The sequence below is a fragment of the Pseudomonas sp. A39 genome (assembly GCF_058145955.1).
In genome coordinates this window covers 1-55619 of record NZ_JBYVMD010000018.1, presented here as the reverse complement: position 1 = coordinate 55619, position 55619 = coordinate 1, and the positions used below count along the sequence as shown (strand labels likewise).

Annotated in this window: 55 protein-coding genes and 3 tRNA genes (1 of these 58 running past the window's edge); 28 read left to right on the top strand and 30 right to left on the bottom strand. The window is 60.4% G+C overall.

Translation table 11 applies throughout. The annotated features are described in order from the left end of the window. From AC3ZU9_RS15780 to AC3ZU9_RS15740, 9 genes are all read right to left on the bottom strand, one after another. On the bottom strand, positions 1-494 hold the 5' portion of the coding sequence (locus AC3ZU9_RS15780) for a sigma 54-interacting transcriptional regulator (RefSeq protein ID WP_490090967.1). Its footprint begins 433 nt before the window's first position; the window shows 494 of its 927 coding nt (coding positions 1-494); its start codon is at positions 492-494; its stop codon lies off the left edge, out of view. Positions 495-942: 448 nt separating this feature from the next. Beyond that, on the bottom strand, positions 943-2043 hold the full coding sequence (gene ychF / locus AC3ZU9_RS15775; RefSeq protein ID WP_012722103.1) for a redox-regulated ATPase YchF: 1101 nt from the start codon (positions 2041-2043) through the stop codon (positions 943-945). Between the two features lie 21 nt (positions 2044-2064). Further along, positions 2065-2649, bottom strand: coding sequence for an aminoacyl-tRNA hydrolase (gene pth, locus AC3ZU9_RS15770; protein ID WP_003188350.1), 585 nt, complete (start codon positions 2647-2649; stop codon positions 2065-2067). Positions 2650-2817: 168 nt separating this feature from the next. Continuing rightward, positions 2818-3420 carry a 50S ribosomal protein L25/general stress protein Ctc gene (locus AC3ZU9_RS15765; protein ID WP_012722105.1) on the bottom strand — a complete coding sequence of 201 codons (603 nt, stop codon included), beginning with the start codon at positions 3418-3420 and terminating at the stop codon, positions 2818-2820. A gap of 137 nt (positions 3421-3557) precedes the next feature. Continuing rightward, positions 3558-4499: a ribose-phosphate pyrophosphokinase gene (locus AC3ZU9_RS15760; RefSeq protein WP_003208392.1), complete on the bottom strand. Its 942-nt coding sequence runs from the start codon at positions 4497-4499 to the stop codon at positions 3558-3560. Between the two features lie 46 nt (positions 4500-4545). Then, positions 4546-4620, bottom strand: a tRNA-Gln gene (locus AC3ZU9_RS15755). Positions 4621-4656: 36 nt separating this feature from the next. Beyond that, positions 4657-5508: a 4-(cytidine 5'-diphospho)-2-C-methyl-D-erythritol kinase gene (gene ispE / locus AC3ZU9_RS15750; RefSeq protein WP_093542288.1), complete on the bottom strand. Its 852-nt coding sequence runs from the start codon at positions 5506-5508 to the stop codon at positions 4657-4659. A gap of 1 nt (position 5509) precedes the next feature. Then, complete coding sequence (gene lolB, locus AC3ZU9_RS15745) at positions 5510-6127, bottom strand: lipoprotein insertase outer membrane protein LolB (RefSeq protein WP_122810045.1); 618 nt, start codon at positions 6125-6127, stop codon at positions 5510-5512. 4 nt (positions 6128-6131) lie between these two features. Beyond that, positions 6132-7856, bottom strand: a complete 1725-nt coding sequence (locus tag AC3ZU9_RS15740; RefSeq protein WP_064054701.1) for a tetratricopeptide repeat protein — start codon at positions 7854-7856, stop codon at positions 6132-6134. Positions 7857-8038: 182 nt separating this feature from the next. On the opposite strand from AC3ZU9_RS15740, the gene hemA reads away from it, so the two are divergent. From hemA to AC3ZU9_RS15710, 6 genes are all read left to right on the top strand, one after another. After that, the gene (hemA, locus tag AC3ZU9_RS15735; protein WP_046034117.1) at positions 8039-9328 is read left to right on the top strand and encodes a glutamyl-tRNA reductase; all 1290 of its coding nucleotides are present in this window, start codon (positions 8039-8041) and stop codon (positions 9326-9328) included. Beyond that, positions 9325-10407, top strand: coding sequence for a peptide chain release factor 1 (prfA, locus tag AC3ZU9_RS15730; RefSeq protein WP_012722110.1), 1083 nt, complete (start codon positions 9325-9327; stop codon positions 10405-10407). The genes hemA and prfA overlap by 4 nt, the downstream gene beginning before the upstream one ends. Then, positions 10408-11238 carry a peptide chain release factor N(5)-glutamine methyltransferase gene (gene prmC / locus AC3ZU9_RS15725; RefSeq protein WP_046034116.1) on the top strand — a complete coding sequence of 277 codons (831 nt, stop codon included), beginning with the start codon at positions 10408-10410 and terminating at the stop codon, positions 11236-11238. Then, on the top strand, positions 11232-11987 hold the full coding sequence (locus AC3ZU9_RS15720; RefSeq protein ID WP_490090966.1) for a molybdopterin-synthase adenylyltransferase MoeB: 756 nt from the start codon (positions 11232-11234) through the stop codon (positions 11985-11987). Before prmC ends, AC3ZU9_RS15720 begins: the two co-directional genes overlap by 7 nt. Further along, positions 11980-12774, top strand: coding sequence for a glutamate racemase (gene murI, locus AC3ZU9_RS15715; protein WP_012722113.1), 795 nt, complete (start codon positions 11980-11982; stop codon positions 12772-12774). Before AC3ZU9_RS15720 ends, murI begins: the two co-directional genes overlap by 8 nt. A gap of 112 nt (positions 12775-12886) precedes the next feature. After that, complete coding sequence (locus tag AC3ZU9_RS15710; protein WP_043204758.1) at positions 12887-13405, top strand: acyloxyacyl hydrolase; 519 nt, start codon at positions 12887-12889, stop codon at positions 13403-13405. A 75-nt stretch (positions 13406-13480) separates the two neighbouring features. On the opposite strand, the gene AC3ZU9_RS15705 is transcribed toward AC3ZU9_RS15710, so the two are convergent. The 12 genes from AC3ZU9_RS15705 to AC3ZU9_RS15650 all read right to left on the bottom strand — a co-directional run bounded on the left by AC3ZU9_RS15705 (position 13481) and on the right by AC3ZU9_RS15650 (position 23463). Next, complete coding sequence (locus AC3ZU9_RS15705; RefSeq protein WP_043204759.1) at positions 13481-13786, bottom strand: YkgJ family cysteine cluster protein; 306 nt, start codon at positions 13784-13786, stop codon at positions 13481-13483. A gap of 54 nt (positions 13787-13840) precedes the next feature. Continuing rightward, the gene (locus AC3ZU9_RS15700; RefSeq protein ID WP_102061550.1) at positions 13841-14320 is read right to left on the bottom strand and encodes a DUF2878 domain-containing protein; all 480 of its coding nucleotides are present in this window, start codon (positions 14318-14320) and stop codon (positions 13841-13843) included. Continuing rightward, positions 14313-15584 (bottom strand): SAM-dependent methyltransferase, encoded by a 1272-nt coding sequence (locus AC3ZU9_RS15695; RefSeq protein WP_012722117.1) that lies wholly within the window; start codon positions 15582-15584, stop codon positions 14313-14315. The genes AC3ZU9_RS15700 and AC3ZU9_RS15695 overlap by 8 nt, the downstream gene beginning before the upstream one ends. Beyond that, the gene (locus AC3ZU9_RS15690) at positions 15571-16380 is read right to left on the bottom strand and encodes a DUF1365 domain-containing protein (RefSeq protein ID WP_102061551.1); all 810 of its coding nucleotides are present in this window, start codon (positions 16378-16380) and stop codon (positions 15571-15573) included. The genes AC3ZU9_RS15695 and AC3ZU9_RS15690 overlap by 14 nt, the downstream gene beginning before the upstream one ends. Then, a complete protein-coding gene (locus AC3ZU9_RS15685) occupies positions 16377-17624 on the bottom strand; it encodes an NAD(P)/FAD-dependent oxidoreductase (RefSeq protein WP_490090965.1) in 1248 nt (415 codons plus the stop codon). The genes AC3ZU9_RS15690 and AC3ZU9_RS15685 overlap by 4 nt, the downstream gene beginning before the upstream one ends. After that, positions 17621-18403 carry an SDR family NAD(P)-dependent oxidoreductase gene (locus AC3ZU9_RS15680; RefSeq protein ID WP_012722120.1) on the bottom strand — a complete coding sequence of 261 codons (783 nt, stop codon included), beginning with the start codon at positions 18401-18403 and terminating at the stop codon, positions 17621-17623. Before AC3ZU9_RS15680 ends, AC3ZU9_RS15685 begins: the two co-directional genes overlap by 4 nt. Further along, complete coding sequence (locus AC3ZU9_RS15675) at positions 18400-18822, bottom strand: nuclear transport factor 2 family protein (protein WP_012722121.1); 423 nt, start codon at positions 18820-18822, stop codon at positions 18400-18402. The genes AC3ZU9_RS15680 and AC3ZU9_RS15675 overlap by 4 nt, the downstream gene beginning before the upstream one ends. After that, on the bottom strand, positions 18815-20260 hold the full coding sequence (gene phrB / locus AC3ZU9_RS15670; RefSeq protein WP_490090964.1) for a deoxyribodipyrimidine photo-lyase: 1446 nt from the start codon (positions 20258-20260) through the stop codon (positions 18815-18817). The genes AC3ZU9_RS15675 and phrB overlap by 8 nt, the downstream gene beginning before the upstream one ends. Further along, positions 20261-21190 carry a MerR family transcriptional regulator gene (locus AC3ZU9_RS15665; RefSeq protein WP_490090963.1) on the bottom strand — a complete coding sequence of 310 codons (930 nt, stop codon included), beginning with the start codon at positions 21188-21190 and terminating at the stop codon, positions 20261-20263. Between the two features lie 3 nt (positions 21191-21193). Continuing rightward, a complete protein-coding gene (locus AC3ZU9_RS15660; protein WP_012722124.1) occupies positions 21194-22153 on the bottom strand; it encodes a YbgA family protein in 960 nt (319 codons plus the stop codon). 111 nt (positions 22154-22264) lie between these two features. Next, positions 22265-22480 (bottom strand): TIGR02450 family Trp-rich protein, encoded by a 216-nt coding sequence (locus AC3ZU9_RS15655; RefSeq protein WP_012722125.1) that lies wholly within the window; start codon positions 22478-22480, stop codon positions 22265-22267. Next, positions 22477-23463 carry an NAD(P)/FAD-dependent oxidoreductase gene (locus AC3ZU9_RS15650; RefSeq protein WP_012722126.1) on the bottom strand — a complete coding sequence of 329 codons (987 nt, stop codon included), beginning with the start codon at positions 23461-23463 and terminating at the stop codon, positions 22477-22479. The genes AC3ZU9_RS15655 and AC3ZU9_RS15650 overlap by 4 nt, the downstream gene beginning before the upstream one ends. Before the next feature lie 209 nt (positions 23464-23672). Between AC3ZU9_RS15650 and AC3ZU9_RS15645 the strand changes: the two genes are divergently transcribed. Both AC3ZU9_RS15645 and hemH read left to right on the top strand, forming a co-directional pair. After that, entirely contained in the window at positions 23673-24572 is a 900-nt protein-coding gene (locus AC3ZU9_RS15645) for a TIGR01777 family oxidoreductase (RefSeq protein ID WP_102061556.1), read from the top strand. A 14-nt stretch (positions 24573-24586) separates the two neighbouring features. Continuing rightward, the gene (hemH, locus tag AC3ZU9_RS15640; protein ID WP_012722128.1) at positions 24587-25612 is read left to right on the top strand and encodes a ferrochelatase; all 1026 of its coding nucleotides are present in this window, start codon (positions 24587-24589) and stop codon (positions 25610-25612) included. Positions 25613-25671: 59 nt separating this feature from the next. On the opposite strand, the gene AC3ZU9_RS15635 is transcribed toward hemH, so the two are convergent. Next, positions 25672-27768 carry a TonB-dependent siderophore receptor gene (locus tag AC3ZU9_RS15635; RefSeq protein WP_490090962.1) on the bottom strand — a complete coding sequence of 699 codons (2097 nt, stop codon included), beginning with the start codon at positions 27766-27768 and terminating at the stop codon, positions 25672-25674. A gap of 112 nt (positions 27769-27880) precedes the next feature. After that, entirely contained in the window at positions 27881-29035 is a 1155-nt protein-coding gene (gene algW / locus AC3ZU9_RS15630; protein ID WP_012722130.1) for a Do family serine endopeptidase AlgW, read from the bottom strand. Between the two features lie 101 nt (positions 29036-29136). Here algW and AC3ZU9_RS15625 point away from each other — a divergent pair, with 101 nt between their 5' ends. The 3 genes from AC3ZU9_RS15625 (at position 29137) to cysN (ending at position 32857) form a co-directional block, all read left to right on the top strand. Next, positions 29137-29895, top strand: a complete 759-nt coding sequence (locus AC3ZU9_RS15625; protein ID WP_012722131.1) for a Nif3-like dinuclear metal center hexameric protein — start codon at positions 29137-29139, stop codon at positions 29893-29895. A 136-nt stretch (positions 29896-30031) separates the two neighbouring features. Then, the gene (gene cysD, locus AC3ZU9_RS15620) at positions 30032-30949 is read left to right on the top strand and encodes a sulfate adenylyltransferase subunit CysD (protein WP_012722132.1); all 918 of its coding nucleotides are present in this window, start codon (positions 30032-30034) and stop codon (positions 30947-30949) included. A gap of 9 nt (positions 30950-30958) precedes the next feature. Beyond that, positions 30959-32857 carry a sulfate adenylyltransferase subunit CysN gene (gene cysN, locus AC3ZU9_RS15615; RefSeq protein WP_012722133.1) on the top strand — a complete coding sequence of 633 codons (1899 nt, stop codon included), beginning with the start codon at positions 30959-30961 and terminating at the stop codon, positions 32855-32857. Positions 32858-33031: 174 nt separating this feature from the next. On the opposite strand, the gene yihG is transcribed toward cysN, so the two are convergent. From yihG to AC3ZU9_RS15600, 3 genes are all read right to left on the bottom strand, one after another. Beyond that, a complete protein-coding gene (gene yihG, locus AC3ZU9_RS15610; protein ID WP_093542251.1) occupies positions 33032-33931 on the bottom strand; it encodes a 1-acylglycerol-3-phosphate O-acyltransferase, YihG family in 900 nt (299 codons plus the stop codon). After that, positions 33932-36031, bottom strand: a complete 2100-nt coding sequence (gene pta / locus AC3ZU9_RS15605) for a phosphate acetyltransferase (RefSeq protein WP_490090961.1) — start codon at positions 36029-36031, stop codon at positions 33932-33934. Positions 36032-36110: 79 nt separating this feature from the next. Beyond that, a complete protein-coding gene (locus tag AC3ZU9_RS15600; protein ID WP_012722136.1) occupies positions 36111-36401 on the bottom strand; it encodes a DUF3565 domain-containing protein in 291 nt (96 codons plus the stop codon). On the opposite strand from AC3ZU9_RS15600, the gene AC3ZU9_RS15595 reads away from it, so the two are divergent. Next, on the top strand, positions 36400-36885 hold the full coding sequence (locus AC3ZU9_RS15595) for an FKBP-type peptidyl-prolyl cis-trans isomerase (RefSeq protein WP_012722137.1): 486 nt from the start codon (positions 36400-36402) through the stop codon (positions 36883-36885). The two genes, AC3ZU9_RS15600 and AC3ZU9_RS15595, sit on opposite strands and share 2 nt — an antisense overlap. Before the next feature lie 238 nt (positions 36886-37123). Here the strand turns inward: AC3ZU9_RS15595 and rpsT are convergent, their stop codons facing one another. Next, the gene (gene rpsT, locus AC3ZU9_RS15590; RefSeq protein WP_490090960.1) at positions 37124-37402 is read right to left on the bottom strand and encodes a 30S ribosomal protein S20; all 279 of its coding nucleotides are present in this window, start codon (positions 37400-37402) and stop codon (positions 37124-37126) included. A 253-nt stretch (positions 37403-37655) separates the two neighbouring features. On the opposite strand from rpsT, the gene murJ reads away from it, so the two are divergent. From murJ to ispH, 6 genes are all read left to right on the top strand, one after another. Beyond that, the gene (gene murJ, locus AC3ZU9_RS15585; protein ID WP_102061561.1) at positions 37656-39194 is read left to right on the top strand and encodes a murein biosynthesis integral membrane protein MurJ; all 1539 of its coding nucleotides are present in this window, start codon (positions 37656-37658) and stop codon (positions 39192-39194) included. 119 nt (positions 39195-39313) lie between these two features. Then, positions 39314-40252, top strand: a complete 939-nt coding sequence (gene ribF / locus AC3ZU9_RS15580; RefSeq protein ID WP_010213269.1) for a bifunctional riboflavin kinase/FAD synthetase — start codon at positions 39314-39316, stop codon at positions 40250-40252. Positions 40253-40266: 14 nt separating this feature from the next. Further along, positions 40267-43098 carry an isoleucine--tRNA ligase gene (gene ileS, locus AC3ZU9_RS15575; RefSeq protein ID WP_231810385.1) on the top strand — a complete coding sequence of 944 codons (2832 nt, stop codon included), beginning with the start codon at positions 40267-40269 and terminating at the stop codon, positions 43096-43098. Further along, the gene (gene lspA, locus AC3ZU9_RS15570; RefSeq protein WP_012722140.1) at positions 43091-43603 is read left to right on the top strand and encodes a signal peptidase II; all 513 of its coding nucleotides are present in this window, start codon (positions 43091-43093) and stop codon (positions 43601-43603) included. Before ileS ends, lspA begins: the two co-directional genes overlap by 8 nt. A 7-nt stretch (positions 43604-43610) precedes the next feature. Continuing rightward, positions 43611-44048: an FKBP-type peptidyl-prolyl cis-trans isomerase gene (gene fkpB, locus AC3ZU9_RS15565; RefSeq protein WP_490090977.1), complete on the top strand. Its 438-nt coding sequence runs from the start codon at positions 43611-43613 to the stop codon at positions 44046-44048. A 180-nt stretch (positions 44049-44228) separates the two neighbouring features. Continuing rightward, positions 44229-45176, top strand: coding sequence for a 4-hydroxy-3-methylbut-2-enyl diphosphate reductase (ispH, locus tag AC3ZU9_RS15560; protein WP_012722142.1), 948 nt, complete (start codon positions 44229-44231; stop codon positions 45174-45176). On the opposite strand, the gene AC3ZU9_RS15555 is transcribed toward ispH, so the two are convergent. Next, a complete protein-coding gene (locus tag AC3ZU9_RS15555) occupies positions 45130-45711 on the bottom strand; it encodes a GspH/FimT family pseudopilin (RefSeq protein ID WP_490090959.1) in 582 nt (193 codons plus the stop codon). The two genes, ispH and AC3ZU9_RS15555, sit on opposite strands and share 47 nt — an antisense overlap. Positions 45712-45904: 193 nt before the next feature. Between AC3ZU9_RS15555 and pilV the strand changes: the two genes are divergently transcribed. The 5 genes from pilV (at position 45905) to thiO (ending at position 49228) form a co-directional block, all read left to right on the top strand. After that, the gene (pilV, locus tag AC3ZU9_RS15550; protein WP_043204762.1) at positions 45905-46390 is read left to right on the top strand and encodes a type IV pilus modification protein PilV; all 486 of its coding nucleotides are present in this window, start codon (positions 45905-45907) and stop codon (positions 46388-46390) included. Then, on the top strand, positions 46387-47094 hold the full coding sequence (locus AC3ZU9_RS15545; protein WP_490090958.1) for a prepilin-type N-terminal cleavage/methylation domain-containing protein: 708 nt from the start codon (positions 46387-46389) through the stop codon (positions 47092-47094). The genes pilV and AC3ZU9_RS15545 overlap by 4 nt, the downstream gene beginning before the upstream one ends. Before the next feature lie 7 nt (positions 47095-47101). Beyond that, positions 47102-47632, top strand: a complete 531-nt coding sequence (locus tag AC3ZU9_RS15540) for a pilus assembly PilX family protein (protein WP_102061824.1) — start codon at positions 47102-47104, stop codon at positions 47630-47632. A 22-nt stretch (positions 47633-47654) separates the two neighbouring features. Then, a complete protein-coding gene (locus tag AC3ZU9_RS15535; RefSeq protein WP_012722147.1) occupies positions 47655-48056 on the top strand; it encodes a type IV pilin protein in 402 nt (133 codons plus the stop codon). Between the two features lie 62 nt (positions 48057-48118). Next, complete coding sequence (thiO, locus tag AC3ZU9_RS15530) at positions 48119-49228, top strand: glycine oxidase ThiO (protein ID WP_046034089.1); 1110 nt, start codon at positions 48119-48121, stop codon at positions 49226-49228. Here the strand turns inward: thiO and AC3ZU9_RS15525 are convergent. Continuing rightward, complete coding sequence (locus tag AC3ZU9_RS15525) at positions 49215-49448, bottom strand: PP0621 family protein (protein WP_046034087.1); 234 nt, start codon at positions 49446-49448, stop codon at positions 49215-49217. The genes thiO and AC3ZU9_RS15525 overlap by 14 nt on opposite strands. A 124-nt stretch (positions 49449-49572) precedes the next feature. Beyond that, positions 49573-50598, bottom strand: a complete 1026-nt coding sequence (locus tag AC3ZU9_RS15520; protein ID WP_012722150.1) for an outer membrane protein assembly factor BamD — start codon at positions 50596-50598, stop codon at positions 49573-49575. 149 nt (positions 50599-50747) lie between these two features. On the opposite strand from AC3ZU9_RS15520, the gene rluD reads away from it, so the two are divergent. The 5 genes from rluD to AC3ZU9_RS15495 all read left to right on the top strand — a co-directional run bounded on the left by rluD (position 50748) and on the right by AC3ZU9_RS15495 (position 55618). Beyond that, on the top strand, positions 50748-51710 hold the full coding sequence (rluD, locus tag AC3ZU9_RS15515; protein ID WP_010565584.1) for a 23S rRNA pseudouridine(1911/1915/1917) synthase RluD: 963 nt from the start codon (positions 50748-50750) through the stop codon (positions 51708-51710). Next, positions 51707-52432, top strand: coding sequence for a peptidoglycan editing factor PgeF (pgeF, locus tag AC3ZU9_RS15510; RefSeq protein WP_122810037.1), 726 nt, complete (start codon positions 51707-51709; stop codon positions 52430-52432). The genes rluD and pgeF overlap by 4 nt, the downstream gene beginning before the upstream one ends. A gap of 146 nt (positions 52433-52578) precedes the next feature. Beyond that, a complete protein-coding gene (gene clpB, locus AC3ZU9_RS15505) occupies positions 52579-55143 on the top strand; it encodes an ATP-dependent chaperone ClpB (RefSeq protein ID WP_012722152.1) in 2565 nt (854 codons plus the stop codon). A 316-nt stretch (positions 55144-55459) separates the two neighbouring features. After that, positions 55460-55535, top strand: a tRNA-Asn gene (locus AC3ZU9_RS15500). A 9-nt stretch (positions 55536-55544) separates the two neighbouring features. After that, a tRNA-Pro gene (locus AC3ZU9_RS15495) sits at positions 55545-55618 on the top strand. Position 55619 lies beyond the last annotated feature (1 nt).

Genomic DNA, 55619 nt, shown 5'->3' with positions numbered 1-55619 from the left:
CGTCGGAAAGTGCCTTGCTCGACCATCTCATCCAGGGCGTGCTGGGCAGATGCGATCACGCGCATGTCCACCGGGATAAATCGTGTCGAACCCAAACGCTCCACCCCACGGCATTCCAATACGCGTAATAGCTTGGCTTGCAGCGTCAGCGGCATGCTGTCGATTTCATCGAGGTATAAGGTGCCCAGATGGGCCGCTTCAACGAATCCGGCCCGGGACTGCAGGGCGCCCGTATAGGCGCCACTGTTTACGCCGAACAATTGACTTTCGGCAAGGCTTTCAGGGATGGCGGCGCAATTAACGGCAATGAAGTTTCCTTTGCGACGGGACAGGTGGTGTATACGTTGCGCCAAGGTATCTTTACCGGTGCCGGTTTCTCCCAGTAAAAGAATATCTATATCGAGAGCGGCCGTGTTGTTTACAGTCGATTCGATGCTCGGACAATCAGAAAAAGTTATACCCGTTATAAGCCTGTTCTGGCTGAGCGTCGACATAGTGGTGTGCTCCGATGCGGTGGCCACTGTATGAGGGCATATCTCCATATGTGCTCAGTTAAACAGGATTTTTTTATATTGTCATGATCCCCTTAGGTCTTCAGGTGCAATAAAAAACGCAAGGAGGGGTGATTAAGTAAGTTTTAAGTGTTGGGCAGTGCAGTTGGCGGTATTTTATGTAAGAGGAGTCTTAATTTTGTAGGGGATAGTTTTAATAAGGTGGCTTTTTATTGATATTTTATGAGGAGGGGCTTTAGCTGATACTGGTTAAAATGTATGAGTAAATATCTCACTCATGAATTCTTTCGTATTGAACTGGGGAGGGCTATGCGAGCTGTTTTTAATGAGGACCGTTCACGTCTAAACGCTTGACGAGGATCAAGCGCCCACAAAAAAGCCGATGCACTGCATCGGCTTTTTTATTCGCGGTATAAACCGCAGTTAACGTTTACACGTTAAAACGGAAGTGCATCACATCGCCATCTTTAACAATGTATTCCTTACCTTCCAAACGCCATTTACCCGCTTCCTTGGCACCGGCTTCACCCTTGAACTGGATAAAGTCGTTGTAGGCGATTACTTCGGCGCGGATAAAGCCCTTTTCGAAGTCGGTGTGGATCACACCGGCGGCCTGTGGCGCAGTAGCGCCGACCTTGACGGTCCAGGCGCGGACTTCTTCGACACCGGCGGTGAAGTAGGTTTGCAGGTGCAGCATCTCGTAACCGGCGCGGATTACACGGTTCAGGCCAGGCTCTGTCAGACCCAGGGCCTCAAGGAACATGTCCTTTTCTTCGCCATCATCCAGCTCGGCAATTTCCGCCTCGATCTTGTTGCACACCGGCACCACGATCGCGCCTTCCTCGTCGGCGATGGCCTTGACCACGTCGAGCAATGGGTTGTTTTCGAAGCCGTCTTCAGCGACGTTGGCGATGTACATGACTGGTTTGGTGGTCAGCAGATGGAAGCCTTTGATCACCGCTTTTTCATCGGTATTCATGCTCTTCATCAGGCTGCGTGCTGGTTTGCCCAAGGTGAAGTGAGCGATCAACTGCTCCAGCAGGCCTTTCTGGACCACTGCGTCCTTGTCGCCGCCCTTAGCGTTACGCGCGACTTTTTGCAGTTGCTTTTCGCAGCTGTCGAGGTCGGCGAAGATCAGTTCGAGGTCGATGATCTCGATGTCGCGTTTCGGGTCGACGCTGTTGGAGACGTGAATCACGTTTTCGTCTTCAAAGCAGCGGACCACGTGGGCGATCGCATCGGTTTCACGGATGTTGGCCAGGAACTTATTGCCCAGGCCTTCACCTTTCGACGCGCCGGCTACCAGGCCCGCGATGTCGACGAATTCCATGGTGGTCGGCAGGATGCGCTTGGGATTGACGATCGCCGCCAGTTCCTGCAGGCGCGGGTCCGGCATGGCCACGATGCCGCTGTTGGGCTCGATGGTGCAGAAGGGGAAGTTCTCCGCTGCAATACCGGACTTGGTCAGGGCGTTGAACAGGGTGGATTTGCCGACGTTGGGCAGGCCGACGATGCCGCAATTGAATCCCATGGTGTTTCCCCTCGGTAAGAGTCAGGCCTTCTGGCTGTGCAGGTTTTTCATCGCGCGGTTCCATTCACCGGCGAAGATATCCGGCAGCACGCCGAGGGCAAAATCGATGCTGGCATCGAGTTTTTCCTGTTCGGCGCGTGGCGCACGACCCAGGACGAAATTTGAAACCATACTGGCAACGCCTGGGTGGCCAATGCCGAGCCGCAGACGGTAGAAATTATTCTGATTACCCAGCTGCGCGATGATGTCGCGCAGGCCATTGTGCCCGCCATGCCCGCCGCCCAGCTTGAGCTTGGCTACACCGGGTGGCAGGTCCAGTTCGTCATGGGCCACCAGGATTTCCTCGGGTTTGATCCGGAAGAAGCCCGCAAGCGCTGCGACAGCCTGGCCGCTGCGGTTCATATAGGTGGTGGGAATCAGCAGACGAACGTCCTGACCCTGATGCGAGAAGCGTCCGGTCAGGCCAAAATACTTGCGATCGGCCACCAGGTTTATACCCTGGGCGTGGGCGATGCGCTCAACAAAAAGGGCCCCCGCGTTATGCCGGGTCTGTTCGTATTCGGCGCCTGGATTTCCCAGGCCAACGATCAGTTTAATGGCAGTCACGACAGGGGCCCTTCCTTTGGAGTTGTGGATAACATCGCCGCAACCTGCGTGCGGCGAAAGTGGACGACATTACATCATTTACTCAAGAGTAAACGCCGCGTTATCGCCCGCTTTCTCGCTACGTTCCGGTCCGCGATGTTTCCTCAAGCTCCGACGTCACAGAGAGTATTACTCTGCAGCGGTTTCGCCTTCTTCATCTTCAGCTACAACACGTGGCGCGTGGACGTTGGCAACAGCCTTGTCGTCGTTGTGAGCCAGTGCAACGAACTCAACGCCTTTAGGGGCCTTGAGGTCGGACAAGTGAATGATGGTGCCGATTTCAGCGGCCGACAGGTCGACTTCGATGAACTCAGGCAGATCTTTCGGCAGGCAGGTTACTTCCAGCTCGGTAGCGGTGTGGGAAACAACGCCGCCTTTCTTGACCGGAGCGTCTTCACCAACAAAGTGCACAGGCACGATAGCGGTCAGTTTCTGGCCAGCAACAACGCGAACGAAGTCAGCGTGCATGATGAACTGCTTGGACGGGTGACGCTGCATCGCTTTAACGATGACGTTCTGCTTGGTGCCGTCGACGTTGAGTTCGATAACGTGGCTGTAGGCAGCTTCGTTTTCGAACAGCTTGGCGATTTCCTTGGACAGGATAGTCACGGATTCAGCAGGCTTGTTACCACCGTATACAACGGCTGGGATGTTGGCGGCGTGACGCAGGCGGCGGCTCGCACCTTTCCCCAGGTCAGTACGCGCTTGGGCGTTCAGAGTAAAGTCATTCATGTTGTATCTCCAAAATAGCCATCATCGAGCGGCGTTTGCGACCAGCGCCAGACTCGACATGGGCAAAAAAGCCCCGCCCCAACAACATGTCGGGGCGGGGCGCTTTTCGTCAGTGAGATGGACCGAAGGTTTGACCCTTAACGGAACATCGCGCTGATCGATTCTTCATTGCTGATGCGGCGAACCGCCTCGGCAACAACCGGTGCGATATCCAATTGACGGATACGCGAACAGGCTTGAGCAGCAGCGGACAACGGGATGGTGTTGGTCACCACCAGTTCGTCCAGCATGGAATTTTCGATGTTCTCGATCGCTCGGCCAGACAACACAGGGTGTGTGCAGTAGGCGAAGACTTTAGCGGCACCGTGCTCTTTCAAGGCTTTCGCCGCGTGGCACAGGGTGCCGGCGGTGTCGACCATGTCATCAACCAGAATACAGGTACGCCCTTCGACATCACCGATGATATGCATCACTTCAGAGTGATTGGCTTTCTCGCGGCGTTTGTCGATGATCCCGAGGTCCACGCCCAAGGATTTGGCAACGGCCCGTGCACGCACGACGCCACCAATGTCCGGGGACACGATCATCAGGTTTTCAAAGCGCTGGTCTTCGATGTCATCCACCAATACGGGGGAGCCGTAGATGTTATCTACCGGAATATCGAAGAACCCCTGGATTTGGTCAGCGTGCAGGTCAACCGTGAGAACACGGTCGATGCCTACCACGGTCAGCATGTCAGCAACGACTTTCGCGCTGATAGCCACACGTGCGGAGCGCGGACGGCGATCCTGACGGGCATAACCAAAGTAAGGGATTACAGCTGTGATTCGAGTCGCTGAGGAGCGGCGGAAGGCATCAGCCATCACGACGAGTTCCATCAGGTTATCGTTGGTCGGAGCGCAAGTCGGCTGAATAATGAAAACGTCTTTACCGCGAACGTTTTCATTGATCTCGGCTGTAATTTCGCCGTCGGAAAATTTACCGACAGAGATGTCACCGAGAGGGATATGCAGCTGACGTACGACACGTCGAGCCAGATCGGGGTTGGCGTTCCCCGTAAAGACCATCATCTTGGACACGCGCAGTACCTAGAGGCTGAGGGTAACCTGGATGAGTATAGGAAAATGGCAGGGGCGGCTGGATTCGAACCAACGCATGGCAGGATCAAAACCTGCTGCCTTACCGCTTGGCGACGCCCCTGTATCTGTTGCAACGAGTGCCTAACACTCGGTTCCTTTAGAGCAGACTTTGCAGCTTGCGATGCAACATCGAAACGTTGCTTCCCTTTGCTACAAACCCTGTAAGGGTCTCTGTAAGAAGGGCCGAGACTTTATCAGCTTCAGCTTTGCTTGGGAAGCCCCCAAACACACAACTTCCAGTTCCGGTTAATTTTGCTTCGGTAAATTTACCTAACAAATTCAAAGCGTTACGTACCTCTGGATAACGCCTTGCTACAACCGGTAAGCAGTCATTTCGACTGTTTCCCTTGGGAACGGGGCGCACTTTAATGGGAGGAGAGTTACGTGTCAACAGCGGATCTGAAAAAATTTCTGCTGTACTTACAGATACTTGCGGAACAAGCACGACATACCACGGCTCTTCGGGGTATTCCGGGGTGAGTTTTTCGCCCACGCCCTCGGCGAAAGCGGCGTGCCCGCGCACGAAAACCGGGACGTCGGCGCCTAGCGTCAGGCCCAGCGCAGCCAGGCGATCATCGTCCCAGCCCAGGCGCCACAAGTGGTTCAGGCCCAGCAAAGTCGTCGCGGCATTCGAGCTGCCGCCACCGATACCGCCGCCCATGGGCAGGATTTTATCGATCCAGATATCGATGCCGAGCGGGCAACCGGATTGCGCCTGAAGTTTTTTCGCCGCCTTCACAATCAGGTTGCTGTCGTGAGGGACGCCTTCGAATTCGGTATGCAACTGGATCACGCCATCGTCGCGCACGGCGAAGGTCAGCTCATCGCCGTAGTCGAGAAATTGAAACAGCGTCTGCAGTTCGTGATAGCCGTCTTCACGGCGACCCAGAATGTGCAGCATCAGGTTGAGTTTGGCCGGGGAGGGCAGGGTCAATGTTTGTACGGACACGTTATTGCCCCAGTTTGCGCGGTTGCCAGTCCTTGATCACCAGCGTGACATCAAGGTCGGGGCCGTGCAGCTTGATGCGCTCGGGCAGCCAATAACCGCTTTGTTCCACATAGCTCAAATACTCGACCTGCCAGCCATCCTGCTCCAGCGCCGCCAGGCGGCTATCGCCGTTCAGGCTCAGGCGACTCTTGCTGTCCGGTGCGGGCAAGCCGCGTACCCACCAGACCAGATGAGACACCGGCAGCTTCCAGCCAATCTGTTGTTCAAGCAGTTCTTCCGGCGAGGTGGCTTCATAGCGACCCTGGTTGGCCACTTCAAGGCTGACGTGTCCCGGTCGACCGGTCAGGCGCGCCGCGCCACGGCCCAGGGGACCCGACAGGCGAATATCGTAGTAGTCCTGGCGTTGCAGCCAGAACAAGGTACCGCTGCCGGAGTCCTTGGGGGCGCGGACGCCGACTTTGCCTTCAATCTGCCAGCCATCAATGCTGCTGAGCTGGTCCTTGTGTTGCTGCCATTGCGCCGGGTTGCCCTGGCCTTCGACGGATTCACGGGAACCGAAGCCTGCGCAACCGGCGAGCAGGGCAATGAAGCTGAAAACGATAACGTGGCGCAAGAACATAAGCTTAAAGGGTCTCGGATCCGGTCAGGCGCTTGATGGTGCCGCGCAGGATAGGGCTTTCGGGTTGTTCCTTGAGGAATTTTTCCCAGATTTGGCGTGCTTCGCGCTGCTTGCCATTGGCCCACAGTACTTCACCCAAGTGGGCGGCGACTTCCTGGTCGGGAAAGCGCTCCAGTGCCAGGCGCAGCAGGCGTTCAGCTTCGTCCAGGTTGCCCAGGCGGTAATTCACCCAGCCCAGGCTATCGAGTACGGCAGGGTCTTCCGGGTTGAGCTTGTGGGCTTGTTCGATCAGCACCTTGGCTTCGGCGTAGCGCGTCGTGCGGTCAGACAAGGTGTAGCCCAGGGCGTTGAGAGCCATGGCATTGTCCGGGTCGCGCTTGATGATCAGGCGCAGGTCTTTTTCCATCTGCGCCAGGTCATTGCGTTTTTCGGCCTGCATGGCGCGGGTGTACAGCAGGTTCAAATCGTCAGGGAACTGCAGCAAGGCTTGTTGCAGCAGTTTCCAGGCACGCTCGCCCTGTTTGTTGGCCGACAAGGTCTCGGCTTGGATCAGGTACAGCTGGATCGCGTAGTCAGGTTCGGCATCCCGCGCAGCGGCCAGGCGTTTTTCCGCCTCGTCGGTACGGCCGTTGCTCATCAGGATATCGGCCTGGCGCAATTGGGCTGGCAGGTAGTCGTTGCCGGGGCCGACTTGTGCGTATTCGAGCAGGGCAGCTTGTGGGTCGTTGCGTTCTTCAGCGATACGGCCGAGGTTCAGGTGGGCCGAGTCCACATGGCTTTCGCGCTGGATCAGCTCTTCCAGATACCCCTTGGCCTCGTCCCAGGCCTTGGCTTCCAGGCATACCAGTGCCAGGGAATAACGCAATTCGTCGTCGTCCGGGTATTGCTGGACCAGGTTGGCGAACTGCACTTTGGCGTCCTCCATGCGGTCCTGTTCCACCAGCATGCGGGCGTAAGTCAGGCGCAGGCGCTTGTCGTCCGGATACTTCTTGATATTTTTTTCCAGCAGAGGAATCGCTTCCTTGCCGCGATTGAGGTTCTGCAGCAAGCGTGCGCGCAGCAGGATCGGAGCGATTTCGCCTTCTTCCGGCGGGTTCTGCTCGAGCAGCTTCAGGGCTGCGTCGGCTTCGTCGTCCTGTTGCAGCAGCAGTGCCTTGCCGAACACCAGTTGGCTGTTCTTCGGATGTTTTTGCAGCAAGCGGTCGAAACTCTTCATCAGGCCATTGCGCGTGTCCTGGTCGGTGTCGGCAGCCGACAGCGCGAGGAAGTCGAAATGGGTGTCGCCCTTGCCCTGCAGGACTTTCTCCATATAGACCATGGAGTCGTCATAGCGCCCGGCGCGCGCCAGCTGAATCGCTGCCGCCCGTTGTGCTTCCAGATCGTCCGGGGCGTTTTTCGCCCAGATCAGCGACGTGTCCAGCGCAGCCTGGTCGGCGCCCAAGTATTCGGCGATGCGGAAAGCCCGCTCGGAAATGCCCGGATCCTGGGTGTTGATGGCCTGGGTCACGTAGTTATCCAGCGCAATGTCGAAGCGATTGCGTTGGCCGGCCAGCTCCGCGGTCAGCAGGCTGTACACCGTTTCTTCACTGAACGAGGAATAAACCTTGGGCTTTTCAGGGGCGGGGGTGCTGTCTTCCACCGGCGGGGTACCGTCCGGCGACACGGGTGCCATGGCCTGGCAGCCGCTGAGGAAGACAAAAGCAAGGAGCAACGCGGAGGATCTATTCATATAGGAAGAGGACGACTAACCTGCGGTCGGATCATCATGACACAAGCCTTCGGCCAAACATAACCGAGTCTCAATGGGTGCCTTTATAGACACAAGGCATTAGGACAATAGACGACGGTGGTTGTTCTGAATCTTTCGAAGTAGGACAATTGTCGGCTTCCCGACATCATCAGCGATATTGAATGGCCTTCCTCGCACTCGGTATTAACCACAAGACTGCCTCCGTAGACGTGCGCGAGCGCGTGGCGTTTACGCCAGAGCAGTTGGTTGAGGCCCTGCAGCAGCTCTGCCGGCTCACCGACAGTCGCGAAGCAGCGATCCTTTCGACCTGCAATCGCAGTGAGCTTTATATAGAACAGGAACATCTTTCAGCGGATGTGGTGTTGCGCTGGCTGGCCGATTATCACCATTTGGACCTCGATGACCTGCGCGCGAGCGCTTATGTGCACGAAGACGATGCGGCAGTTCGTCACATGATGCGCGTGGCGTCCGGTCTCGATTCGCTGGTGTTGGGCGAGCCGCAGATCCTTGGCCAGATGAAGTCCGCCTACGCCGTGGCGCGTGAGGCCGGCACCGTCGGCCCGCTGCTGGGTCGCCTGTTCCAGGCCACGTTCAACTCCGCCAAGCAGGTGCGTACCGACACCGCCATCGGCGAAAACCCGGTGTCCGTAGCGTTCGCTGCGGTCAGTCTGGCCAAACAGATTTTCAGTGACTTGCAACGTAGCCAGGCCCTGCTCATCGGCGCCGGCGAGACCATCACCCTGGTCGCCCGCCACCTGCATGACCTGGGGGTGAAGCGCATCGTGGTGGCCAACCGTACCCTGGAGCGTGCCAGCATCCTCGCCGAGCAGTTCGGCGCACATGCCGTGCTGCTGGCAGATATCCCGGCCGAATTGGTGCGCAGCGATATTGTGATCAGTTCCACCGCCAGCCAGTTGCCGATTCTTGGCAAAGGCGCGGTCGAAAGCGCGTTGAAGCTGCGCAAGCACAAACCCATCTTTATGGTGGATATTGCCGTTCCCCGCGATATCGAGCCCGAAGTCGGCGAGTTGGACGACGTTTACCTCTATAGCGTCGACGATTTGCACGAAGTGGTCGCCGAAAACCTCAAGAGCCGCCAGGGTGCAGCTCAGGCCGCTGAAGAAATGGTCAGCGCCGGCGCAGACGACTTCATGGTGCGCCTGCGTGAGTTGGCCGCAGTGGACGTGCTCAAGGCGTATCGTCAGCAAGGCGAGCGCCTGCGCGACGAGGAGTTGCTCAAGGCCCAGCGCTTGCTGGCCAACGGCAGCAGCGCTGAAGACGTGCTGATGCAACTGGCCCGAGGCCTTACCAACAAGTTGCTCCACGCGCCCAGCGTACAATTAAAAAAGCTTACCGCCGAAGGCCGCCTCGATGCGCTGGCCATGGCCCAGGAACTCTTTGCCCTCGGTGAGGGCGCGTCAGATAGCTCTTCGGATAAAAAACTGCAATGAAAGCGTCACTGCTCAATAAACTGGACGTGCTCCAGGACCGTTTCGAAGAACTGACCGCGCTGCTCGGCGATGGTGAGGTCATCTCCGATCAGGCCAAGTTCCGTGCCTATTCGAAGGAATACGCCGAAGTTGAGCCGATTGTGGCGACCTACAAACACCTGACCAAAGTGCAGGCCGACCTTGAAGGTGCCCAGGCACTGCTCAAGGACAGCGACCCGGACATGCGCGAAATGGCCGTGGAAGAAGTCCGCGAAGCCAAGGAAAAACTGGCCGAGCTGGAAGGCGACCTGCAGCGCATGCTGCTGCCCAAGGACCCGAATGACGGGCGCAACGTGTTCCTCGAAATCCGTGCCGGCACCGGCGGCGACGAGGCAGCGATTTTCTCCGGCGACCTGTTCCGCATGTATTCGCGGTATGCCGAGCGTCGCGGCTGGCGTGTCGAGATCCTGTCCGAGAATGAAGGCGAGCACGGTGGCTATAAAGAGGTTATCGCGCGGGTCGAAGGCGACAACGTCTACGGCAAGCTCAAGTTCGAGTCCGGCGCGCACCGCGTGCAGCGGGTTCCGGCGACCGAGTCCCAAGGCCGAATCCACACCTCGGCGTGCACCGTCGCGGTGTTGCCCGAGCCGGACGAACAGGAAGCGATCGAGATCAACCCGGCCGACTTGCGTGTCGACACTTACCGCTCGTCGGGCGCTGGCGGTCAGCACGTTAACAAGACCGACTCGGCGATCCGTATCACCCACTTGCCGTCGGGCATTGTGGTGGAGTGTCAGGAAGAACGTTCCCAGCACAAGAACCGTGCGCGGGCCATGTCCTGGCTGTCGGCCAAGCTCAACGACCAACAGACCAGCGCCGCCGCCAATGCAATTGCCAGCGAGCGCAAGTTGCTGGTGGGCTCGGGCGACCGCTCCGAGCGCATCCGTACCTATAACTTTGCCCAGGGCCGGGTCACCGACCACCGGGTCAACCTCACGCTTTATTCCCTGGACGAGATCCTCGCCGGTGGCGTGGACGCGGTGATCGAACCGTTGCTTGCCGAATATCAAGCGGATCAGTTGGCGGCGATAGGTGAATAAATGACCATTATTGCCAGCCTGCTGCGCGCCGCCGACCTGCCCGACTCGCCTACCGCGCGCCTGGATGCCGAGTTGTTGTTGGCGGCGGCGTTGGGTAAATCCCGCAGCTACCTGCACACCTGGCCCGAGAAAATCGTCAGCAGCGAAGACGCGCTGACGTTCGCCGGCTACCTGCAGCGCCGTCGCGGCGGCGAACCGGTCGCCTATATCCTCGGCCAGCAGGGCTTCTGGAAGCTGGACCTGGAGGTCGCGCCGCATACGCTGATCCCGCGTCCGGACACCGAACTGCTGGTGGAAGCGGCCTTGGAATTGTTGCCGGCCACGCCCGCCAAGGTCCTCGACCTGGGCACCGGCAGCGGCGCCATCGCCTTGGCCCTGGCCAGTGAACGGCCAGCCTGGCAGGTCACCGCCGTCGACCGTGTGCTGGAGGCCGTGGCCCTGGCCGAACGCAATCGCCAGCGCCTGCACCTTAATAACGCGACGGTGCTGAACAGCCATTGGTTCAGCGCGCTGCCAGGTCATACCTATGACCTGATCATCAGCAACCCGCCGTACATCGCCGCCAACGACCCGCACCTGGTGGCGGGCGACGTGCGTTTTGAGCCGGCCAGCGCATTGGTGGCCGGTCATGATGGTTTGGACGACTTGCGCCTGATCATCAAAGAAGCCCCCGCTCACCTGAATGCCGGCGGACGACTGCTGCTGGAGCATGGTTACGACCAAGCCCCGGCCGTGCGCGACCTGCTATTGAGTGAAGGCTTTGAAGAGGTACACAGCCGCATCGACCTCGGCGGTCACGAGCGCATTACCCTGGGGCGTCGCCCGTGCTGACCGACCAGGAGCTGTTGCGCTATAGCCGACAGATTCTGTTGCAGCATGTCGACATCGACGGCCAATTGCGCCTGAAAAACGCCCGTGCGTTGATCGTCGGCCTCGGTGGCCTGGGTGCACCGGTTGCGTTGTACCTGGCGGCGGCCGGTGTGGGCGAGTTGCATCTGGCGGACTTCGACACGGTCGACCTGACCAACCTGCAGCGCCAGATCATCCATGACACCGACAGCGTCGGGCAGGCCAAGGTCGACTCGGCCCTGCGTCGCCTGACCGCCATCAACCCGGCAATCACACTGGTCGCCCATCGCACCGCGCTGGATGCCGATTCCCTGACCGCCGCAGTAGAAGCGGTGGACGTGGTGCTCGATTGCAGCGACAACTTTTCCACCCGTGAAGCGGTGAATGCCGCCTGCGTCGCCGCTGGCAAGCCGTTGATCAGCGGCGCGGCGATTCGCCTTGAAGGGCAGTTGTCGGTGTTCGACCCGCGCCGCGCCGAAAGCCCGTGCTACCACTGTTTATATGGGCATGGCAGCGATACCGAACTGACCTGCAGCGAAGCCGGCGTGGTGGGCCCGCTGGTAGGGCTGGTCGGTAGCCTGCAAGCGTTGGAGGCCCTGAAACTGCTGGTCGGTTTCGGCGAACCCTTGGTCGGCCGCTTGTTGCTCATCGATGCCTTGACCACGCGGTTTCGCGAGTTGCGCGTCAAGCGTGACCCCGGTTGCAGTGTGTGCGGGACGCAACATGGTTAAGGACGCGCCAATCGGTGTGTTCGATTCCGGTGTCGGCGGGTTGACCGTGCTGGACGAAATCCAGCAGCTTTTGCCCCATGAATCGCTGCTGTACGTGGCCGATTGCGGGCACATCCCCTACGGCGAGAAAAGCCCGGCGTTTATTCTCGAGCGTTCGCGGCGGGTGGCGGCGTTTTTCCGTGAGCAAGGCGCCAAGGCCTTTGTGATTGCCTGTAATACCGCCACCGTCGCCGCTGTCGCCGACCTGCGGCTGGATTTTCCCGATTGGCCGCTGGTGGGCATGGAGCCTGCCGTCAAACCTGCCGCCGCGGCTACTCGCAGTGGTGTGGTCGGGGTGCTTGCCACCACCGGTACGCTGCAAAGCGCCAAGTTCGCCGCCTTGCTCGACCGTTTCGCTACCGACGTGAAGGTCGTCACCCAGCCGTGCCCTGGCCTGGTCGAGCTGATTGAAAGCGGTGACTTGAACAGCCCGGCCCTGCGTCAGTTGCTACAGCGGTACATCGAGCCGCTGCTCAGCGCCGGTTGCGACACCATCATCCTCGGCTGCACCCACTATCCCTTCCTCAAGCCGCTCCTCGCGCAGATGCTGCCCCCTAGCATCATCCTCATCGACACCGGCGCCGCCGTGGCCCGTCAGCTCAAGCGTCTGCTCGGCGAGCGCGACCTGCTGGCCGTTGGCAGCCCTGAACCTGCACAGTTCTGGACCAGCGGCGATGTGTATCACCTAAGAAATATCCTACCGACACTATGGAAATATCCGGGCGTTGTGCGAAGCTTTGGTGCGTGAAAATTTCGTGAAATTCCGGCGTTAATCACTGGAACTTCTGACTACACGCCAGCTTCTATAGCGAGATAGCCTGTAAAAAACCATATAACTTCGTTCGGAAAGGATGTTTCTTATGAAGCGCTTGTTCTGTTTGGCTGCGATTGCGGCCGTTGTAGTGGGGCACTCTGTTTCGGCACAGGCCGCTGGCCTGGAATTGGGGGTGGGGAGCACCAGCGATTCGACCATGACCTATCGGCTGGGGCTGACATCGGACTGGGATAAAAGCTGGTGGCAGAGCGATACCGGTCGATTGACCGGCTACTGGAGCGGCGCCTACACCTATTGGGACGGTGACAAGCGTGCCAGCGCCAGCAGCCTGTCGTTCTCGCCGGTATTTGTGTACGAATTTGCCGGCGAATCGGTGAAGCCTTATATCGAAGCCGGGATCGGGGTGGCGGTGTTCTCGCGCACCAAGCTGGAAGACAACAACATCGGCCAGGCTTTCCAGTTCGAAGATCGCCTGGGCTTCGGCCTGCGCTTTGCCGGCGGGCATGAAGTGGGCATCCGTGCCACGCATTACTCCAATGCAGGGATCAGCAGCAATAACGACGGGGTAGAGAGCTACTCGTTGCACTACACCTTGCCGTTGTAACCCTTCAGGACACTGAAAAAACCATGTGGGAGGGGGCAAGCCCCCTCCCACAGTTGATTGCCACAATCTTCAGCATCAGCGGTAGGCGGTAGCGATACCCTGTCGCTCTTCCAGGCACTCGGGCGCGCCCATCTCGAACTCCCGGCAAATCAGCGGACGTCGCTCGTAGATCGTACACATCATCGTGTCCCGATCCAGCGCCGCGCACCAGCCGTCGTCCAGGCGCAGCATCACTTCGCCGCCCCAATCATCGGTGTCGATATAGCGCTCCGGTACGCCCGTATCGGTGATCAGCATGACTTCCAGCTGACAGCAGCAGGCCGCACACGTCGAGCAAGTGACGACGGGTTCGGTGATTTGGGTATGCGGGATGTTAGTCATAGGCGCGCAGTGTAAGGCAAGCGGGTGGCCCACGTGTGAAGCGACTGACGGACGTCAGCGCGCCAACCGGTGCAGCCCCACGAATACCGCGGCCCACAGCAGCGCCAGCACGGCCATCGTGGGCGCGAGGCCGAAACCAAACTGCACCCCCGCCAACTGGCTGCCGGCATAGTAAGAGAGCGGGCCGCCCAAGGCGCCCAATACCGCCGCACGCCACCAGGGGCGGGCGCTCCAGGCCAGGCAATGGCGCAGCGTGGTCGCCAGCAACGCCCACAGCAGGATCAACCAGAAAGGAATCAGCGGGCCCGGCTCGGTGAATTGAAACACCCCCAGCGTGCGCAATGCGGTATCCAGTAGCGTGCCCAAGACCGTAACGCTGAGGATCAGCCTGCCGTCTTCAGCCCACGAACTTATCCACAGCAGATGAACCGCCAGCACGGCCAGTCCTACCAGTAACCACCGGCTGTCACCGCCGAGCACGCAGGCAAACCAGCCGCACTGGAAGAGTGCGGCATTGGCCAGCGTCTTAAGCACTGAAACGCCCGAGCAGCGGCGGGTTGATCGCCGATGGCTTGGCCAGCAGCAATTGCGCCGTGCCGATCGTGCGCTCCATAAAGCCGCCTTCGCAGTAGCACAGGTAAAACTCCCACAGACGCAGGAAGTATTCGTCGTAGCCTAATTCTGTGAGGCGGCCGTGGGCGCGGCGAAAATTCTCATGCCACAAGCGCAAGGTGCGCGCGTAATGCAGGCCGAAATCCTCCATGTGCAACAGGTTCATATCGGTATCGCGGCTGACGATGTGCAGCATGTTCTGCACGCAGGGCAGGGCGCCGCCGGGAAAGATATAGCGCTGGATAAAATCCACACTGCGCTTGGCCTGTTCAAAGCGCTGCTCACGAATGGTGATGGCTTGCAGCAACATCAGCCCGTCATTCTTGAGCAAGTGCGCGCATTGCTTGAAGTAGGTTGGCAGGAAGCGATGCCCCACTGCCTCGATCATCTCGATGGACACCAGCTTGTCGTACTGGCCGGTCAGGTCGCGGTAATCCTTCAGCAGCAGCGTGACCTGGCTTTGCAGCCCCAGGGCCGCGATGCGTTGCTCGGTGTAGGCGAACTGTTCCTTGGACAGGGTCGTGGTGGTGACCTTGCAGCCGTAATGTTGCGCCGCGTACAGCGCCATGCTGCCCCAGCCGGTGCCGATTTCGAGTAAATGATCGGTGGGCTTGAGCGCGAGCTTTTGGCAGATGCGTTCCAGTTTGTTCAGTTGCGCCTGCTCCAGGGTGTCCTCAGCAGTTAGAAACTGCGCCGCCGAGTACATCATGGTGGGGTCGAGAAACTCTTCGAACAGGTCATTACCCAGGTCGTAGTGGGCGGCGATGTTTTTCTGCGAGCCCTTGCGCGTGTTGCGGTTGAGCCAGTGCAAGCCCTGGGTGAACGGCCGAGCCAGGCGCGCGAGGCCACCTTCCATCGCGTCGAGCACGTCCAGGTTGCTGACCATCACGCGCACCACGGCGGTCAGGTCCGGACTGGTCCAATAACCGTGGATAAATGCTTCACCGGCACCGATGGAGCCGTTGGCCGCCACCAGGCCCCACACGGCTGAATCGAGCACTTGGATCTCTCCCAGCAAGTGCGCTTCCCGTGCGCCGAATACTTGCCGCTCGCCATCCTCGATCACCACCAACTGGCCATGGCGCAATTGGCTGAGTTGGCGCAGCACGCCTTTGCGCAATAGCGCAGTGGTCATGCCATTGACGTTCAGGCGATTGCCCTTGACCGATAAGCTAGGGGATTTCATGGCGGCGATCCTTGGTATACCCGACTGCGGTGCGTGAGGCGCCATCGGCGGCCTGATGGGAAAAAATCGGTGTACGTTTGAGTAACAGGCGCGTGGCTTGCCAATAGATGGCCAGGCAGGTCTTGGCGGTCATCCACGGAAAGCGCCACAGGTAGCGGTGCAGGCTGGCGCGGTTGAGCGTTTCTTTTTGCAGGCTCAAGGTCGCGTCGAAGACCTTTTGCGTGCCCTGCCAATCGGCCATGTGCACGCCGAGTTTGGCGGCGGGTGGGCTGAAGCTCATGCGGTATTCCAGGTCGCGCGGCAAGAACGGCGACACATGGAAGGCCTTGGCCACGGCGAAATGCTGATGCTCATCCGCACTCAAGGCCTGGGCCGGCAGCACATAGTGATAGCGCTCGCGCCACGGGGTGTTGGTCACTTCACACAGGATCGCGGCCAGACGTCCGTCGGCCTCGAAGCAGTAGAAGAAACTCACGGGGTTAAAAGCCAGGCCCCAACTGCGAGCCTGGGTCAGTAGGCAGATAACGCCCTGGGGTGTACGCCCCAGTGCCTTGCCGACTTCCTGGCGCACGGCATCGCTCAAGCTCATGCCGGTGCGCGTGAATTCACGCAGGTAGTCCTGCTGGCGAAAACCGAAGGGCGCCAAACGGCTGCGCCCCGCCAGAGGTGAAAGCTCGAGCACTTGCTGCTCTTCGCTCAGGTCCAGGTACAGCAGGCCGATGCGGTAGCGAAAGGCATGGGCCTTGGGCGTAAACCGGCGATGGGCTATCCAGCCACTGTACAGGGCGCTGTTCACAGGGTTTCCCCAAAGGCTTCGGCCACGCGCAAGGCGCTGACCAAGCCGTCTTCGTGGAAACCGTTGGCCCAGTAGGCGCCACAGTAGAAGGTGTTACGCACGCCAGACACGTCCTCCCAACGACCTTGGGCCGCCACCGCTGCCAGGCTGTATTGCGGGTGGGCGTAGGTGTAGCGGGCCAGGACCTTAAGCGGGTTGATCATCGACGTCTGGTTCAGGCTCACGCAAAAGGTGGTGGCGCTGTCGATGCCTTGCAGGATGTTCATGTCGTAAGTCACCGCCGCCTGCGTGTGCGTGTTGCCGGTCAGGCGATAGTTCCAGCTGGCCCAGGCCAGCTTGCGGTCGGGCAGCAGGCGGGTATCGGTGTGCAGCACCACGTCGTTGTCGGCGTAGGGCATTGCGCCGAGGATCTCACGTTCGGCCTGGCTGGGGTCCGCGAGCAAGGCCAATGCTTGGTCGCTGTGGCAGGCGAAGACCACACGGTCAAAGGTTTCGCTGCCGGCAGGGCTGTGGATAATCACGCCGTCGTCCGTACGCTCAACTTGATGCACGGGGCAATTGAGGCGGATGTGTTCGCGAAAGCGGCGGGTCAGCGGTTCGATGTAGCGGCTTGAGCCACCTTCGATCACGCACCACTGTGGGCGATTACTCACCGAGAGCAAGCCGTGGTTCTTGAAGAAGCGCACAAAGAACTGCAAGGGGAACCCGAGCATGTCGGCCAATGACATCGACCAGATCGCCGCGCCCATCGGCACGATGTAGTGGCGGATAAACCGCTCGCCGTAATGCCCGGCCGTGAGGTAATCGCCCAGGGTCATCTCGGCGCTGATGCGTTGTTCCTGCAGGTCCAGCGGTGCCTGGCGGTTGAAACGCAGGATATCGCGCAACATGCCCCAGAACCCCGGCGACAAGATATTGCGACGCTGGGCAAACAAGCTGTTGAGGTTATTGCCGTTGTACTCGAACCGGGTGTTCTCGTCGCACACCGAAAAGCTCATTTCGGTGGGTTTGAACGTTACCCCGATTTGCCCCAGCAGGCGCATGAAGTTGGGGTAGGTCCAGTCGTTGAACACGATGAAACCGGTGTCTACCGCATAGCTTTTACCCTCGACGGTCACGTTGACCGTGTGGGTATGCCCGCCGATGCGGTCGCCCGCTTCGAACACCGTGATGTCATGACGGCGACTGAGCAGGTAGGCACTGGTGAGGCCGGCGATGCCGCTACCGATGATGGCGATCTTCACAGGTCGTCCTTTTTCGGCGGTGGGCTGCGCAACATGCGTTTGCCGATGATCAGTTGTGCGCGGTTCGGCAGTTTCGACAGCGGCCAGAGGGTGGCGATAAACAGGGCGGGAAAGGCAATTTCCAGCGGACGTTTATCCAGCTTGGCGAAGATATGCCGTGCGGCTTTGTCCGCCGACCAACTGAGCGGCATCGGGAAATCATTGCGTTCGGTCAGTGGCGTGTCGACGAAGCCTGGGCTGATCACGGTCACGTCGATATTTTCTGGCGACAGGCTGATGCGCAAGGATTCGAACAGGTAACGCAAGCCGGCCTTCGAGGCGCCATAGGCTTCGGCGCGCGGCATTGGCAGGTAGGTCACGGCGCTGGCGACGCCCACCAGGTGCGGCGTTGATCCTGCGCGCAACAGCGGCAGGGCGGCTTCGATGCAATAGCTGCTGGCCAACAGGTTGGTGCGCACCACGTGCTCGATGATTGATGAGTCAAACTGCCGTGCGTCCACATATTCACAGGTGCCGGCATTCAGGATCACGGTGTCCAGCGCGCCCCAGGCCCTGCCGATCTGTTCACCGATCTCGCGCACGGTCTGGCTGTCGGTCAGGTCGCCCGCCACCACCAGTACTTGGCCGGGATAGCGTTGCGCGAGCGCCTCCAAAGGCCCTTTCGTGCGCGAGCTCAGCGCCACATGGGCGCCGCTGTTGAGCAGTTCCACGGCCAGCGAGGCACCGATGCCACTGCTGGCACCTGTCAGCCAGTAACGACGGGGGGGTACTGCGCTCATCCCACTCTCCTTTTCAGCCAACCGACGACTCTGCCCAGCACGGGTAAGTGCTCGTACAGCAGAGCGCCAGCATCGAAATAATCACGGTGGCGGTACACCTTGTCTCGCCACATCAGGTGCGAGCAGCCTTCCACCCGGATGACCTTGCCGTTGGCCAGGCGCGGGTGGCAAAAACTCATCTTCCAGCGCAGGTAACCTTCACCTTCGGCCACTTGGTCGAAACCGTGGAAGTCGAAACGCAACTGGCTGACATTCCCGTACAGCTCCGCGAAGTAGCGGTGCAGGGCAGGCAGGCCATGCACTTCGTGCAAGGGGTCGGTGAAGGCGATGTCTTGGCTGTACAGGCTGTCCAGCAGGTGCAGGTTGTGTTTATCCAGCGTGGCAAAGGCCTGGGCGAAGCGGCGCAGGAAGTCACTCATATTCGCCCCCTGCGGCCTGGCGCGAGGGCAGGCTGCGGAAGGCGGCCAAGGCACGTTCGCGGGATTTTTTCAGGTCGACAATCGAGCGCGGGTAGTCCGCCACGCCGAACAAACCACCGGCGGCTTCGGGGTTGTGTACGTCCTTTTTGTTCAGCGCGGCCAGTTCCGGCAGCCAGTGCTTGATGAACACGCCGTCACTGTCGAACTTTTCCGATTGGCTCAACGGGCTGAAAATCCGGAAGTACGGCGCCGAGTCGGTGCCGGTGGACGAACTCCACTGCCAGCCACCGTTATTGGCCGCCAGGTCGCCGTCGATCAGGTGGCGCATAAAGAAGCGCTCGCCCTCGCGCCAGTCGATCAGCAGGTTCTTGGTCAGGAACATCGCCACCACCATGCGCAGGCGGTTGTGCATCCAGCCGGTTTCCAGCAGTTGGCGCATGGCGGCGTCGATAATCGGCAGGCCGGTGCGCGCCTCCTGCCAGGCCGCGAGGTCTTTGGGCGCATCGCGCCAGGCCACGGCTTCGGTTTCGGGGCGGAACGCGCGGTGGCGCGAGACCCGTGGGTAGCCCACCAGAATGTGCTTGTAGAACTCTCGCCAGAGCAATTCGTTGATCCAGGTAATGGCGCCCATGTCGCCGCTTTCGAACTCGCCGCCGTTGGTTTGCAGCGCGGCGTGCAGGCACTGGCGCGGCGAAACCACACCCGCCGCGAGGTACGCCGAGAGCTGGCTGGTGCCGGGCTTGGCGGGGAAGTCGCGCTCGTCCTTGTAGTAGCTGATTTGCTGGTCGGCAAAGGCATCGAGACGCCGACGTGCTTCGTCCTCTCCCGCCGGCCACAAGGCTCGCAGCGCTTGGCTGGGGGGCTCGAAACCTTCGACGGTTGTCGGTACCGGATCGCTTTTCAGCGTGAGCGCGGCCTGAGCCTTTGGCGCTGCGACGATGCGTGGCAGGGCGCTGTGCAAGCGGGTGTAGCAGACCTTGCGAAACTGGCTGAACACCTGGAAATAAGTACCGGTCTTGGTCAGCACGCTGCCGGGCTGGAAGAACAGTTGGTCCAGGTAGCTGTGGAAGCTGACACCTTGCGCTTCCAATGCCTTGGACACGGCCGCATCGCGACGGCTTTCGTGGATGCCGTATTCCTCGTTGACGTGCACCGACTCAACCGACAGTTCCTGGCACAGTTGGCTCAGTACGCGGGGCGCCTGGTCCCAGGTGGCTGCGGTGCGGATCAGCAGGGGAATGTTCAGCTCGCCCAGGGTGGCGCTCAGCGCGTGCAGGTTGCGCAGCCAGAAATCTACTTTGCACGGCGCATCGTCGTGGGCCAGCCACTGCTCGGGCGTGATCAGGTAAACAGCCGCGATCGGGCCCCGCTGGCTCGCGGCGGCCAGGGCGGTGTTGTCGTGTAGGCGCAGGTCGGTGCGCAGCCAGATCAGATGCATTTAAACAAGTCCACGCTGGATCAGTAGCTGGTGGGCCGCCAATGGCTCTTCGGCGACGAGCAACTCAGGGATGTCATGGGTTAATACGGCCATCTCGGCCTGGTGGATGCATACCGTTGGTCCGACGATCAACTTTGGGCAACTGATGCCGCTCAGAAGTTTTGCGAATGCCGACAAATGGAGCGCCTTGCTTGAATACAGCAGCACGGCGCGCGGTTGCAGATGTTCCACCGACAGAGCCAGTTCACCCGGGGGCAGCGGCCAGTCGAAGACTTCTACCGGGCAGTCGGCACTGCTCGCCAGCCAGGCGCTCAGCCACAGATGCGGCTCCAGCGGCAGGTCAGATTGATTCACCAGCAGCAATGGCGCGCCGTGCAACTGGCGGTTGTTGTGGTAGATACGCGCACCGAACTTGCTGCGCAGCCAGGACAGGAAGAACACCCGCTCCATCTGCGCGCCGAATTGACCCTGCCAACGCTGTTCCAGCTCTTGCAGCAGTGGCATCAGCAGTTGCTCGCACAAGGTGCGTGGCGGGTACAGCGCCATGGCCTGGTTGAACGCGTCGTCGACGCGGCGTTCGGCCAATTCGCTGATGGCGTGCACCAGTGTCTGGCGCAGGGTGTGCCATTCGTTTTCCACCGTATCGGGGACGGTCAGGGCCGAGTCGATCAGGCCTTTGACCTGGCTGACCGGTACGCCGCGATTGAGCCAGGTGAGAATGGTGTGGATACGTTGGACATGCTCGGCGCTGAACAACCGATGGCCCTTGGGCGTGCGCTGCGGCACGATCAGGCCGTAGCGGCGTTCCCAGGCGCGCAGTGTCACGGCGTTGACGCCGGTCTGGCGCGCCACTTCGCGGATCGGCAGCCAGCCGTCTTGGAGGGCTTGGGCGATGTCTTCGCCGGGTTCGTCTAGCAGGGCAGCTTTCATGGTCTAGATCGCATTTCGCAGGCTGAGGTTTTCCGGATGCGGTTGCAGGTACGCCTGCTGCGCGATGTAGCGATCCGGGTGTTGGCGAAAGTGGTGTTTGAGCAGGGTCAACGGCACCACCAATGGCACGATGCCGTGACGGTATTGGCCGATGACGGTTTGCATTTCCTGCTTGTCGTCGGCGCTGATGGCCTGCTTGAGATAGCCGCTGATGTGTTGAAGCACGTTGGTGTGGGTGCCACGGGTGGCGCACTTGGTCAGGCCGGTCATCAGGTCGCTGAAATAACAACTGGCCAATTCATCGAGGTTGGCGCCCTTGGTCATGCTGCCCAGCAGGTGGCCGAGGCTTTTGTAATGCGCGGGGCTGTGGGCCATCAACAAGTATTTGTAGCGCGAATGAAAGGCCAGCAGGCGGTGGCGGGTCAGGCCTTCGGCGAGCAATTGCTGCCAACTGGCGTACACGAACACGCGGGTCAGGAAGTTTTCACGCAGCACGGGGTCATTCAGCCGGCCATCTTCTTCCACCGGCAGGTTGGGGTGGCGTGCACAAAAGGCCTGGGCGTAGATACCGCGTCCGCCGCCGTCGACCGGGGTGCCGTTTTCGCGGTACACCTTGACCCGCTCCAGGCCACAGGACGGCGACTTCTGCATAAAAATGTAACCGCACAGGTCAGTGTGTTCCGCGGCCATCTGCTGGCCGTAATCATCCAAAGGCTGGGTGACGTTCAGCTCGCGGTTCACGGTGCCGACGGCTTGCGGGTGGGCGGGGTCGCCCACCAAGCGGATAGGTTCACGCGGGATGCCCAGGCCAATGGCGACTTCGGGGCACAACGGCACGAAGTCGAAATAGTCGGCGAGGGTCTGGCTGCACAGCAGGGATTGTTTATGGCCACCGTTGAAACGCACGTTCTCGCCCAGCAGGCAGGCGCTGACGCCGATCTTCGGTTTGGTGGTGCTGGACATAAACCCATCCTCTGCAAGATTCCTGTACAAGATTTAAATCTTGTACAACTAAATCTCATCATAGGTTCGATGCTGTACAAGTCAAATTATTTGTACAAGTTTATGCGCGGGCTATTTCCAGCCGATTTTCCACGCGTCGACATCTTGCAGGGTTTGCCAGGGCAGGCGTTCGCTGCGGAGGGTCATGACGGCTTGCAGTTCGATTTCCAGCACGGTGCCTTCATCGTCGCGAAACAGCTCTGTGACCAGAAAGTGTTTTTCTTTGTTTCGGGGGCGCGCTGCTGTCCACTTCGACAGCAGCAATTTTGCGGGATTGATACGGTTCATTGCAGGTGTTCGATCAAGCGTCGCGCGGCTTCCTGGCCGCTGAGCCATGCACCTTCCACGCGGCCCGACAGGCACCAGTCGCCACACACATACAGGCCCAGGTCGGCATCGGCCAGCACGCCGAACTCGTGGCTGCTTGACGGTCGCGCATAGAGCCAGCGGTGCGCCAGGCTGAACGACGGCGCGGGCATGGCGCTGTGCAGCAGTTCGGCGAAGGCGCCGTGCAGGTGCTCGATCACCGCCTCCTTGGACAGGTCCAGATGGGCCTTGCTCCATGCGCTGGTGGCATGCAGCACCCAGGTATCGAGGGCGGTGTCGCGCCCCGGTTTGCTGCGATTGCGCGCGAGCCAGTCGAGGGGGCTGTCTTGTACAAAGCAGCCCTCCATGGGCGTATCCAGTGGTTTATCGAACGCCAAGGCGATGGCCCAGGTCGGGTCCATCTTCACGCCGGCGGCGGCACTCGCCAGCTTGGGCGCGGCAGCCAGCAGGGCAGTGGCCTGGGGCGCCGGGGTGGCGATGATGACGTGGCTGAAGGGACCATGGTTTTCGCTGTCTGCATCCAGCAGGTTCCAGTGTTGTTTGCCCTGGAACACTTCGGTGATGCGGCACCCGAACTCCACCGGCAGGTCATCGAGCAGGGCCCGGGTGATCGCGCTCATGCGCGGCGTGCCGACCCAGCGGATTTGTTCATCGGGGGAGGGTGTGAGCTGGCCGGATTTGAAGTTATACAGCTGGGGCTTCCATTGCTCGGCCCAGCCATTGCTTTGCCAACGCTGCACTTCGTTGACGAAGCGCCGGTCGCGGGCGGTGAAGTATTGCGCGCCCATGTCCAGGGAGCCGGCATCGCTGCGCTTGCTGGACATGCGGCCACCGCTGCCGCGGCTTTTATCGAAGAGTTGTACAACGTGCCCCGCGTCTCGTAACGCTCGGGCGGCGGAGAGACCGGCGATGCCGGTGCCGATGATCGCGATGGGAACAGTCATGGGAGGCCTCGTTTTACCGTTGGGTACAGACTACGCCGACACCAATAGCTGTACAATATTGTTTTTTGGTATAAGTTTTGGCTTACCTGTTCTTACGGCGTGACCTATGGTTAAAGCAGAGGCTTAATCCAACGTCATGCCCGTTCAAATGATCCCTGCTTATAAAATAGACCAGTGGTGGGCGGCGAACGTTACATGAGGAAGATCCCATGCACATTTTGCTGACCGGCGGTACTGGCCTGATCGGCCGTCAACTCTGCAAGCACTGGCTTGCCCACGGCCATCGCTTGACGGTGTGGAGTCGTCATCCGGACCAGGTCGCCAAACTGTGCGGCGAGCAGGTGTCGGGTGTTGCCAGCCTGCAAGAGGTTATCGGCCCGGTCGACGCGGTCATTAATCTTGCGGGCGCGCCGATCGCCGACCGCCCTTGGACCCATAAACGCAAGGCGCTGTTGTGGAGCAGCCGTATCAGCCTCACGGAAACCTTGCTGGCTTGGCTTGAAACCCTCGCGCAAAAACCCGCGGTGTTGATCTCCGGTTCGGCGGTGGGCTGGTACGGCGACGGCGGCGAGCGCGAGTTGACCGAAGCCAGCGGCCCGGTACAGGACGATTTCCCCAGCCAGCTGTGCATCGCCTGGGAAGAAACCGCCCAGCGCGCCGAAGCCCTGGGGATCCGCGTAGTGCTGGTGCGTACCGGCTTGGTGCTGGCGGCCGAGGGCGGCTTTTTGTCGCGGCTGTTGCTGCCGTTCAAACTGGGGCTGGGTGGGCCGATCGGCAAGGGTCGGCAGTGGATGCCGTGGGTGCATATCAAGGATCAAATCGGCCTGATTGATTTTCTTCTGCACAAGCCTGACGCCAGCGGTCCTTATAATGCCTGCGCGCCACACCCGGTGCGCAATCGCGAGTTTGCGAAAACCCTGGGCCAGGTGCTGCACCGTCCGGCGTTCATGCCGATGCCGGCCTTTGCGTTGAGGGTAGGCCTGGGCGAGTTGTCCGGCCTGTTGCTGGGTGGGCAGAAGGCGGTGCCCGAACGGTTGCTGGCCGCCGGTTTCACTTTCCAGTTCACTGAGTTGCGTGCGGCCCTGGACGAATTGTCCAGCCGCCTCTAGAGATAGGATGTTGCATGACGGATCACGCGTTGTTACTGGTCAACCTGGGCTCACCGGCGTCCACTTCGGTGGCCGATGTGCGCAGCTACCTCAATCAGTTCCTGATGGACCCTTATGTGATCGACCTGCCGTGGCCGGTGCGGCGCTTGCTGGTGTCGCTGATCTTGATCAAGCGCCCCGAGCAGTCGGCGCACGCCTACGCCTCCATCTGGTGGGACGAGGGCTCGCCGTTGGTGGTGCTCAGTCGGCGCCTGCAGCAGCAGATGACCGCGCAGTGGACCCAAGGCCCGGTGGAATTGGCGATGCGCTACGGCGAGCCGTCGATTGAAAGCGTGCTGACCCGCCTCGCCACCCAGGGCATCCGTAACGTCACCTTGGCGCCGCTGTACCCGCAATTTGCCGACAGCACTGTGACCACGGTGATCGAAGAAGCCAAGCGCGTGGTGCGCGACAAAAAGCTCGATGTGCAGTTCTCGATCCTGCAGCCGTTCTACGATCAACCGGAGTATCTCGACGCACTGGTCGCGAGCGCGCGGCCTTATGTTGAGCAGGATTACGACCACCTGCTGCTGAGTTTCCACGGCTTGCCTGAGCGCCACCTGACCAAGCTCGACCCTACCGGCCAGCATTGCTTCAAGGATGCCGACTGTTGCAAGAACGCGTCCGCCGAGGTGCTCAAGACGTGCTATCGCGCGCAGTGTTTCAGCGTCGCTCGCGACTTCGCCGAGCGCATGGGGCTGCCGGAAGGTAAATGGTCAGTGGCCTTCCAATCGCGGCTGGGCCGCGCCAAGTGGATCGAACCCTACACCGAAGCGCGCCTGGAGGCCTTGGCCCAGCAAGGCGTGAAAAAGCTGCTGGTGATGTGCCCGGCGTTTGTCGCCGATTGCATCGAGACGCTGGAGGAGATTGGCGATCGCGGGCTGGAGCAGTTCCGCGAAGCGGGAGGCGAGGAGCTGGTGTTGGTGCCGTGCCTGAATGATGACCCGCAGTGGGCGAAGGCGCTCAATACGCTGTGCGAACGTGCACCGACGGCGCTGTAACCGAACCACGTGAAGATCGAAGTGTGGGAGGGGCTTGCCCCTCCCACCTGTTGGTTGCGTTACAGGCTTAGGGTCAGGCTGACCGTGAGGTTGCGCGGTTCACCAGGGTTGATCCAGTAATTGCTGTAGGACCGCTCGTAGTACTTTTCATCAAACAGGTTGTTGAGGTTCAGGCCCACGGTGACATTCTGCGTGGCCTTGTAATGGGCCAGCAGATCGACCGTGTGGTAAGCCGGCAGCTCGAAACGCGTGCCGGCCTCGCCGGAGCGATCCCCCACGTAAGTGAACGCCGCGCCCAGGTCTGAGCCGCGCAACACACCATCCTGGAATTCATACACGCCCAGCAGACTGCCACTGCGCTTGGCCACGCCGAGAATCCGGCTGCCGGCGGGAATGGCTTTATCGCCCTTGGTCACTTCGGCGTCGATGTACGCAAACGCGCCGATCACGCGCACGGCCTCCGTCACTTGCCCTGTCAGTTGCAGGTCGAAGCCTTGGCTGCGTGCCTTGCCCATGGCGCGGCTGGTGTTGGTGGCCGGGTCCAGCGCGAGCACGTTTTCCTTTTCGATATGGAACGCGGCGAGGGTGGCGCTGAGGCGGTCGTCGAACAGCTCGCTTTTGATCCCCACTTCATAACCCACGCCTTCTTCCGGTTTGAAGGTTTTGCCGTTGGCGTCCAGACCGCTGTTGGGTTTGAACGAGGTGGAGGCGTTGGCGAACACCCCGACTTGTGGGGTGAGCTGGTAAAGCAGACCGGCACGTTGGGTCAGCGCGTCGTGGGTTTGCCGGCTCTTGGCGTGGTTGCGCGCGAAGTCATCGGTGCTTTGCTCGAAATGCTCAAAGCGCGCGCCGACCATGCCGCGCAGGCGGTCGGTGAAAATGATCTGGTCTTGCAGGTTCAGCGCCTGGCTTTTGGTCTGCTCGAAGAAGTCGGTGCCGGAGCGTGTGCCGTTGGGTTTGGGCTGGCCGTAGACGGGGTTGTAGAGGTCGATGGGGTAGCGGCTGCCGCCGATAGCCGTGACACGTTCTTTCTTGCGGTAGTCCTCGTATTCGGTGCCGATCAGCAGCTCATGCTGCCAACTGCCGATGTCGAACAGGCCGCGCAGTTCCAACTGGGTAATGCTGTCGTGCCAGCCCATGGAGCGTTCACGGTAGCGCCGGTCGAGGGTGTGACCGTCGGCATTCAGCGCACGGTTTTCCGAGGCGTCGCCCCACAGGCTGCCTTGTTTGTAGTGGCTGGCGAGGCGCAGTTTCCAGGCGTCGTTGAGGTGATGTTCGAGGGTGGCCTGGATACGGTTGTTGTGGTTGTCGATGTCACCGTCGTTCGGCTCGCCAAGGAAAGTTGAGCGCGAGACGCCCGGGGCGTCGACAACGCCGCGATCGAAGGTGGAGCTGTGGCGAACGAATTCGCTCTCCACCAGCAGGCGGGTGTCCGGGTCCAACTGCCAACTGAACGAGGGGGCGACGAATACCCGCTTGCTCTGCACGTGGTCGCGGAAGCTGTGGTTGTCTTCCACCGCCAGGTTGACCCGCGACAGCACGTTGCCTTCGCCGTCCAGCGGGGTGTTGACGTCAACGGCAGTGCGATAGCGGTCCCAACTGCCGGCGCTGGTTTGCACGGTGGTGAAGGCTTCCGGTTGGGGCTTCTTGGTGACGATATTCACGGTGCCGCCAGGATCTCCCCGGCCATACAGGCTGGCGGCGGGGCCCTTGAGCACTTCGATGCGTTCGATATTCGCCGCGTCAGGTGTACTCGGGTAGCCACGGTTGGCGCTGAACCCATCCTGGTAGAACTCTGAGGTCGTAAAGCCGCGCACGCTGTATTCGTAGAGGGTGAGGCCGCCGAAGTTGTTTTGTTTGGACACGCCACCGGCAAATTCCAGGGCGCGTTCCACATTGGTGCTGCCCAGGTCCTTGAGCACCGTGGCAGGAATCACACTGATGGACTGTGGGATATCGCGCAGGGCGGTGTCGGTTTTTGTCGCGCTGGCGGAACGGGTCGCGCGGTAGCCTTTGACCGGACCCGTGGCGGACTCATAGGCGTCGGTGGTGACGCTGATGGTGTCGAGTTCCACGGTGTTTTCTTCGGCGAAGGCGGGATCGAGCAGCAAGCCCAAGGCCAGGCCAGCCAAGGGGGCGATTCTTCGAGACGGCATGATAGAGCGTTCCAATAGCGATATTGAAACAATATAACATGACCAATGAGAATGAATTGCTTTGAAATATAAACTTACAGGTACCCGCGAACGGGTACCTGTATCAGGCCGCTTATTCCTCTTCCTTGACCGGAGCCGGCGGTGGGCGAAGGCCGATTTCCGCCAGCAGCTTGATCTCTTTACCGTTGCGCATCACCTGGATCGCCACCTTGTCGGTTGGCTTGATCCGCGCCACCTGGTTCATCGACTTGCGGCCATCGCCGGCCGGTTCGCCATTGATGCTGAGGATCACATCCCCCAGCTGCAGGCCGGCTTTCTGCGCCGGGCCGTCGCGGAAGATCCCGGCGACCACGATGCCGGGGCGTCCGGTCAAGCCGAAGGACTCGGCAAGTTCCTTGGTCAACGGCTGCACTTCAATCCCCAGCCAGCCACGAATCACCTGGCCGTGCTCGATGATCGACTTCATCACTTCCATCGCGAGCTTCACCGGGATCGCAAACCCGATGCCTTGGGAGCCGCCGGACTTGGAGAAAATCGCCGTGTTGATACCGGTCAGGTTGCCATTGGCATCCACCAGCGCGCCGCCGGAGTTGCCCGGGTTGATCGCCGCGTCGGTCTGGATGAAGTCTTCGTAGCTGTTGAGGCCCAACTGGTTACGCCCGGTGGCGCTGATGATCCCCATGGTCACGGTCTGGCCCACCCCGAACGGGTTGCCGATAGCCAGTGCCACATCGCCCACCCGCAAGCCATCGGAACGGCCGAGGGTGATGGACGGCAGGTTTTTCAAATCGATCTTCAAGACGGCGAGGTCGGTTTCCGGGTCGCTGCCCACCACACGGGCCAGGGTTTCGCGACCGTCACGCAGCGCCACCACAATCTGGTCGGCGCCGGTGGTCACATGGTTATTGGTGAGGATGTAGCCTTCGGGGCTCATGATCACCCCGGAACCCAGGCTGGACTCCATGCGCCGCTGCTTGGGCCCGTTATCACCGAAGTACCGGCGGAACTGCGGGTCTTCAAACAGGGGATGGGCCGGTTTGTTGATGACCTTGGTGGTATACAGGTTCACCACGGCGGGTGCGGCGATCACTACCGCGTCCGCGTACGTCACCGGGCCTTGCACCACCGCGCTGGTCTGCGGTGCCTGTTGCAGGTTCACATCAAGGCTGGGTAGACCCACCAGCTCCGGGAAACGCTGAATAATCAGCATCGCGATCAGCACGCCAGCCAACAATGGCCATCCAAAAAAACGCAGCGCCTTGAGCATCAAGTAAGTCCTGACAGGTTGCAGGGGGCGGGAGAGCGCCCATAATGTCGCGCATTATACGAGGCTGCGACGCCTGCGAACGGGATATTTAGGAGTCTTTTATGGCCGTCCCCCTTACCACCCTCGTCGAGGAAGCAGACCGCTACCTCGGCAGTGCAAAAATTGCCGATTATTGCCCCAATGGCTTGCAAGTCGAAGGGCGCCCGCAAGTGATGCGCATCGTCAGCGGCGTGACCGCCAGCCAAGCCCTGCTGGACGCGGCCGTCGAGGCCCAGGCCGACCTGATCCTGGTGCACCACGGTTATTTCTGGAAGGGCGAAAACCCCTGCATTACCGGCATGAAGCAGCGCCGCCTGAAGACGCTGCTCAAGCACGACATCAGCCTGTTGGCCTACCACCTGCCGCTGGACCTGCACCCCGACGTCGGCAACAACGTGCAACTCGCTCGCCAGCTGGACATCACCGTCGAAGGCCCGCTGGACCCGAGCAATCCTAAAATCGTCGGCCTGGTCGGCTCCCTTGCCGAGCCGCTGTCGCCCCGCGACTTCGCCCGCCGCGTGCAGGACGTCATGGGGCGCGAGCCGCTGCTGATTGAAGGCAGCGAGATGATCCGTCGCGTCGGTTGGTGCACCGGCGGTGGCCAGGGCTACATCGACGATGCGATTGCGGCCGGTGTCGACCTGTTCCTCAGCGGCGAGGCTTCCGAGCAAACCTTCCACAGCGCCCGCGAAAACGACATCAGCTTCATCGCCGCCGGCCACCACGCCACCGAGCGTTACGGCGTGCAGGCGCTGGGCGATTACCTGGCGCGGCGCTTTGCCCTTGAGCACCTGTTCATCGATTGCCCCAACCCGATTTGAGGGCCAAACCTGGGGGCATATTCATATACCGTTTCGATCTAGCTGGCGCCCTGAATAGAAGCAGGTGCTGTGCTAGCATGCCCCGCTCGAACACGGCCCGCTGGCCGTCCATAAGATCGTTTTTCCGTGAGTAACCATGGTCGACAAACTGACGCATCTGAAACAGCTGGAGGCGGAAAGCATCCACATCATCCGCGAGGTCGCCGCCGAGTTCGATAACCCGGTGATGCTCTACTCGATCGGTAAAGACTCCGCCGTGATGCTGCACCTGGCGCGCAAAGCCTTTTTCCCGGGCAAATTGCCGTTCCCAGTGATGCACGTCGACACCCGCTGGAAATTCCAGGAGATGTACACGTTCCGCGACAAAATGGTCGAAGAGCTGGGCCTGGACCTGATTACCCACGTCAACCCGGACGGCGTGGCGCAGGGCATTAACCCGTTCACCCACGGCAGCGCCAAGCACACCGACATCATGAAGACCGAAGGCCTTAAGCAGGCCCTGGACAAACATGGTTTCGACGCAGCCTTTGGCGGTGCCCGTCGCGATGAAGAGAAATCCCGCGCCAAAGAGCGCGTGTACTCGTTCCGCGACAGCAAGCACCGCTGGGACCCGAAAAACCAGCGCCCCGAGCTGTGGAACGTCTACAACGGCAACGTCAACAAGGGTGAGTCCATCCGCGTGTTCCCGCTGTCCAACTGGACCGAGCTGGACATCTGGCAGTACATCTACCTGGAAGGCATCCCGATCGTACCGCTGTACTTCGCCGCCGAACGCGACGTGATCGAGAAGAACGGTACGTTGATCATGATCGACGACGACCGCATCCTCGAGCACCTGTCCGACGAAGACAAAGCCCGTATCGTCAAAAAGAAAGTCCGTTTCCGTACCCTTGGCTGCTACCCGTTGACGGGCGCGGTGGAGTCCGAAGCCGAGACGCTGACGGACATCATTCAGGAAATGCTCCTGACGCGAACTTCCGAGCGCCAGGGCCGTGTCATCGACCACGATGGCGCCGGCTCAATGGAAGATAAAAAACGTCAAGGCTATTTCTAAGGGGCTGTCATGTCGCATCAATCTGATTTGATCAGCGAGGACATCCTCGCCTATCTGGGCCAGCACGAGCGCAAGGAAATGTTGCGCTTCCTGACCTGTGGCAACGTCGACGACGGCAAGAGCACCCTGATCGGGCGCCTGCTGCACGACTCCAAGATGATCTACGAAGATCACCTGGAAGCCATCACCCGCGATTCGAAAAAATCCGGTACCACCGGTGATGATATCGACCTGGCCTTGCTGGTCGACGGGCTTCAGGCCGAGCGTGAGCAAGGCATCACCATTGATGTCGCCTACCGCTACTTCTCCACCGCGAAGCGCAAATTCATCATCGCCGACACCCCCGGCCATGAGCAGTACACCCGCAACATGGCCACCGGTGCTTCCACCTGTGACCTGGCGATCATCCTGATCGACGCCCGCTACGGCGTGCAGACCCAGACCCGTCGCCACAGCTTTATCGCCTCGTTGCTGGGCATCAAACACATCGTGGTGGCCGTCAACAAGATGGACATCAATGGCTTCGACCAAAGCGTATTCGAGCAGATCAAGGCCGATTACCTGAAGTTCGCCGACGGTATCGCCTTCAAGCCGAGCACCCTGGCGTTCGTGCCGATGTCGGCGCTCAAGGGCGACAACGTGGTGAACAAGAGCGAGCGTTCGCCCTGGTACACCGGGCAGTCGCTGATGGAGATCCTGGAAACCGTCGAGATCGCCAACGACCGCAACTACACCGATCTGCGTTTCCCTGTGCAGTACGTCAACCGTCCGAACCTGAACTTCCGTGGTTTTGCCGGCACCCTGGCCAGCGGCATCGTGCATAAGGGCGACGAAGTCGTGGTGCTGCCGTCGGGCAAGAGCAGCCGCGTCAAATCCATCGTCACCTTTGAAGGTGAGTTGGAGCACGCAGGCCCCGGCCAGGCCGTGACCCTGACCATGGAAGACGAGATCGACATCTCCCGTGGCGACCTGCTGGTGCATGCCGACAATGTGCCGCAAGTGACCGACGCCTTCGACGCCATGCTGGTGTGGATGGCCGAAGAACCGATGCTGCCGGGCAAGAAATACGACATCAAACGCGCCACCAGCTACGTGCCGGGTTCCATCACCAGCATCGTGCACCGTGTGGATGTGAACACCCTGGCCGAAGGTCCGGCGAGTTCGCTGCAGTTGAACGAGATCGGCCGGGTCAAGGTCAGCCTCGACGCGGCCATCGCCCTGGACGGCTATGACAGTAACCGCACCACGGGCGCGTTCATTGTCATCGACCGTCTGACTAATGGCACTGTGGCTGCGGGCATGATCATCGCGCCGCCGGTCACTCACGGCAGCTCGGCGCAGCACGGCAAGTTGGCCCACGTGGCCACCGAAGAGCGCGCCCTGCGCTTCGGTCAGCAACCGGCCACCGTGTTGTTCAGCGGCCTGTCCGGCGCGGGCAAGAGCACCTTGGCCTACGCGGTCGAGCGTAAGCTGTTCGACATGGGCCGCGCGGTGTTCGTGCTGGATGGCCAGAACCTGCGTCATGACCTGAACAAGGGCTTGCCGCAGGACCGTGCCGGGCGTACCGAGAACTGGCGTCGTGCCGCTCACGTGGCGCGCCAGTTCAACGAAGCGGGCCTGCTGACCCTGGCTGCGTTTGTGGCACCGGATGCCGAAGGTCGTGAACAGGCCAAGGCGCTGATCGGCGGCGACCGTCTGCTGACGGTCTACGTGCAAGCATCGCCGCTGGTGTGCGCCGAGCGTGACCCGCAAGGCTTGTACGCCGCTGGTGGGGATAACATCCCTGGCGAATCCTTCCCGTACGACGTGCCGTTGAATGCCGACCTGGTGATCGACACCCAGGCCCTGTCGTTGGAAGAGAGTGTCAAGCAAGTGCTGGAGCTGTTGCGTCAGCGCGGCGCGATCTAAACCTCGCGGCCACAAAAAAGCCCGCCACCGAGTGATCGGTGGCGGGCTTTTTACATGCTGGAGATCGGGCTCGGTCAAGTGTGGGAGGGGGCTTGCTCCCGATAGCGGTGTATCAGTAACAGCTGTACTGGCTGACACGCCGCCATCGGGAGCAAGCCCCCTCCCACAGGGTGATCATCGTTTGCCTGGGAATTCTGTGTGCAGTTTCTCCAGCAAGTGATCCTTGTCTTCCCATAGCTTGTTGATCCACCCCTGGAACGCCAACCGATACTCCCCATCCTGCTCATAATTCTTGCCGATAAACTCGGCCGGAATCTGCACCTCTTCGAACTGCACCACCACGTCCTTCACATTGCCACACAGCAAATCCCAATACCCTGGGCGCCCGGCCGGGTAGTGGATGGTCACGTTCACCAGTGACTTCAATTGCTCACCCATGGCATCCAGCACAAACGCGATACCGCCAGCCTTAGGCTTGAGCAGGTAGCGAAACGGCGAATTCTGCTGGGCGTGTTTGCCCGGTGTAAACCGGGTGCCTTCAGCAAAGTTGAAGATACCCACAGGGTTGTCGCGAAACTTCGCACAGGTCTTGCGGGTAGTTTCCAGGTCTTTGCCTTTCTTCTCCGGGTGCTTTTCCAGGTAAGCCTTGGTGTAGCGCTTCATAAAAGGGAAGCCCAGCGCCCACCACGCCAGGCCAATCACCGGCACCCAGATCAGCTCCTGCTTGAGGAAAAACTTCAACGGGCGAATCCGGCGGTTCAGCACGTATTGCAGCACCATGATGTCGACCCAGCTCTGGTGGTTGCTGGTCACCAGGTACGAGTGCTGATAGTCCAGTCCTTCAAGCCCGGTCAGGTGCCAGCGGGTGCGGCGTACCAGGTTCATCCAGCCCTTGTTGTTGGTCACCCACGCCTCATGGGTGTGGTTCATCAGCCATTCGCTGAAGCGCTTGGCGAACGGCAGCGCCTTGAACAGCGCCACGATAAACAGGAACGAACAGAGCAGGATCGTATTCAGCGCCAGCAACAGCGAAGCAATCACCCCGCGCACGGCGGCAGGTAGAAAATCCAGCATTTAGATATCCATAGGTCGGTTGGCGGCTTGGATCGCAGTCAGTGCGATGGTGTACACGATGTCATCCACCTGGGCGCCACGCGGCAGGTCGTTGACCGGTTTGCGTAGGCCCTGGAGCATTGGCCCCAGGCTCACGCAATCGGCGCTGCGCTGCACGGCCTTGTGGGTGGTGTTGCCAGTGTTCAGGTCGGGGAACACAAACACCGTGGCCTTGCCCGCCACCAGGCTGTTGGGCGCCAGTTGCCGGGCGACCGTCTCGTTGGCGGCGGCGTCGTATTGCAGCGGGCCGTCGATCAGCAGCGAGCTTTGTTGTTCGTGGGCGAGCAGGGTGGCTTCACGGACTTTTTCCACTTCCTCACCGCTGGCCGAATCGCCGCTGGAGTAGCTGATCATTGCCACGCGCGGAGTGATGCCGAACGCGGCCGCCGAGTCGGCGCTTTGCAGGGCGATTTCCGCCAGTTCGGCGGCGCTCGGGTGTGGGTTCATCACGCAATCGCCGTACACCAGCACCTGCTCGGGGAACAGCATGAAGAACACCGACGATACCAGCGTGCAGCCGGGAGCGGTCTTGATCAACTGCAGGGCAGGGCGGATGGTGTTGGCGGTGGAGTGAATGACGCCGGAGACCAGGCCATCCACTTCGTCCAGTGCGAGCATCATGGTGGCGATCACCACGGTGTCTTCCAATTGCTGCTCGGCCATCGGCGCGTTGAGGCTCTTGCTCTTGCGCAAGGCGACCATCGGCTCGACGTAACGCTGGCGAATCAGGTCCGGGTCGAGGATCTCCAGGCCTTCGGGCAGTTCGATACCCTGGGCGCGGGCGACCGCTTCCACGTCCGCAGGCTTGGCCAGCAGCACGCAACGGGCAATTCCTCGCGCCTGGCAGATGGCGGCGGCTTGCACGGTCAGCGGCTCGCTGCCTTCGGGCAATACGATACGTTTGTTGGCCGCCTGGGCGCGTTGGATCAGCTGGTAGCGGAACACCGCGGGTGACAGGCGCATTTCCCGTGGCGTGCCGCAGCGTTGGTGCAGCCAGCGGGCATCGAGGTGGCTGGCGACGAAGTCAGTGATGATCTCCGCGCGCTCGCGGTCATCAATCGGGATTTCTTTGTTGAGGCTGTTGAGCTGGTTAGCGGTGTCGTAGGAGCCGGTGCTCACCGACAGCACCGGCAGCCCGGCCTGGAACGCGCCGCGACACAGATCCATGATGCGCGGGTCGGGCAGGGTGTCGCTGGTCAGTAGCAAGCCGGCCAGGGGCACGCCGTTGATCGCGGCCAGGCTGACGGCGAGGATGATGTCGTCGCGGTCGCCGGGCGTCACCACCAGCACGCCAGGCTTGAGCAACTCCACGGTATTACGCATGGTGCGGGCGCAGATGATGATTTTGGTCATGCGCCGGGTTTCGTAGTCGCCGGCGTTGAGAATCTGGGCGCCCATCAGGTCAGCCACATCGCGGGTGCGCGGTGCATTGAGTTCCGGCTGGTAGGGAATGCAGCCGAGCAAGCGGAAGTCGCCGCTGCGCAACAGCGGCGAATGCTCTTTGAGGCGTGCCGAGAAGGCTTTCATGCTTTCTTCGGTGCGCACCTTGTTAAGAATCACACCGAGTACTTTCGGGTCCTTTGGGCCGCCGAACAGTTGTGCCTGCAATTCCACGCGGCCGGACAGTTCGGTGAGCACTTCGTTTTCCGGGGCGGACACCAGGATCACTTCCGCATCCAGGCTCTTGGCCAGGTGCAGGTTGACCCGCGCCGCATAGCTGGCGTTGCGCGTGGGCACCATGCCTTCGACGATTAGCACGTCCTTGCCCACCGCGGCTTGCTGGTACAGCGTGATGATTTCTTCGAGCAGTTCGTCGAGTTGGCCGTCGCCGAGCATGCGCTCTACGTGAGCCAGGCCCAGGGGCTGAGGCGGCTTGAGGCCGTGGGTGCGCGCCACCAGTTCGGTGGAACGCTCAGGGCCGGTATCGCCGGGATGCGGCTGGGCAATCGGCTTGAAGAAACCGACTTTCAGCCCGGCCCGTTCAAGGGTGCGCACCAGCCCAAGGCTGATGGAGGTCAGACCCACACCAAAATCGGTGGGCGCGATAAAAAAAGTTTGCATGCGAATTCTCTGAAGGTGCATGGCTTCGGTGAGGTTCTATGTTTGAACATCTACCGGGAATCAGGCGCCAAGGTTATCGTTATTCGCGCGCTTGCGCACACCAGCCGCAGGCAAAGGGCTGGCCTATTTTTTCAAGGCGTTGCACGGGGTCGAGCACCCAGGCGCGTGCCTGCCAGGGTGGCTGGTGGCGTAGATGCTGGGTGTGGCCGCAGGACAGCTCGGCGACCCAGTGCTGGTCGGCGTCCTGGCGGAATCCGAGGATGAAGGAGGCCGTTGATCGGTCCCGTCCGTCCGGGTTCTGTTCGCTTTCGGGCAAATCCTTGTTTAGACTTGTCCGTTCTTCATTCTTATGCAAAAGGTCTCGCCCCATGACGATCGCCGCTAACAAGGCTGTCTCCATCGACTATACCCTGACCAACGACGCTGGTGAGGTCATCGACAGCTCCGCCGGCGGCGCGCCGCTGGTCTACCTGCAAGGCGCAGGTAACATCATCCCAGGCCTGGAGAAGGCGCTGGAAGGCAAACAAGTGGGTGATGAGCTGACTGTGGCCGTAGAACCTGAAGATGCCTATGGCGAGTACTCGGCCGAACTGGTCAGCACCCTGAGCCGCAGCATGTTTGAAGGCGTTGACGAGCTGGAAGTCGGCATGCAGTTCCACGCCTCCGCGCCGGACGGCCAAATGCAGATCGTCACCATCCGCGACCTGGACGGCGATGACGTGACCGTTGACGGCAACCACCCGCTGGCTGGCCAGCGCCTGAACTTCCAAGTGAAGATCGTTGCCATCCGCGACGCTTCCCAGGAAGAAGTGGCTCACGGCCACGTGCACGGCGAAGGCGGTCATCACCATTGATCGCGGTTTGATCAATAGGTAACAAAAACGCCCCGACTGGTTCGGGGCGTTTTTTTTGCGCTTGAAAAAATGTGGGAGGGGGCTTGCCCCCGATTGCAGTGTGTCAGTCAGTACATCCTTTACTGACCCACCGTCATCGGGGGCAAGCCCCCTCCCACAACAAAAATGCCCCGGACCTTTCGGTACGGGGCATTTCTTAACTGTTGCACAACCTGGGCTGCGCGGCAGTTGTTACCACTTAGGCTGCAGCAGGAACGCTCAGAGCCTTGATGTGGCCATTCAGGCGGCTCTTATGGCGAGCGGCCTTGTTCTTGTGGATGATGCCTTTATCGGCCATACGGTCGATAACCGGCACTGCCAGAACGTAAGCAGCTTGGGCTTTTTCAGCGTCTTTGGCGTCGATGGCTTTAACTACATTCTTGATGTAGGTACGAACCATGGAACGCAGGCTGGCGTTGTGGCTGCGACGCTTCTCAGCCTGTTTTGCACGTTTTTTGGCGGAAGGTGTGTTGGCCACCGTCGAGCTCCTCGAAAGACTTTTTAGGAAATAGCAAACAAAATAGGCCGCGAATCATGCCGATGACTTGATGGGTTGTCAAGAGCGGCTGATGCGAACTGCTGAGTGGTCGATCTGAAGAGGCGGGTGATTTATTTCCGGCGCTTGACCTGTAAACTCGCGAGCTTTGGCTCTGTGCTGTTGCAGGCGCGCAGTATCGCATAAGTAGGCGCTTAGTTCGCCTGCTCTTTATCTATAGGCGCAAACTCTTTCAATGAATCTGCTCAAATCGTTGGCTGCCGTCAGCTCTATCACGATGATCTCCCGGGTTTTGGGGTTTGTGCGTGACACCCTGCTGGCGCGCATTTTTGGCGCCAGCATGGCCACGGATGCCTTCTTTATTGCATTTAAATTGCCCAACCTGCTGCGGCGGATCTTCGCCGAAGGCGCGTTTTCCCAGGCATTCGTGCCGATCCTGGCCGAATACAAGACCCAGCAGGGCGAGGAGGCGACCCGCACGTTTATTGCCTACGTCTCGGGCCTGCTGACCCTGGTGCTGATGCTGGTGACCGTCCTCGGCATGCTCGCCGCGCCCTGGGTGATCTGGGCCACGGCCCCCGGTTTTGCCAATACGCCGGAAAAATTCGCACTGACCACTGATCTGTTGCGCGTGACCTTTCCTTATATATTGCTGATCTCCTTGTCATCCCTGGCCGGGGCGATCCTCAATACCTGGAACCGTTTCTCGGTGCCGGCGTTTGTGCCGACGCTGCTGAACGTCAGCATGATCATCTTCGCGCTGTTCCTTACGCCGTATTTCGATCCGCCGGTAATGGCGCTGGGCTGGGCCGTACTGGCTGGCGGCCTGGCGCAATTGCTCTACCAACTGCCACATCTAAAAAAGATCGGCATGCTTGTACTGCCGCGCCTGAATCTCAAGGACACCGGCGTGTGGCGTGTCATGCGCAATATGCTGCCGGCGATCCTCGGCGTGTCGGTCAGCCAGATTTCGCTGATCATTAACACGGCGTTCGCTTCGCTGCTGGTGTCAGGCTCGGTGTCATGGATGTACTACGCCGACCGCCTGATGGAGTTGCCGTCCGGCGTGCTTGGCGTGGCACTGGGCACGATCCTGCTGCCGACCCTGGCGCGCACCTATGCCAGCAAAGACCGTCAGGAATACTCACGCATCCTCGATTGGGGCCTGCGCCTATGTTTTGTACTGGTGCTGCCGTGTGCGCTGGCGCTTGGGATCCTGGCCGAGCCGTTGACCGTGTCGCTGTTCCAATACGGCCAATTCGATGCCCATGACGCCTTGATGACGCAGCACGCGCTGGTCGCTTATTCCGTCGGTCTGCTCGGCATTATCGTGATCAAAGTGCTGGCCCCCGGCTTCTATGCCCAGCAAAACATCCGTACGCCGGTCAAAATCGCGATTTTCACGCTGATCGTCACGCAACTGCTCAACCTGGTGTTTATCGGTCCTTTGGCCCACGCCGGCCTGGCCCTGGCCATCAGTGCCGGTGCGTGCATCAACGCCGGGCTGTTGTTCTACCAACTGCGCAAACAGCACATGTTCCAGCCTCAGCCAGGCTGGGGGATGTTCACCCTCAAGCTGTTGGTGGCGGTGGGCGCGATGTCGGCAGTGTTGCTTGGCCTGATGCATTTCATGCCCGCCTGGGACGAAGGCCATATGCTGGAGCGCTTCCTGCGCCTTGGCGTGCTGGTAGTCGCCGGTGTGGTGGTGTACTTCGGGATGTTGCTGCTGCAAGGCTTCCGCCTGCGCGATTTTAATCGCAAGTCACTGAGCTAGAGAGTTTGCCGCGATAAAACCGTTGTTTTATCGATTCGATCCATTTGGCCTGTGCTGTTGCCTGTCGTCCGAGGCCGGGTGTGGTTATAATCGACCACTTTATGAGCAAGAAGCGCGTTATGCAGCTGGTTCGAGGTCTCCACAACCTGCGCCCCGAGCATCGGGGCTGCGTCGCCACTATTGGCAACTTTGACGGTGTTCACCGTGGCCACCAGGCTATCCTGGCCAGGCTGCGCGAGCGTGCGGTCGAGTTGGGCGTGCCCAGCTGCGTGGTGATTTTCGAACCGCAGCCGCGGGAATACTTCACGCCCGAGACAGCGCCGGCCCGGCTCGCACGTCTCAGAGACAAGCTGCAACTGCTGGCTGAAGAGGGTGTAGACCGCGTTCTCTGCCTGGCTTTTAACCAGCGTTTGCAAAGCCTGAGCGCTGCCGAGTTCGTCGACCGCATCCTCGTCGATGGCCTGGGTGTACAGCATTTGGAGGTCGGTGACGACTTCCGCTTTGGTTGCGACCGCGTCGGGGATTTCGATTTCCTGCAGCATGCCGGCGTCAACCAGGGGTTTACCGTCGAAGCCGCGCAAACCGTCGAACTGGACGGCCTGCGCGTGAGCAGTACCCAGGTGCGTAACGCCCTGGCCGCTGCCGACTTCGCCTTGGCCGAGCGGTTGCTCGGCCGCCCGTTCCGCATTGCCGGACGGGTCCTGCACGGCCAGAAGCTGGCGCGCCAATTGGGCACGCCAACCGCCAACGTGCAACTCAAGCGCCGCCGTGTGCCGCTGACCGGGGTTTACCTGGTGAGCGTCGACATCGACGGCCAATCGTGGCCGGGAGTCGCCAATATAGGCGTCAGGCCCACGGTTGCAGGTGATGGCAAGGCCCACCTGGAAGTGCATCTGTTGGATTTTGCCGGTGATCTGTATGACCGGCGTTTGACGGTGGTTTTCCACCAGAAGCTGCGTGAAGAGCAGCGTTTCGCCTCCCTTGAGGCGTTGAAAACGGCGATCAATGCGGATGTCGCCGCCGCCCGTGCACTAGCCGCACCTAGCGCCCATCGCTAACCGAAGAGCCTTAAATGACCGACTATAAAGCCACGCTAAACCTTCCGGACACCGCCTTCCCAATGAAGGCCGGCCTGCCACAGCGCGAACCGCAGATCCTGCAGCGCTGGGACAGTATTGGCCTGTACGGAAAGTTGCGCGAGATTGGCAAGGATCGTCCGAAATTCGTCCTGCACGACGGCCCTCCTTATGCCAACGGCACGATTCACATCGGTCATGCGCTGAACAAGATTCTCAAGGACATGATCCTGCGCTCGAAGACCCTGTCGGGCTTCGACGCGCCGTATGTTCCGGGTTGGGACTGCCACGGCCTGCCGATCGAACACAAAGTCGAAGTGACCTACGGCAAGAACCTGGGCGCGGATAAAACCCGCGAGCTGTGCCGCGCCTACGCCACCGAGCAGATCGAAGGGCAGAAGTCTGAATTCATCCGCCTCGGCGTGCTGGGCGAGTGGGATAACCCCTACAAGACCATGAACTTCAAGAACGAGGCCGGTGAAATCCGTGCCTTGGCCGAAATCGTCAAAGGCGGTTTTGTGTTCAAGGGCCTAAAGCCCGTGAACTGGTGCTTTGACTGCGGTTCGGCCCTGGCCGAAGCGGAAGTCGAGTACGAAGACAAGAAGTCCTCGACCATTGACGTGGCCTTCCCGGTTGCCGACGACGCCAAGCTGGCCGAGGCCTTTGGCCTGGCAAGCCTGAGCAAGCCGGCGGCCATCGTGATCTGGACCACCACCCCGTGGACCATCCCGGCCAACCAAGCGCTGAACGTGCACCCGGAATTCACCTACGCCCTGGTGGACGTCGGTGATCGCCTGCTGGTGCTGGCCGAGGAAATGGTCGAGGCCTGCCTGGCTCGCTATGAATTGCAAGGTTCGGTGATTGCGACCACCACCGGCTCCGCGCTGGAACTGATCAACTTCCGTCACCCGTTCTATGACCGTCTGTCGCCGGTGTACCTGGCGGACTACGTTGAACTGGGCGCCGGCACCGGTATCGTTCACTCCGCGCCAGCTTATGGCGTGGACGACTTCGTGACCTGCAAAGCCTACGGCATGGTCAACGATGACATCCTGAACCCGGTGCAGAGCAATGGTGTGTACGCACCGTCGCTGGAGTTCTTCGGTGGCCAATTCATCTTCAAGGCCAATGATTCGATCATCGACAAGTTGTCGGAAGTCGGTTCGCTGTTGCACACCGAAACCATCAAGCACAGCTACATGCACTGCTGGCGTCACAAGACCCCGCTGATCTATCGCGCCACCGCGCAGTGGTTTATCGGCATGGACAAAGAACCGACCAGTGGCGACACCCTGCGTGTACGCTCGCTCAAGGCCATCGAAGACACCCAGTTTGTCCCGGCCTGGGGCCAGGCGCGCCTGCACTCGATGATCGCCAACCGTCCGGACTGGTGCATCTCCCGCCAGCGTAACTGGGGCGTGCCGATCCCGTTCTTCCTGAACAAGGAAAGCGGCGAGTTGCATCCACGTACCGTTGAGCTGATGGAAGAAGTGGCCCAGCGCGTTGAACTGGAAGGCATCGAAGCCTGGTTCAAAATGGACGCTGCCGAGCTGCTGGGCGATGAAGCGCCGCAGTACGACAAGATCAGCGACACCCTCGACGTATGGTTCGACTCGGGTACCACTCATTGGCACGTGCTGCGCGGCTCGCACCCGATGGGTCACGAAACCGGCCCGCGTGCCGACCTGTACCTGGAAGGCTCCGACCAACACCGTGGCTGGTTCCACTCGTCGCTGCTGACCGGTTGCGCCATCGACAACCACGCGCCGTACCGCGAACTGCTGACCCACGGCTTCACCGTCGACGAGACGGGCCGCAAGATGTCCAAGTCGCTGAAGAACGTGATCGAGCCGAAAAAGATCAACGACACCCTGGGCGCCGACATCATGCGTCTGTGGGTCGCCTCGACCGATTACTCGGGCGAAATCGCCGTGTCCGACCAGATCCTGGCTCGTAGCGCCGATGCCTACCGTCGTATCCGTAATACCGCACGCTTCCTGCTGTCGAACCTGACCGGTTTCAACCCGGCCACCGACATCCTGCCGGCCGAGGACATGCTCGCCCTGGACCGTTGGGCCGTGGACCGTACCCTGTTGCTGCAGCGTGAGTTGCAGGAAAACTACGGCGAATACCGTTTCTGGAACGTGTACTCGAAGATCCACAACTTCTGCGTGCAGGAGCTGGGTGGCTTCTACCTCGACATCATCAAGGACCGCCAGTACACCACCGGCGCCAACAGCAAGGCGCGCCGTTCGGCGCAGACCGCGCTGTACCACATCTCCGAAGCGCTGGTGCGCTGGATCGCGCCGATCCTGGCCTTCACCGCCGACGAACTGTGGGAATACCTGCCGGGCGAGCGTAACGAGTCGGTGATGCTCAACACCTGGTACGAAGGCCTGACCGAACTGCCGGCCGACTTCGAGCTGGGCCGCGAGTACTGGGAAGGCGTGATGGCTGTCAAAGTCGCGGTGAACAAGGAGCTGGAAGTACAGCGTGCGGCCAAGGCCGTCGGTGGCAACCTGCAAGCCGAAGTCACCCTGTTCGCCGAGGAAGGCCTGACTGCCGACCTGGCCAAGCTGAGCAACGAGCTGCGCTTCGTGCTGATCACCTCCACCGCGAGCCTGGCACCCTTTGCCCAGGCCCCGGCGGATGCGGTGGCGACCGAAGTGCCGGGCCTCAAGCTCAAAGTGGTCAAGTCGGCCTTCCCTAAGTGCGCCCGTTGCTGGCACTGCCGCGAAGATGTCGGCGTGAACCCTGAGCATCCGGAAATCTGTGGTCGTTGTGTCGACAACATCTCGGGTGCTGGTGAGGTTCGTCACTATGCCTAACGCTTCCAGCCGTTTCGGACGTTTGGGCCTGCTCGTACTGAGCGTGCTGGTCCTGGTCATCGACCAGGTCAGCAAGGCTCATTTCGAGGGTTCCCTGGAGATGTTCCAGCAAATCGTGGTGATCCCGGATTACTTCAGCTGGACCCTGGCCTACAACACCGGCGCCGCTTTCAGCTTTTTGGCTGACGGCGGTGGCTGGCAGCGCTGGTTGTTCGCTGTGATTGCCTTGGTGGTCAGTGCGGTGCTGGTGGTATGGCTCAAGCGCCTTGGTCGCGATGACACTTGGCTGGCCGTTGCCCTGGCACTGGTGCTCGGCGGCGCGCTGGGCAACCTGTACGACCGCATTGCCTTGGGCCATGTGATCGACTTCATTCTGGTGCATTGGCAGAACCGCCATTACTTCCCGGCGTTCAACTTTGCCGACAGCGCCATCACCGTCGGTGCAATCATGCTGGCGTTGGATATGTTCAAAAGCAAGAAAACCGGAGAGACCGTCAATGACTGATCAGGTATTGGCTGAGCAACGTATCCGCCAGAACACGGAAGTCACTTTGCATTTTGCATTGCGCCTTGAGAATGGCGACACGGTCGACAGCACGTTCGACAAAGCCCCGGCGACCTTCAAGGTCGGTGATGGCAACCTGCTGCCGGGTTTCGAAGCGGCCCTGTTCGGCTTCAAGGCGGGCGACAAGCGCACCTTGCAGATCCTGCCGGAAAACGCCTTTGGCCAGCCCAACCCGCAAAACGTGCAGATCATCCCGCGTTCGCAGTTCCAGGACATGGACTTGTCGGAAGGCCTGCTGGTGATCTTCAACGATGCGGCGAATACCGAGCTGCCCGGTGTGGTGAAAACCTTCGATGACGCGCAAGTGACCATCGACTTCAACCACCCGTTGGCCGGTAAAACCTTGACGTTCGACGTTGAAATCATCGACGTTAAAGCGATCTGATCAACGACGCAGTTCAGAAAATGTGGGAGGGGGCTTGCCCTCGATAGCTGAGTGTCAGTCAGTGCATCTGTGACTGACCCACCGCCATCGGGGGTAAGCCCCCTCCCACCTTTGATCTTCATTGTCAGTTGGGTTAGCGTCACGCCTGACCCAAAACGGCTGCAAGACACGAGGCACAGCATGCAAATCAAACTCGCCAACCCCCGTGGCTTCTGCGCTGGCGTGGACCGGGCGATTGAAATCGTCAACCGCGCTCTGGAAGTCTTCGGGCCGCCGATTTATGTGCGCCATGAAGTCGTCCACAATAAATTCGTGGTCGAAGACCTGCGCGCCCGCGGCGCCATCTTTGTCGAAGAGCTGGACCAGGTGCCGGATGACGTTATCGTCATTTTCAGCGCCCACGGTGTGTCCCAGGCAGTGCGTACCGAAGCGGCAGGCCGTGGCCTGAAAGTCTTCGATGCCACCTGCCCACTGGTCACCAAGGTCCATATCGAGGTCGCACGCTACAGCCGTGACGGTCGCGAGTGCATCCTGATCGGCCACGCCGGCCACCCGGAAGTCGAAGGCACCATGGGCCAGTACGACGCCAGCAATGGCGGCGCCATTTACTTGGTGGAAGACGAAAAAGATGTCGCCAACCTGCAGGTGCAGAACCCCGAGCGCCTGGCATTCGTGACCCAGACCACCTTGTCCATGGACGACACCAGCCGCGTGATCGACGCGCTGCGCAGTCGCTTCCCGGCCATCGGCGGGCCGCGCAAGGACGATATCTGCTACGCCACCCAGAACCGACAGGACGCGGTCAAGCAACTGGCCGATGAATGCGATGTGGTTCTGGTTGTCGGCAGCCCCAACAGCTCCAACTCCAACCGCCTGCGTGAGTTGGCTGAGCGCATGGCAACGCCTGCGTACCTGATCGACGGCGCTGAAGACATGCAGCGCAGCTGGTTCGATGGGGTCGAGCGTATCGGCATCACGGCAGGCGCTTCGGCCCCCGAAGTGCTGGTGCGCGGTGTTATCCAGCAACTGCACGCCTGGGGGGCGACGGGTGCTGATGAACTGGCCGGTCGCGAGGAGAACATCACGTTCTCCATGCCCAAGGAACTGCGGGTTCGCTCATTGCTCTGAGTGCCCGGCTGCCGGATTGATTCCGGCACAGCGCCTGCTCGGCACTGTCGCTGCGCAGGCTGATCCGCCCGCTGGGCGCCAGCACGATCTGATGCAGGCTCTGCGCCTGCTCCCTGGCGCACACATGCACAGTGCCGGCACGGAATCCGCCGCCTGAAAATATCGGCTCGCCCAGGCCGCTGAAGCGAACCTGGCTCTTGAGCGGTCCATTGCCCACGATCGGACCCCGCATACTGTCTTGGCGCTCCAGCAGCACCGGGTTGTCCTCGTCCAAGTGGCCGCGTCCGCTGACGTCCACGATTACCCGCCAACCCAGGCTCCAATCATCTTCCAATGCGTGAATGACCACCGGGCGGTTGCGTGCGACGGCCTCGGCGCGTGCGTAGCGTAGCCCGCCGGCCAAGGATTGCGCCGCACTGTATCGCTGCTGTGATTCCAACAGGCTCTTGAAGTTGGGCACTGCCAGGTTGGCCAGGATGCCACTCACGATCAGTCCGAGCAGCAGTTCGATCAGGGTGAAGCCTCGTTGCTGCATGTGTCATCCCTCCGTGGATGTGGGTGCAGCCCTAGGTATAGCGCTCAAGCGATCGCGTTGAATGATGGCCTTTATGTCCAAAGTATTTCCCTTTGTTCCTGGAGCAGCGCAGGCGAAAAACCGACGCTAGTCTTGGGCCGCACAGCAGGTTTCACCTGCTCTTTTTCGGACCTCGACACGGATGACGACGGTAATGCTTGTCTGCACGAACACCTGTTTGCCCCACGCCTTAACCCGGCAACAAACCGGCATGACGCTGATCGAGGTGCTGGTCTCGGTACTGATTCTGGCCATCGGCCTGCTGGGCGCGGCGGTGATCCAGCTCAATGCGCTCAAATACACGGACAGTTCCAGAATGACCAGCCAGGCCAGTTTCATTGCCTACGACATGCTCGACCGAATCCGCGCCAATGCCGCCGCCGATTACACGTGGGGCCGAGCTGAGCGTGCGCTGGCCAATACCGCTACCGCCAACGTGCGCGACCTGGACCTGCACGATTTCGAGGCCAATATTCTCGGATTTGCAGGGGAGAGCGCCAAAGGCTCGGTGTCGGTCAGTGGGCGTGAGGTGGTCGTCAGTATCAGCTGGGACGACAGTCGAGGCACAAACAGGCCGGGTGCCCGGGAAACCTTCACCCTGACCAGCCGCATAGGCGATGAGCCGGCGGTGGCGCAGTGAGGCGGCGAGCTCGAGGTTTCAGCCTGGTGGAGTTGCTGCTGGCTCTGGCCTTGGGGTTGGTGCTGGTCCTCGGTGTCAGCCAGGTGGCGATCAACGCCAACACCACCCACGCCAGCCAGCAGGCCGCTCTGTTACTGCAGGATGATGCGCGGTTTGTGCTGGGCAAGATGCTCCAGGATATCCGTCAGGCGGGCATGTTTGGCTGTTTGGCCACAGGGGTTATCGAGAATGCTCCACCGGCTTTTGATCGGCCGGTCAGCTGGAGCGTCGGGGGGGATGCACAATCGCTGACGCTGGTGACCACGGATGTCGGCGATGGGAATGGTAAGCCGGACTGGACGGTGTTGTCCGATTGCACCGGGACCGCCCAGGCCTATACCGGAAACGCCCCCGCGCCTGCCCCCGGACAGATCCGTTTTGCACTGCGTCAACTGACCTACACCTTCGAAGCGGGCCAATTGAAGGTCAGCACGCCTGCCTCGCCCGCCAAGGCGGTACTGGTGGATAACGTGCAGGCGTTCGATCTCAGTTTTGGCGTGGCCGCCAAGCCCACCTCGATGGAGGTGGAGCGCTACGACGCCAGGCCGGCCGACGCGTCGCTGATACGCAGTGTGCGCATCCTGATGACCCTGCAAGACCCTGCCGGCCGGGTCAAAGATCAAACCTACAGCGTCGTGGCGGCGTTGCGTAACCGTGTGGGGTAGGGCGGCCATGGTGCTCACAAAGGCGATTCGTTTCCGCCAGGCCGGCATGGTGCTGCTGATCAGCCTGGTGTTCTTGTTGCTGTTGTCGCTGATCGGTTTGTCATCGATGCAGGGCGCGGTCATTCAGCAAAAGATCACGGGCAGCCTCTGGCACCGTAATCAGTCGCTGCAAAGTGCCGAGAGTGGCTTGAGGCGCGGAGAGTCAGCGATACAACAGTCATTTTCGACACTGCCCTTGTGCCGGTCGATTGTCACCTGTGCGCCACCGCAGGCGGCCTTTTCGGTGCTTGCGCCCGGAGTGGACCCTGGTTCGGGCGTCACCTGGGTTGCGCTGACAGGCGGTCTGTACGGCATTCAATTCCTGGGGCCGGCTGTAGGGCTGGCGCACCTGCCACCGCAAACGCCGGCGGCGGTGTATCGAGTGACGGCAGTCGGGCTAAGCGGCCAATTGCGCACAGTATTGGAGAGCGTCTACGCGCGGACAGAACAGGAGGGCAATTCGCGTTTTCGGCGAGTGGCATGGCGACAACTTCAATAGACGCACATAAGGAGCAATTGGAATGGGCATGGACAGCCAAGGCTTTACCCTGATCGAGCTACTCATCGCCGTGGCGATCACCGCGGTCGTGGCCGGGATTGCTTACCCTGGGTATACCGGCCATCTCAAAAAGGTGTATCGCGCTGAGATCGTCGCGCTATTGACCGAGCAGGCTCACTACCTGGAGCGATTTTATGCGAGGAACGGCACTTTTATTGACGCAAGCAGCGTCAGTGGGGGCAATGATCGCTATAGAATCACCGCTGCATTGAACCCCCAGGATTTTCAGCTGCTGGCCACGCCGGTCGTCGATTCGGTGATGGCCGGTGACCCTTGCGGCGACTACGGTCTGACCGGCACGGGCGCGCGGACGAATCCGGGCGCGGCACCTGACATGTCCCGCAAGCTGTGCTGGGGGCAATGATGAGGGTTCTGGATGATTGGGCGCCGGGCGCGCTTGTTCCTATTTATCGGCTGGATCAAATGATGGCTAAGCAACAGCAAGTGGTGATTGTCGGTGGCGGAGTCATCGGCTTGTTGACGGCGTTCAACCTGGCCACCCAAGGGCAGGCGGTTGTGCTGCTGGAGCGCGCGGGATTGGGGCAGGAGTCATCCTGGGCCGGTGGTGGCATCGTCTCGCCCTTGTATCCGTGGCGCTATAGCCCGGCGGTCACGGCGCTGGCCCATTGGTCACAGGATTTTTATCCACAGCTGGCGGAGCACTTGTTTGCTGCGACGGGTGTCGACCCAGAGGTGCACACCACAGGGCTGTACTGGCTGGACCTGGACGACGAAGCCGAAGCTCTCGCCTGGGCGGCACGGGAAGGCCGTCCACTGAGTAAAGTGGACATCTCGGCCGCCCATGACGCCGTTCCGGTGCTGGGTGGCGGGTACTCCCAGGCGATCTATATGGCCAACGTCGCCAATGTGCGCAACCCGCGCTTGGTCAAATCCCTCAAGGCAGCGCTGCTGGCGTTACCCGGCGTGACCCTTCATGAGCAGTGCGAAGTGACCGGGTTTGTCGTGGACGCCGGTAACGTGGTGGGTGTGAACACGGCGCAGGGCCCGGTTCTCGGCGACCAAGTAGTACTGGCGGCGGGAGCCTGGAGCGGTGAGTTGCTTGGCACCCTGGGTTTGTCGCTTCCGGTGGAGCCAGTCAAAGGCCAGATGATTCTGTACAAATGCGCCTCGGACTTCCTGTCAAGCATGGTGCTTGCCAAGGGGCGTTATGCAATCCCTCGGCGTGACGGGCATATCCTGATCGGCAGTACTCTGGAGCATGAAGGTTTCGATAAGACGCCCACCGACAAGGCGCTTGAAAGCCTCAAGGCGTCAGCGGTGGAGTTGATTCCCGCGCTGGCGGACGCCGAAGTCGTCGGGCATTGGGCCGGATTGCGCCCCGGTTCGCCGGAGGGCATTCCTTACATCGGCCCGGTGCCGGGCTTCAAGGGGTTGTGGCTCAACTGCGGGCATTACCGCAACGGCCTGGTGCTCGCGCCAGCGTCCTGCCAGTTGTTTGCCGATTTGCTGCTGATGCGTGCGCCGATCATCGACCCGGCGCCTTATGCACCCGAAGGTCGGATCAACGCTGGATAGACTTCGGCCCTTGCTCCAGGTGCGCCTGGGTGCAATACCACTCCTGGCGTGAGCTCAAGGCGCGATCCTGCGGCAAGTGCACGCCGCAGTGGGCGCAGCGCACCATCAGGGCAGCGCCAGGTTCACTGGCGCGTTGCTGTTTAGCGGCCGGGCTTTTGAATTTGCGCCAGAACCATACTGCGGCGGCAATGACGGCAATCCAGAACAATAAACGAAGCATGATGGGCAGTTTCTCGACGAGGAATGCGCCAGTTTAGCCAAGGACGTGTCAGGCGCACAGCGCAATAATACCGCCCACAAAAAAGGAGCCTCGAAAGGCTCCTTTTTGATGACGCAGGGTGCAATCAGTCGAACACACCGAAGGTCATGTAGCTGAACCACGAGCGGTCCTGGTTGTTGCCCTGGGCCTGTGGCTCTTCCTCTTCGATTACGTCGCCGTTCTCGTCGTGAGGCTTGAGCTCCGAAGGAATGGCTTCCTTGGCGTCCTGGAACTGCTTGATCACGTCCTGGTTGGCGCGGGTTTCGCCCGGCGGCAGCGGTGGACGGGACTCGATCAGGCCCAGGGTGTACTTGCTCAGCCACGAACGGTTGTCGGCTTCGGCAACCTGAGGCACGAACTGGCCGTCTTTCAGGCTTGGGTGGTCCGGGTAGTTGAGCTTGAGGGTTTCCAGGCTGGTGCTGGCCAGCTCGTCCAGGTGCAGACGCTGGTAAGCCTCGGTCATCACGGCCAGGCCGTCACCCACGGAAGGGGTTTCCTGGAAGTTTTCGACAACATAACGGCCACGGTTGGCGGCTGCTACGTAGGCCTGACGCGTCAGGTAGTAGTGGGCCACGTGGATCTCGTAGGACGCCAGCAGGTTGCGCAGGTAGATCATGCGCTGCTTGGCGTCCGGCGCGTAGCGGCTGTTGGGGTAGCGGCTGGTCAGCTGGGCGAACTCGTTGTAGGAGTCGCGGGCAGCGCCTGGGTCACGCTTGGTCATGTCCAGCGGCAGGAAGCGCGCCAGCAGGCCGACGTCCTGGTCGAACGAAGTCAGGCCCTTCATGTAGTAGGCGTAGTCGACGTTCGGGTGCTGCGGATGCAGGCGGATGAAACGCTCGGCGGCGGACTTGGCGGCTTCCGGCTCGGCGTTCTTGTAGTTGGCGTAGATCAGTTCGAGCTGGGCCTGGTCGGCATAACGCCCGAACGGATAGCGCGACTCCAGTGCCTTCAGCTTCGCTGTGGCGCTGGTGTAGCTATTGTTGTCCAGGTCTTTCTGAGCCAGTTGGTACAACTCGACTTCGCTCAGGTTTTCGTCGACGACGTCCTTTGTTGACGAGCAAGCAGCAGTCATGGCGAGGATGGCGATCAGCAGCAGGTGTTTCACTTGCATGGCGGCTTGCGTCCCTATGACGGCCGCTGTCTTGGGCGGGGCCGTCCTGTTATGATGAGCGCCCCGTTGAAAGCCTCGGGGCAAAAGACGCCGTATTTAACCACAAGCGCGCAGCCGAAACCAAAGGCTACGCCACGCCTAGTCTGAGCATGTCCGATAAAATTGAACTTCGCGCAGAGGTGCCGTCCGAATTGGGCGGCCAACGCCTCGATCAAGTCGCCGCACAATTATTCGCTGAGCACTCGCGCTCGCGCCTTTCCGCCTGGATCAAAGACGGCCGCCTGACTGTGGATGGAGCGGTTATCCGCCCGCGAGACATAGTCCATGGTGGTGCGATTCTTGAGCTGACTGCCGAGCAGGAAGCCCAGGGAGAATGGGTCGCCCAAGACATCGAGCTGGATATCGTCTATGAAGACGACGACATCCTGGTCATCAACAAACCCGCAGGCCTGGTGGTTCACCCGGCGGCCGGGCACGCTGATGGCACCTTGCTCAATGCCCTGTTGCACCATGTGCCGGACATCATCAACGTCCCGCGCTGCGGCATCGTGCACCGTCTGGACAAGGACACCACCGGATTGATGGTGGTGGCCAAGACCATTCAGGCTCAGACGCAGTTGGTCACACAATTGCAGAGCCGCAGCGTCAGCCGGATCTACGAATGCATCGTGATCGGCGTTGTGGTGGCGGGAGGCAAGATCAACGCGCCAATCGGTCGTCACGGCCAGCAGCGCCAGCGTATGGCGGTGATGGAGGGCGGCAAGCAGGCCGTGAGCCACTACCGTGTGCTCGAGCGTTTCCGCTCCCACACCCATGTGCGGGTCAAGCTGGAGACCGGGCGTACCCACCAGATTCGCGTCCATATGGCGCATATCAACTTCCCGTTGGTCGGTGATCCGGCCTACGGCGGGCGCTTCCGTATTCCACCGGCGGCCAGCGCAACTATGGTTGAATCGTTGAAAACCTTCCCGCGCCAGGCACTGCACGCACGCTTCCTGGAACTGGACCATCCGACGAGCGGTAAGCGGATGAGCTGGGAATCGCCTCTGCCGGACGATCTGGTCTGGTTGTTGTCGTTGCTCAAGCAGGATCGCGAGGCGTTTGTCGGGTGAGCGACTGGCTGATACCTGACTGGCCCGCACCGGCCCAGGTCAAAGCCTGCGTCACTACGCGTGCGGGCGGCGTCAGCCTGGCGCCGTTCGACAGCCTCAACCTGGGCGATCATGTCGAGGACAGCCTGGAGGCCGTCCTTGAAAATCGCCGTCGTCTGACCGATGTATTCGACATACAGCCTGCCTGGTTGCGCCAAGTCCACGGAGTCACCGTGGTTGAGGCCGATCCGTCGCGCACCGCCGAAGCTGATGGCAGTTGGACCAGCACCCCCGGCATCGCCTGCACCTCCATGACCGCCGATTGCCTGCCTGCGTTGTTCTGCAACCGTGCTGGTACCCGTGTGGCTGCTGCTCATGCCGGTTGGCGTGGGCTGGCGGCGGGCGTCCTGGAAGCGGCGTTCGAAAGCCTCGATGCCCAGCCTGATGACGTATTGGTCTGGCTCGGCCCAGCGATTGGTCCGCAAGCTTTTGAAGTCGGCCCGGAAGTGCGTGAAGCCTTCATGCAGCAACTGCCGGCCACCGCCGAAGCCTTTGTGCCCAGCCGCAACACCGGCAAGTTCATGGCCGACATCTATAAGCTCGCCCGTTTGCGCCTCGCCGCGCGCGGTGTCACGGCTGTTTATGGTGGTGGGTTCTGCACGGTGACCGACCCGCGCTTCTTTTCCTACCGGCGCAGCCCCCGCACCGGACGTTTCGCCTCGCTTATCTGGCTTGAACGCTAGACTCTCTTGACCTGGGTCAAACCCGGTCCATATCGACCATCGCTCGCTTGAATCTTGCAGAATCCTCCCCATCTATAGGGGTATCTGGCAGGTTTCTTCATTCAGGATGTTTTATAGCTCCGGCCTGCTCAAAAGGAAGGTGACTAATGCGTATTGATCGTTTAACCAGCAAATTGCAGTTGGCACTGTCTGACTCTCAATCCTTGGCGGTGGGCCTCGACCACCCGGCCATTGAGCCTGCGCACTTGATGCAGGCGCTTCTGGAGCAGCAAGGTGGTTCTATCAAACCCTTGCTGATGCAGGTGGGCTTTGACGTCAACAGCCTGCGCAAGGAGTTGAGCAAAGAGCTCGACCAACTGCCGAAAATCCAAAATCCTACCGGCGACGTGAATATGTCGCAGGATCTGGCGCGCCTGCTTAACCAGGCGGACCGCTTGGCCCAGCAGAAAGGTGACCAGTTCATCTCCAGTGAACTGGTGCTGCTCGCGGCCATGGACGAGAACAGCAAGCTCGGCAAGTTGTTGCTGGGTCAGGGCGTGAGCAAGAAAGCACTGGAAAACGCCATCAACAACCTGCGTGGCGGCGATGCGGTGAACGACCCCAACCACGAGGAGTCGCGCCAGGCCTTGGATAAATACACCGTTGACCTGACCAAGCGCGCCGAAGAGGGCAAGCTTGACCCGGTGATTGGCCGTGACGATGAAATCCGTCGCACCATCCAAGTGCTGCAACGTCGTACCAAGAACAACCCGGTATTGATCGGTGAGCCTGGCGTGGGTAAAACCGCGATTGCCGAAGGGCTGGCCCAGCGCATCATCAACGGTGAAGTGCCGGACGGCCTCAAAGGCAAGCGCCTGCTGTCCCTGGACATGGGGTCGTTGATCGCCGGTGCCAAGTTCCGTGGCGAGTTCGAAGAACGCCTGAAATCCCTGCTCAATGAGCTGTCGAAGCAGGAAGGGCAGATCATTCTGTTTATCGACGAGCTGCACACCATGGTCGGCGCCGGTAAAGGCGAAGGCTCGATGGACGCTGGTAACATGCTCAAGCCTGCCTTGGCGCGGGGTGAGTTGCACTGCGTGGGTGCGACCACGCTCAACGAATACCGCCAGTACATTGAAAAGGACGCGGCCCTTGAGCGTCGTTTCCAGAAAGTGCTGGTGGAAGAGCCGAGCGAAGAAGACACCATCGCCATCCTGCGTGGCTTGAAAGAACGCTATGAGGTCCACCACAAGGTGGCGATCACCGACGGCGCGATCATTGCGGCGGCCAAATTGAGCCATCGCTATATCACCGACCGTCAGTTGCCCGACAAGGCCATCGACTTGATCGACGAAGCGGCCAGCCGTATCCGCATGGAAATCGACTCCAAGCCGGAAGTGCTCGACCGTCTGGACCGGCGCCTGATTCAACTGAAAGTTGAGTCCCAGGCCCTGAAGAAAGAAGAAGACGACGCGGCGAAGAAACGCCTGGAAAAACTCCAGGAAGAAATCGTCCGTCTGGAACGTGAGTATTCGGATCTGGAAGAAATCTGGACCTCGGAAAAAGCCGAAGTACAGGGCTCTGCCCAGATCCAGCAAAAGATCGAGCAGTCGCGGCAGGAACTTGAAGCTGCCCGCCGTAAAGGCGACCTGAACCGCATGGCCGAATTGCAGTACGGGGTGATCCCTGACCTGGAGCGCAGCCTGCAGATGGTCGACCAGCACGGCAAAAGCGAGAACCAGTTGCTGCGCAGCAAGGTGACCGAGGAAGAAATTGCCGAAGTCGTCTCCAAGTGGACCGGTATCCCGGTGTCGAAGATGCTCGAAGGCGAGCGCGACAAGCTGCTGAAAATGGAAAGCCTGTTGCACCAGCGTGTCATCGGTCAGGAAGAGGCCGTGGTGGCGGTGTCCAATGCGGTGCGGCGCTCCCGGGCCGGTTTGTCCGACCCGAATCGTCCGAGCGGCTCGTTCATGTTCCTCGGCCCGACCGGCGTGGGTAAGACCGAGCTGTGCAAGGCGTTGGCCGAGTTCCTCTTTGATACTGAAGAGGCCATGGTGCGAATCGACATGTCTGAGTTCATGGAGAAACACTCGGTGGCTCGCCTGATTGGCGCTCCACCAGGCTATGTGGGCTACGAGGAGGGCGGTTACCTGACCGAAGCCGTGCGGCGTAAGCCTTACTCGGTGATCCTGCTGGATGAGGTCGAGAAGGCGCACCCGGATGTGTTCAACATCCTCTTGCAAGTGCTGGAGGATGGCCGCCTGACCGACAGCCACGGGCGTACGGTGGACTTCCGCAACACGGTGATCGTGATGACCTCCAACCTGGGCTCGGCGCAGATCCAGGAACTGGTGGGCGACCGTGAAGCCCAGCGTGCGGCGGTGATGGATGCGTTGACCACGCACTTCCGCCCGGAATTCATTAACCGGGTCGATGAAGTGGTGATCTTTGAGCCTTTGGCACGGGATCAGATTGCGGGCATCACCGAGATCCAACTGGGTCGTCTGCGTGGGCGTCTGACCGAGCGCGAGTTGTCGCTGGACCTGAGCCAGGAGGCGTTGGACAAGCTGATCGCGGTGGGTTACGACCCGGTGTATGGCGCACGGCCGTTGAAACGGGCGATCCAGCGCTGGATCGAGAACCCGTTGGCCCAGCTGATCCTGTCTGGCAGCTTTATGCCAGGGACCAGCGTTACGGCAACGGTGGAAAACGACGAAATCGTCTTCCACTGAGCCCCAACTGCTGGGTAATAAGAGAAGGCCTCGCTTTGCGAGGCCTTTTTTTTCGATAGGGCGTTGAACTGTAAGGCAAAGGCTTGTAAAGTGCGCCCCGCAGCAACGTCAGCCCACGGGTTTCTTCTCCCCAAGAAGAAATCAGAAACAAGCGCAAATCATTGTCTTAAAAGCAATTTAAAGGGTTGACAGGGTTTTTTAAGATTGTAGAATAGCGCGCCTCAGAGACACGAACGTAGCGATACGGAAAGGTCGAAGAGAAGGTTACACCGCAGTAAAAATGCTTTGAAATAAGTAACACTTTGAAATATGTAGTTCCGTGATAGCTCAGTCGGTAGAGCAAATGACTGTTAATCATTGGGTCCCAGGTTCGAGTCCTGGTCACGGAGCCAATTTCAAACCGGGGTATAGCGCAGTCCGGTAGCGCGCCTGCTTTGGGAGCAGGATGTCAGGAGTTCGAATCCCCTTACCCCGAC

What these genes read in the sequence shown, in the direction of transcription:
- prmC (WP_046034116.1), top strand. Translation starts at nt 10,408, where the DNA reads ATGACCATTATTGCCAGCCTGCTGCGCGCCGCCGACCTGCCCGACTCG.
- AC3ZU9_RS15680 (WP_012722120.1), bottom strand. Translation starts at nt 18,403, where the DNA reads ATGAGCGCAGTACCCCCCCGTCGTTACTGGCTGACAGGTGCCAGCAGT.
- AC3ZU9_RS15665 (WP_490090963.1), bottom strand. Translation starts at nt 21,190, where the DNA reads ATGAAAGCTGCCCTGCTAGACGAACCCGGCGAAGACATCGCCCAAGCC.
- hemA (WP_046034117.1), top strand. Translation starts at nt 8,039, where the DNA reads ATGGCCTTCCTCGCACTCGGTATTAACCACAAGACTGCCTCCGTAGAC.
- AC3ZU9_RS15625 (WP_012722131.1), top strand. Translation starts at nt 29,137, where the DNA reads ATGGCCGTCCCCCTTACCACCCTCGTCGAGGAAGCAGACCGCTACCTC.
- yihG (WP_093542251.1), bottom strand. Translation starts at nt 33,931, where the DNA reads ATGCTGGATTTTCTACCTGCCGCCGTGCGCGGGGTGATTGCTTCGCTG.
- algW (WP_012722130.1), bottom strand. Translation starts at nt 29,035, where the DNA reads ATGCTCAAGGCGCTGCGTTTTTTTGGATGGCCATTGTTGGCTGGCGTG.
- AC3ZU9_RS15540 (WP_102061824.1), top strand. Translation starts at nt 47,102, where the DNA reads ATGGTGCTCACAAAGGCGATTCGTTTCCGCCAGGCCGGCATGGTGCTG.
- AC3ZU9_RS15675 (WP_012722121.1), bottom strand. Translation starts at nt 18,822, where the DNA reads ATGAGTGACTTCCTGCGCCGCTTCGCCCAGGCCTTTGCCACGCTGGAT.
- AC3ZU9_RS15595 (WP_012722137.1), top strand. Translation starts at nt 36,400, where the DNA reads ATGACGATCGCCGCTAACAAGGCTGTCTCCATCGACTATACCCTGACC.
- AC3ZU9_RS15740 (WP_064054701.1), bottom strand. Translation starts at nt 7,856, where the DNA reads ATGAATAGATCCTCCGCGTTGCTCCTTGCTTTTGTCTTCCTCAGCGGC.
- rluD (WP_010565584.1), top strand. Translation starts at nt 50,748, where the DNA reads ATGTCCGATAAAATTGAACTTCGCGCAGAGGTGCCGTCCGAATTGGGC.
- AC3ZU9_RS15710 (WP_043204758.1), top strand. Translation starts at nt 12,887, where the DNA reads ATGAAGCGCTTGTTCTGTTTGGCTGCGATTGCGGCCGTTGTAGTGGGG.
- cysN (WP_012722133.1), top strand. Translation starts at nt 30,959, where the DNA reads ATGTCGCATCAATCTGATTTGATCAGCGAGGACATCCTCGCCTATCTG.
- lspA (WP_012722140.1), top strand. Translation starts at nt 43,091, where the DNA reads ATGCCTAACGCTTCCAGCCGTTTCGGACGTTTGGGCCTGCTCGTACTG.
- murI (WP_012722113.1), top strand. Translation starts at nt 11,980, where the DNA reads ATGGTTAAGGACGCGCCAATCGGTGTGTTCGATTCCGGTGTCGGCGGG.
- AC3ZU9_RS15765 (WP_012722105.1), bottom strand. Translation starts at nt 3,420, where the DNA reads ATGAATGACTTTACTCTGAACGCCCAAGCGCGTACTGACCTGGGGAAA.
- cysD (WP_012722132.1), top strand. Translation starts at nt 30,032, where the DNA reads ATGGTCGACAAACTGACGCATCTGAAACAGCTGGAGGCGGAAAGCATC.
- AC3ZU9_RS15645 (WP_102061556.1), top strand. Translation starts at nt 23,673, where the DNA reads ATGCACATTTTGCTGACCGGCGGTACTGGCCTGATCGGCCGTCAACTC.
- clpB (WP_012722152.1), top strand. Translation starts at nt 52,579, where the DNA reads ATGCGTATTGATCGTTTAACCAGCAAATTGCAGTTGGCACTGTCTGAC.
- AC3ZU9_RS15655 (WP_012722125.1), bottom strand. Translation starts at nt 22,480, where the DNA reads ATGAACCGTATCAATCCCGCAAAATTGCTGCTGTCGAAGTGGACAGCA.
- AC3ZU9_RS15520 (WP_012722150.1), bottom strand. Translation starts at nt 50,598, where the DNA reads ATGCAAGTGAAACACCTGCTGCTGATCGCCATCCTCGCCATGACTGCT.
- lolB (WP_122810045.1), bottom strand. Translation starts at nt 6,127, where the DNA reads ATGTTCTTGCGCCACGTTATCGTTTTCAGCTTCATTGCCCTGCTCGCC.
- thiO (WP_046034089.1), top strand. Translation starts at nt 48,119, where the DNA reads ATGGCTAAGCAACAGCAAGTGGTGATTGTCGGTGGCGGAGTCATCGGC.
- AC3ZU9_RS15705 (WP_043204759.1), bottom strand. Translation starts at nt 13,786, where the DNA reads ATGACTAACATCCCGCATACCCAAATCACCGAACCCGTCGTCACTTGC.
- ispH (WP_012722142.1), top strand. Translation starts at nt 44,229, where the DNA reads ATGCAAATCAAACTCGCCAACCCCCGTGGCTTCTGCGCTGGCGTGGAC.
- AC3ZU9_RS15695 (WP_012722117.1), bottom strand. Translation starts at nt 15,584, where the DNA reads ATGAAATCCCCTAGCTTATCGGTCAAGGGCAATCGCCTGAACGTCAAT.
- pilV (WP_043204762.1), top strand. Translation starts at nt 45,905, where the DNA reads ATGCTTGTCTGCACGAACACCTGTTTGCCCCACGCCTTAACCCGGCAA.
- prfA (WP_012722110.1), top strand. Translation starts at nt 9,325, where the DNA reads ATGAAAGCGTCACTGCTCAATAAACTGGACGTGCTCCAGGACCGTTTC.
- AC3ZU9_RS15535 (WP_012722147.1), top strand. Translation starts at nt 47,655, where the DNA reads ATGGGCATGGACAGCCAAGGCTTTACCCTGATCGAGCTACTCATCGCC.
- AC3ZU9_RS15600 (WP_012722136.1), bottom strand. Translation starts at nt 36,401, where the DNA reads ATGGGGCGAGACCTTTTGCATAAGAATGAAGAACGGACAAGTCTAAAC.
- AC3ZU9_RS15660 (WP_012722124.1), bottom strand. Translation starts at nt 22,153, where the DNA reads ATGTCCAGCACCACCAAACCGAAGATCGGCGTCAGCGCCTGCCTGCTG.
- phrB (WP_490090964.1), bottom strand. Translation starts at nt 20,260, where the DNA reads ATGCATCTGATCTGGCTGCGCACCGACCTGCGCCTACACGACAACACC.
- ychF (WP_012722103.1), bottom strand. Translation starts at nt 2,043, where the DNA reads ATGGGATTCAATTGCGGCATCGTCGGCCTGCCCAACGTCGGCAAATCC.
- AC3ZU9_RS15635 (WP_490090962.1), bottom strand. Translation starts at nt 27,768, where the DNA reads ATGCCGTCTCGAAGAATCGCCCCCTTGGCTGGCCTGGCCTTGGGCTTG.
- ribF (WP_010213269.1), top strand. Translation starts at nt 39,314, where the DNA reads ATGCAGCTGGTTCGAGGTCTCCACAACCTGCGCCCCGAGCATCGGGGC.
- hemH (WP_012722128.1), top strand. Translation starts at nt 24,587, where the DNA reads ATGACGGATCACGCGTTGTTACTGGTCAACCTGGGCTCACCGGCGTCC.
- AC3ZU9_RS15650 (WP_012722126.1), bottom strand. Translation starts at nt 23,463, where the DNA reads ATGACTGTTCCCATCGCGATCATCGGCACCGGCATCGCCGGTCTCTCC.
- ileS (WP_231810385.1), top strand. Translation starts at nt 40,267, where the DNA reads ATGACCGACTATAAAGCCACGCTAAACCTTCCGGACACCGCCTTCCCA.
- AC3ZU9_RS15555 (WP_490090959.1), bottom strand. Translation starts at nt 45,711, where the DNA reads ATGCAGCAACGAGGCTTCACCCTGATCGAACTGCTGCTCGGACTGATC.
- murJ (WP_102061561.1), top strand. Translation starts at nt 37,656, where the DNA reads ATGAATCTGCTCAAATCGTTGGCTGCCGTCAGCTCTATCACGATGATC.
- AC3ZU9_RS15525 (WP_046034087.1), bottom strand. Translation starts at nt 49,448, where the DNA reads ATGCTTCGTTTATTGTTCTGGATTGCCGTCATTGCCGCCGCAGTATGG.
- pta (WP_490090961.1), bottom strand. Translation starts at nt 36,031, where the DNA reads ATGCAAACTTTTTTTATCGCGCCCACCGATTTTGGTGTGGGTCTGACC.